A 57,671-nucleotide genomic window follows, 5' to 3' on the forward strand; every position below is an offset into this window, starting at 1 on the left:
CGATCGGCAGGGCTGGGCTCGGCCAGGTAGAAGCCCTCATGGGCATCGTCCCCGGCGGAGGCGCCACGCAGTACCTCACTGAGCGCGTCGGCCGCAACCGCGCCCTGGAACTCGTGCTCGGCGCCGACCTGCTCGACGCCGAGACCGCCGAGCGTTACGGCTGGGTCAACCGTGCTCTGCCCGCGCACGAGCTCGACGAGTTCGTCAACCGCCTCGCCCGCAACATTGCCGCGCTGCCGGACGGCGTCGTCGCGGCGGCCAAGCACGCCATCATCCCCAGCGATCATGCCGATGGCTTGGCACGGGAGAACGATGCCTGGGCCGGGCTCGTATTCAGCTCCGCCACGGCGCAGCTCATGGGCGCCGGGCTGGCCCGCGGCGCCCAGACCCGTGACGGCGAACAGGACTTCGAGGGCTTGTTGCGCGGCCTAGCCGGGTAGTCAGACCGCTCGGCTGCCGAGACAGTGGCGTTCGTGTCGGCCGCCTCTACCCTGGGCTCGCCGACCGTGACCGACGCGGGCGTCGTCGATGACGAGTAGCGCCTGTCCCTGGGCGTCGCGTCGGTCCGCCAGATGGGCGTAGGCGTCGACCAGGTCGCGGATCGCTAGCCGATCGGCGACCTAGTAGGTCATTGTCGCTCGGTGGCGTCGCGTTCGGGCTGGTCACGTTGCTCACTCCACTGCGCCAACGGCTGAAGGGCAGAGATCAGCGCTTCGGCGTCGGCCGTGAGGGCGTACATGATTTGGACAGGTGTGCTGGGAATGACAGTGCGTTCGATGAGCCCGCGGCCCTGTAGCTGCTTGAGCCGGAGTGTCAGCTGTGGATCCGAGATGCCCGGAACCAGAGCGCGGTACTCCTTGAACCGACGGGCGCCCCGAGCCCCGGCGAGCAGGATCGGCCCGATCCAGCGAACCCCGATGATGTCGATCGCACGCAGGATGCGGTGGCAGTTCTCCTCATCGACAGGAGCGCTGGGTGGGCTAGTCACTTCTCGATAGTAAGTAACTTTGGCCACCTTTGCCAATCGGCTCGGCAAGCGGGAGGCTTTTTCTGACCGACGAGGAGGGGGCATTATGACCGCGCAAACCGCGCTGGTGGCCCGGCGGGTGGATCGGGTTCTCGACACAGTGGATCTCGGCCCGACCGCCATGTCCGCTCGAAGCACGCTGATCATTGCACCCGGCAACAACTCTTGGACCGATCCGTTCCTGCTCATGGGAGAGGAACTGGTCAATCAGCCGGGGTTCGACTGGCACCCGCACCGCGGGATGGAGACCGTGACCCTCATCCTGGACGGGGCCCTGGAGCACGGCGACAGCATGGGGAACTCCGGAGTGCTCGGGCCAGGAGACGTGCAGTGGATGACCGCAGGGCAGGGTGTCATTCACCGCGAGGTCGCTGCACGCGCGGAACACGCGCATGTGATCCAGATGTGGCTCAACCTGCCGGCGCGCAAGAAGTTCGTACCCACCGGCTATCAGGACCTGCGGGCCGGCCAGCACGCCGTGCACACCGAGCCGGGCGTACTGGTTCAGGTGATCTCGGGCGAGACCGGGGCGGCGCGCGGGCCGGCAGTCAACCAATGGCCGATTCTGGGCATGGTGATCACGCTCGATCCGAGGACCGAATATCGGCAGGTGCTCGACGGGGGCGACCGCGCTTTCGCGTACGTGATGTCGGGTCGGCTGACGGTCGGCGGCCGGACCGCGCGAGCCGGGCAGACCGCCTGGTCCGATCCCGTGTCTCGGCCGGGCCAGCCGACCTCGCTGACCCTGGCCACTGCCGACGCTGACGAACAGACCAAGGTGCTGTTGTTCGCCGGCCGGCCTATCGGCGAGTCCGTTGTTGCCAGCGGCCCGTTCGTGATGAACACCCAGGCCGAGATCGCACAGGCGTACCGCGACTTCCACTCCGGCAAGTTCGGCAGTATCCCCCGGCACACGCGCTTGCCCGCCGGTACGTGATCGATAAACATGTCAGACAAGGAGCAACGGTAGTGACGACAGTTTTGGTGGCAGGCGCGACCGGGAGCCTCGGCAGCCTGATCGTGGAGAATCTGCTGGATCGAGGCGCCGATGTGCGCGCGTTGGTCCGGAAGTCTTCGGTGAACAAGGTGACGGCGCACCCGAACCTGACGCCGTGCATCGGCGACCTGACAGGCGGCGCGGACACGCTTCAGCAATACCTCGACGGCGTAGAGGTTGTGGTGTCCGCAGTCCAGGGCGGGCCAGAAGTGATCATCGACGGGCAACAGGAACTGCTGCGGGCCGCGGAGCGGGCCGGCGTGCACCGGATGATCCCGTCGGACTTCTCGACCAACCTCTACGGCTACAGCTACGGCGTCAACGTGTTGTCCGACCTGCGCCGCGTATTCGCGGACGCGTTCGCTACCTCGACTGTCGCACGCACATCGGTGGCGATCGGCGCGTTCCCGGAATACTTCCTCGGCCCGGTCCACGAGGTGCTCGACCCAGCGGCTGGCACGTTCTCGGTGTGGGGTGACGGTACGCGCCCGATCGACATCACCACAATCCCGGACACCGCCGCGTTCACGGCTGCGATCGCACTCGACCCGAAGACCGCGGGCCGCGACGTACACGTGGTCGGCCAGCAGTTGTCCATGCTGGAGCTGCGCAACGAAGTCGAGGCGGCTTCCGGGCGGCGATGGGAACTGGTGCGCAAGGGCACACTCCAGGACCTGCGTGCGGAAGTCGTGCGCCGACAATACACGGCGTCCAGCATCGTGGAGTATGTAGCCTTGCAGCATCAGGTGGCCATGTTCGACGGGACGGCCTCGCTGCGGGACATACGCAACGCGGATTATCCGGACGTGGCGCCGACCTCGGTGACGGCATACCTGGCGGGGTCGGGTGCGGCGCACTTCACGGTGCCCGAAATGACGCGGCACCGGGCCGAGTGGCCGACCCCAGTCTGAGCGGGCGTTCGACGTCGAATTACCATGAGTACTTTGGCCGGATCAAACGCCACACGATCCTAGGCGACCGGAGGGTGATGTGATGCAGTCGCCGGCCCTCGGCGTCTTCCTTGTAGACGGCCCGAGTCGCGAGCGTTCCCGGGCGAGTGCGTTCCCGTCGAACTCTCGCTGTGGCCGGCTTCCGTGGTGGCCCACTCCGGCGAGCGGCTGGTGGTCGAGATCGCGAGCCAACGCTCACCTTCGACCCGGTCAGTTCACCTAAGTTCCGCCTGGACATGACCAGCCCGGCTCCAGGCGGCCCGTGAGCCTCGCGCCCGAGGTCGGTGCGCTGCTCATCGGTCGAGGGAGGCGGGGTACGACTCGAGCTCGGCATCGGCCAGGTCTTCGAATTCGACGATCGCGTCGATCTCGGTTCCCATGGCGATATTCGTGACGCGCTCAAGGATGATCTCTACGATGACCGGGACGCGGAACTCCGCCATGAGTTTGACGGCCTCTTCGAACGCTTCCGGCAGTTGGCCCGCCGTACGCACGCGGATGGCCTTGCAGCCGAGCCCTTCGGCGACCTTGACGTGGTCGACACCGTATCCCTCGAGGTCGGGGGAGTTCACGTTGTCGAATGCCAGTTGCACGTGATAGTCCATGTCGAAGCCGCGCTGGGCTTGGCGGATGAGGCCGAGGTAGGAGTTGTTCACCAGCACCTGTATGTAGGGCAGGTTGAACTGGGCGCCGACCGCGAGTTCCTCGATCATGAACTGGAAGTCGTAGTCGCCGGACAGGGCGACGACGGTGGCGTCGGGCTCGGCCACGCGCACACCAAGTGCCGCCGGCACTGTCCAGCCGAGTGGACCGGCCTGGCCGCAGTTGATCCAGTGGCGTGGCGCGTACACGTGCAGGAACTGCCCGCCGGCGATCTGGGAGAGCCCGATCGCGGACACGTAGCGCACGTCCCTGCCGAATGCCCTGTTCATTTCCTGGTAGACCCGTTGGGGTTTCATCGGCACGTTGTCGAAGTCCGTGCGCCGGTGCATGGTGCGCTTGCGTTCGCGGCATTCGGCGACCCAGTCCGCGCGGTCCGGCAGCAGCCCCGCCTCACTCCGGTCGCGTGCGACCTCGACCAGCCGCTCCAGGGCCGCGGCGGCGTCGGAGACGATGCCGTAGTCGGGAGCGAAGACCCGGCCGATCTGGGTGGGCTCGATGTCGATGTGCACAAACGTGCGTCCGCGGGTGTAGGTATCCAGGCCACCAGTGTGGCGGTTGGCCCACCGGTTGCCGATGCCGAGCACGAAGTCCGATGCGAGCATCGTCGCGTTGCCATACCGGTGCGAGGTCTGCAGCCCGACCATGCCGGCCATCAGCCGGTGGTCGTCCGGGATCGCTCCCCAGCCCATCAGGGTCGGCACTACCGGCACGTCCAGCAGTTCGGCGAGCTCGACGAGCAGACCGGCGGCGTCGGCGTTGATGACGCCGCCACCGGCCACGATCAGCGGGTGCTCGGACGCGGTGAGCATGTCAAGGGCCTTCTCCGCCTGCGCGCGGGTCGCGGCCGGCCTGTAGACGGGCAGCGGCTCATAGGCGTCGATGTCGAACTCGATCTCGGCGAGCTGGACGTCGACCGGCAGGTCGATGAGGACCGGGCCGGGACGACCGGACCGCATCAGGTGAAAGGCCTGCTGGAAGGCGCCGGGCACTTGCCCGGGCTCCAGGACGGTCATGGCCATCTTGGTGACGGGCTTGGCGATGGAGGCGATGTCGACCGCCTGGAAATCCTCCTTGTGCAGGCGTGAGACCGGCGCCTGTCCGGTGATGCACAGAATAGGGATGGAGTCGGCCCACGCCGAGTACAGACCCGTGATCATGTCGGTGCCCGCCGGACCGGACGTGCCGACGCACACGCCGATGTTTCCGGCGCGGGCGCGGGTGTATCCCTCGGCCATGTGCGAAGCGCCCTCGACGTGACGTGCGAGGATGTGCTTGATGCCGCCGTGCGCCCGCATCGCGGAGTAGAAGGGGTTGATGGCCGCGCCCGGCAGCCCGAAGGTCTGCGTGGCGTTCTCGCGTTCCAGGATCTTCACCGCTGCGTCGACGGTTCGCATACGTGGCATGGCAGGTCTCCTAGCGGTTCGTACGGCCCGATAGTTGCTCGACGATCAGCAGCAGAGCGGAATGGTCGAGGTTCCCGTGTCCTTGCGCGCGTGCCGCGGCCATCAGCTGGGCGACGGCGGCACCGAGGGGGATCGCGACGCCCGCCTCCCGGGCGGCGGCGGTGACGATGCCCATGTCCTTGTGGTGCAGGTCGATCCGGAATCCGGGCTGGAAGGTACGGGCCCGCATCCCGGCGGCCTTGCGGTCGAGGATCCGGTTGCCCGCCAGGCCGCCCGCGAGAACCTTGACCGCGGCCTCGGTGTCCACACCATGGGCTTCGAGGAACACGATGGCCTCGGCGACGAGCTCGATGGTGCCCGCGACGATGAGCTGATTGGCGGCCTTGACGGTCTGCCCCGAACCGGTGGGTCCCACGTGCACGACGGTTGACCCGACGGCCTCGAGGACCGGGCGGGCGGCCTCGAACTCGGCGCCGCCGCCACCGACCATGATGGACAGGCTCGCCTCGATCGCTCCGCTCTCACCACCGGAGACCGGGGCGTCCACGGCGCGCAGACCTTGGGCGGCAGCGGCCTGGGCGAGCCGCACGCTGACGTCGGGGCGGATCGTGCTGGCATCGATCCAGAGGCTGCCGGTCGGCGCGTGTGCCAGGATCCCGTCTGCGCCGAGCACGACTTCCTCGACGTCGGGTGAGTCAGGCAGCATGGTGATGACAACATCCGCCTCCCGAACGGCCTCGGCGATGCCGGCGGCCCCGCGGCCGCCCTGCTCCACCAATTGGTCGACCTTGGCCTTGCTCCGGTTGAATCCGGTGACGTCGAAACCGGCCTTGACCAGGTTGGCGGCCATCGGGCCGCCCATGATGCCAAGCCCGATGACGGTGACGGCGGTCATACGAGTTCTCCTTCAGCGCGTGGCGGTTGTCACAGAGCGACGGTCGCGGGGCAGCCAGGCGAACGGATCCCCGCCGGTAGCGCGGTACTCGAGACCGGTCCAGCCGCGGTAACCGGTTCGCTCGAGGGCGGCCAGCCAACGGTCGAGCGGCAGGTCGCCGGTGCCCGGTTCACCGCGTCCGGGGGCGTCGGCGATCTGAACGTGACCGATACGGTCGGCGTACGCGCTGATCGCCGCGTCGACGTCGTCTCCGTTGACCGACAGGTGGTAGAGGTCCGCCAGCAGGCGAATGTTGGTGACGCCGCTGTCTCCGGCCACCCGCTCGATCACCGCGACGGCGTCGGCGGCCGTCTTGAGCGGGTAGGCGTCGGCGCCGCTGACCGGTTCGAGGAGGACAGTGCCTGTCACCGCCGAGGCGGCCAGCGCGAGGTGCTCGGCGGCGAGGTCGTCCTGTTGCCCGGCGGTGGCGCCCGCCACGCGGTTGCCGTACAGGGCGTTGAAGGACCGGCATCCGAGCCGCCGGCCGATGTCCGCGACCGCCGCGATGTTGTCCCGCAGCTCCGCGGCCCGTCCGGGCCACGACATCAGTCCGCGGTCGCCGGCGGGCATGTCTCCCGCGGCGAAGTTGAGCCCGACCAGTCGCACGCCCGCGTCGTCGATGGCTCGTACGAACGCGTCGGCCTCGCCGTCGGCGGGCACGGAGGTGCTGAACGGCCACCAGAACTCGACGGCGTCGAACCCGGCGGCCCGGGCCGCTGCCGGACGCTCCAGCAGCGGCAGGTCGGTCAGCAGGATCGAACAGTTCACCGCGTATCGCACGGCGACTCCTTTGTTGTCACACGATGGAATTCGTCAGGGTGCCGATGCCTTCGATGTCGACGTCCACCACGTCCCCGGGGGACAGCGGCCCGACACCGGCGGGGCTGCCGGTCAGCAGGACGTCGCCCGGCTGCAGGGTGATCCAGCGGGTCACGTAGGCCAGCAGCTCGCCGACCCCGAAGATCATGTCTTTGGTGGGGCTGTCCTGAACGAGCCGGCCGTTGACCGTCGTACGGATGTGCAGCGCGGCGGGATCGTCCACGTCGGTCTCGATCCAGGGCCCGAGCGGGCAGAAGGCGTCCGTGCTCTTGGCGCGTACCCACTGCCCGTCCGCTCGCCAGTCGTCGGCGGTGATGTCGTTGGCGCAGGTGTAGCCGAGGATGTAGTCGCGGTAGGACCGCTCGGGCACCTCGTGCGCCGTCCTGCCGATCACGACGGCCAGTTCGCCCTCGTACTCCAGGCGTCGCAGATCCGGCGGGAAGCGCACCGCGGATCCGGGTCCGGTGACGGCGTTGACCGCTTTGAGGAACAGCTTCGGCCGCCCGGTCCCGTCCGGCTCCCCATAGTTCTTCCCCGCGCAGACGACCACCCGGGGATCACACGGCGCGAGCAGCGTCACCTCCCGCAGCGCGGCCACGATCGGCCCCCCGCTCCGCTCGTGTACTGCGTCACCGATCAGGACCCCCGACCGGACGTGCCCGGCGTGGTCGTATCGCACGATTCTCATCGGCGCCTGCTTCCCTCTGCGCCGGCAAGAGCCTCACGCACCAGTTCGATCGGGTGCCACGCATCGCGTTGGGCACCGTGGAAGATCTGCTGACGGCAGGACACCCCGGTGGCCGCGACGACAGTGGTCTCGGGTTCGGCGGCGAGCGCCGGGAACAGGCGGTCCTCGCCGACGGTCATCGAGACGTCATAGTGCTCGGACTCGAAGCCGAAGGAACCGGCCATCCCGCAGCAACCGGCGTCCAGTTCGACGACCTCCACGCCGGGGATACGGCGCAGCAGAGCCATCGTCGCGGCCGTGCCGACCTCCGCCTTCTGGTGGCAGTGACCGTGGAAGAGGATCCGCCTGCCCGCCAGCCAGGAGTCCTCCCGCAAGCGCAGCCGGCCCGCGTCGACGGCCTCGGTCAGCAACTCCTCCACCTGCCGGACCCGGTCCGCGACCTGGCGTACCCGGGGGTCGTCCGGCATCATCGCGACGTGCTCGTCGCGCAACGTGTACAGGCACGATGGTTCGCAGCCCACGATGGGGGTGTCAGTCTCGGCGAGTGCGGCGATCAGCTTGCCCGCCTTCGCCTTGGCGTCGTCGACCAGCCCTTTGGACAGGCTCGACCTGCCACAGCAGCCCCCGCCGGCCAGAGTCACGCCCCACCCGGCCTGCTCGAGCAGTTCGATGGCGGCCCGGCCGATGTGGGGTTCGGTGTAGGTGGTGAAGGAGTCGGCCAGGAATGTCACAGTGCCCTGCGCGGCACGCGCCTGGGGATCGCGATGCTTGCGGAACCACCGCACGAGGTTGATGCGGTGGTAGACCGGGAGCGGGCGTGCCGAGGTGATGCCGATCGTGCGGTCCAGCAGCGAGCGCAGGACCCCGACTCGTGCGGGCAGGTTCGACAGTGGCGCGGTGGCCGAGCCGAGGCGGTTCAGGGCCCGGATCGACCCGAAGATCCGTGAACGGAGCGGCACTCCGTGGATGTCGTGGTGATGGGAGAGGGTTTCGGCCTTGAGCGTGGCCATGTCCACGCTCATCGGGCACTCGCTCTTACAGGCCTTGCACATCAGGCAGAGGTCGAGGATCTCGTGCAGCCGCTCGTCCCCGAGCGCCGCCCGGGGGTCCGGTTCGGACAGTGCCTTGACCAACGCGTTCGCCCGGCCGCGTGTGGAGTGCTCTTCCTGGCGCGTGGCGATGTAGGACGGGCACATCGCTCCCGTTGTGCTCTTGCGGCACAGCCCGATATTCATGCACCGGTCGGCCGCTCCCCGCATCCCGCCGACCACCTCGAACTGAAGCCGGGTGTCGAACGGTTTCGCGGGCGGCAACGCGGCATCCCTGAGGTGATCCGTCATCGGCGGAGCGTCGACGATTTTGCCGGGGTTCATCAGATTGGCCGGATCGAACACCCGCTTTACCGCGCGCATCGCCTCATACAGTTCGTCGCCGAAGATCTCCCGGTTGAACTCGCTGCGGGCCAGGCCGTCCCCGTGTTCGCTGGAGTTGACCCCCCCGTACTCGGCGACCAGGTTCTTGATCTCCTCAGCCACGGCGCGCATCTTGCGCACCTCATCCGGCTGCGCCAGATCGACGAACGGACGGATGTGCAGGCAGCCGACCGAGCAGTGACCGTAGAAGCCCGCCGTCAGCTCGTGCTTGTCGAGCACTTCCCGGAAGCGGCGGGTGTACGCCACGAGATGCACCGGGTCGACCGCCGTGTCCTCGATGAAGGCCAGCGGACGACGCGTGCCGACGCTCGCGGCCATGAGCAGTCCCAAACTGGACTTGCGCACCTTCAGCAAGGCGGTCTGCTGGGACGGGGTCACCGCCCGCAGCGTGTGATATCCGTGCGAATTGCGCTTCCACGTCTCGGTGACCTGGTCGAGCTTGGCGATCAGCTCGTCCTCGTCGTCGCCGCTGAACGACACGAATAGCAGCGCGTCCGGGTCGCCTTGCAGGATGCTGCCGAGCTCGGCGTACTCGATCTTCTGGCGAGACAGGTCCAGGATGGTGCGATCCATCAGTTCGACCTGCGCCGGGTCACAGGACAACGCGTCCTGGGTGGCGGCGATCGCCTCGGCGGTCGAGGTGAAGTGGCCGACCGCGTACACCGTCCGACGCGGCTTGGGCACCAGGTCCACCAGGGCCTGGGTCGCGACGACCAGAGTGCCTTCCGAACCGACGACGAACTTCGCCAGGTCGAATTCCGGGCCCGTGGCCAGCCGGTCGAGCCGGTATCCGCACGCCCGGCGCCAGAACGGCGGGAAGCCTGTCGCGATGGCTGAGGCGTTGGCCCGCACCAGCTCCGGCAACTCGCGATACAGGCGGCCTTCCAGCGTGGGCAGCTCGGCACGACGCGCGCGTTCGGCTTCGTCGACGGGGTCGAGCCGGGCGCGTGAGCCGTCGGCGAGTACAACGTCCAAGGCCCGGACGTGATCGATGGTCATCCCGTAAGTGAGCGAGCCACTGCCCGCGGAGTTGTTGCCGATCATTCCGCCGATGGTGGCGCGGTTGCTCGTCGAGGTGTCCGGTCCGAACATCAGCCCGTGCGCGGCCGCGGCCTGGTTGAGTTGATCCTGCACCACGCCCACCTCGACGAGCGCGGTGCGGGCCTCGGGGTCGAGGTCGAGGATGCGGTTCATGTGCCGGGAGAAGTCCAGGACCAAGCCGGGGCCGATCGTCTGACCCGCGAGGCTGGTGCCCGCCCCGCGCGGGACGACCGGAACTCCGGCCTCCCCCGCGGCCCGCACCGCCGCCGCCACGTCGTCGGCATGCCTGGGGAACACCACACCGACCGGCATGATCGAATACATGCTCGCGTCGCGGGAGAACAGGTGCCGTGTGTAGTCGTCGAACGCGACCTCGCCATCGAGGTCGCGGCTCAGCGCGTGCGCAAGCCCGACACCGTCGATTTGTGCTGTCATCGCCGAATCTTTCGGGCTCATCGTCGCGTCCTTCACAGCGACTGCAGGCGATCGAGCGCCGCGTTGAGGCCGGTGGGATCGATCCGCACTCCGGCGAGCGTCAGGCCCATCTGCACCCCGGCGAGCGTCCCGGCCAGCATCAGGTCGTTGAAGCTCCCCAGATGCCCGATGCGGAAGACGCGTCCGGAGAGCTTGCCGAGACCTGCCCCCAGAGACATGTCGAAACGGTCGAGGATGATCGCCCTGATCTTGTCGGCGTCATGCCCCTCCGGCACCATGATCGCGGTCAGGGAGCTCGAATACTCGCGTTCGTCAGCGCAGAGCACCTCCAGTCCCCAGCCGTTCACGGCGGCGCGCGTGGCTTCCGCATGCCGGATGTGGCGCGCGAACACGGCGTCGAGCCCTTCGGCGTTGAGCAGGCGCAGCGCCTCACGCAGGCCGTAGAGCAGGTTCGTGGCCGGGGTGTACGGGAAGAAGCCGCGTTGATTGGCCGCCAGGATGGGCTGCCAGTTCCAGAACGACTTGGGCAGCCGCGCGGAGCGTGATGCGTTCAACGCCTTCTCACTGATGGCGTTGAAGCTGAGCCCCGGCGGGAGCATCAGGCCCTTCTGCGAGCCCGCAACCGTCACATCGACACCCCACTCGTCATGCCGGTAGTCGATGGATCCCAGCGACGAGATGGTGTCGACCAGGAGTAGCGCGGGGTGAGCGGCCGCATCGATGGCGGCCCGTACCTCCGCGACGCGACTGGTGACGCCGGTCGATGTCTCGTTGTGCACAACGCACACGGCCTTGATGGTGTGCCCGGTGTCCTGCCCGAGCCGCTCGGCGACCACCTCGGGGCTCACGCCGTGGCGCCAGTCGCCGGGCACGAAGTCGACCTCGAGCCCGAGACTGGTGGCCATCTCCTGCCACAGGCTGGCGAAGTGACCCGTCTCGAAACACAACACCCGGTCCCCAGGACTCAAAGTGTTGACCAGCGCCGCCTCCCACGCTCCCGTGCCAGAAGCCGGGTAGATGACAACCGGCCCCTGAGTGCCGAACACGGGCTTGATCCCGTCCAGCACCGCACGGCCCAACTCGGCGAACTCCGGACCCCGATGATCGATGGTCTGTGCCGACATCGCCCGAAGAACGGAGTCGGGCACGTTCGTCGGGCCGGGAATCTGGAGGAAGTGACGGCCGCCGGCATAGCTCATGAGAGTCCCTTCGGTTCTCGGCCACACTTGGCCGACACCCAAATTTCCGCAATGCGGAAACTAAATACCGCTATACGAACCCTAACTGTCGATTGCCGCGAACGTCAACGGAAATGGTTTTCCATATCGTGGAAAATCCCTCTTGATTGCCGCAGCCCGCATACCCGGTTCAACGCCTCACGATCGTCGTGACCGACTCTCCGGAGTCGGCGAAACCATGTGTTCGCGCCGCTCACGCGCTGAGGCCTCACGGGGATGGTGATCGCATCCGGCGGCCTTCATCGCCAGGGCCGGCCGTCAGGTGCTCTCCGCATCCGGGACACCGCTGCCACCCGGCATAGGTTACGCTTCGGTGCAATATGAACAGCGGCGACCGGAGGACGCAGAGGCATGTCGCGTGATCCGGGTTCTCCCAACCGTGTGCAGGCGTTGCATCGCGCGTTCGCCCTTCTGGAGCTGATGGCCGACGGCGGTGGCGAGATGCCCCTGAGCCAGCTCTCCGCCCGCTCGGGCCTGCCCCTGCCCACCATTTACCGCATCATTCGAACGCTCGTCGACTCGGGTTACGTTCGCCAGTTGCCTTCCCGAAGCTACGCCCTGGGACCACGCCTGATCGGACTAGGGGAAAGCGCCTCACGCAAGCTGGGCACATGGGCCCGCCCAGTGCTGGCCGATCTCGTGGAGACCGTGGGCGAGACGGCCAACATGGCGATGCTCGACGGCGATATGGCCGTCTACGTCGCGCAGGTGCCTTCCCGGCACTCGATGCGCATGTTCACCGAAGTAGGACGCCGCGTCTTTCTGCACGACACCGGCGTCGGCAAAGCGCTGCTGGCGCAGCTCCCGCCCGAGACGGCACGCGAGATCGTGCTCCGCGCCGGAATGCCCGCCGCGACCACACGGTCCATCACCGACCCGGACGCCCTCGAGAAGGAACTCGACCGTACCCGGAACCGGGGTTATGCCATCGACGACGCCGAACAGGAGACCGGCGTCCGTTGCCTCGCCGTCCCGGTCATCGGCGCGCCGACACTGACCGCGATCTCCGTTTCGGGCCCGGAAGGCCGGATCACCTCCGCATCGATCCCCCGAGTCGTGACCCACCTCCAGGCGGCCGCAGCACGGCTGATCCAAGAATTCGCCTGAACGCGGTCCAGACAGAATCATCCGGCCACGCGCTGCCGGACGCCGGCACCCGACGCAGGGTGGATCACGACCGGACGAGTGGATCTCGCGTGATGGCCTGGCACATCAAATCCCCCGACTGTGCTCGGCGAAATGAACCACGGTGGTCGACGATCGGCGCCGCCATGAGCGCACAACACCCGCCGGAGCGGTTGGTCAGGCCAGTGACCTGCGGAAAGTGGCGACCGGCCGACGTCATCGCGAGCGTACCTCCCAACGTCGGCTGCTGGCGGGATGCGCGAAACGGATCTTGCACGAAGACTGCGGCAACAACGGTCGGGGCGACGTTCAAGATCACACGGTGGGCTTGACCGCTGGATGTGAGCTAGCACATACTCACCAAATCGGAATCCTGATTTCACATTCCGGAAACAACTCCCTGGCGCCGGGGACAGCGGGGCAGGCCCCGTACATCACGATCCACAGATCCTTCCCCCCGATCCGGGAGGCTTCCTTGTCCGTAGAAGTCATCTCAATCCTTGTCCTCGCCGGGATCTTCCTTCTGGCCACGTTGCGTCCCGTGAACCTGGGCGCCCTCGCCATCGTCGCCGCCTTCGTCCTGGGTGTCTCGGTGCTCCCGGGGGCGGACATCGGAGAGAAGACCGACGCGATCTTCGCCGGCTTTCCCGGCGACCTGTTCGTCGTCCTCGCCGGCGTCACATTCCTCTTCGCCATCGCCAAGAACAACGGAACCGTCGACTGGCTCGTCCATGCCGCCATCCGCGCGGTGGGCGGCCGCATCGGCCTGATCCCGTGGGTCATGTTCTTGGTCACGGCCTGCCTCACCGCGATCGGCGCCGTGGTGCCGGCGTCAGTGGCGATCATTTCCCCGATAGGGATGGGCTTCGCCACCCGCTACAAGATCAACCCGCTCATGATGGGCTTGATGATCATCAACGGGGCCAGCGCGGGCGGCTTCTCACCCATGAGCATCTTCGGCGGCATCACCAACGGCGTGGTCGCGAAGGCCGGGCTGCCCGGCAACCCGACGCTGCTGTTCTTGGCCTCGTTCCTGTTCAACCTCGCCATCAGCCTGGTGGTCTTCTTTCTCTGGGGCGGCCGTGAGCTGCTCGGCCGCCGCGTCGATGACACCGGTGGCGAGAGCGCAGAAAGTGGTAGGGGCACCGCCCGCCCAGGCGGCACGGCCCTCGCCGCCACCTCGGGCTCGGGATCGTCGAGCGGAGGAGCCGCGACTGCGACGATCGCGCCGAACGGCGCGGCAGGAAGGGCCATCGCCTTGGACCGTGACCGGATCCTGACGCTGCTCGGCCTGGTCGTCCTGGCCGTCGGTGCCCTGTTCTTCGACCTCAACGTCGGCCTGGTCGCCATCACCGTGGCCGCGATCCTGTCGCTCGTCTCACCGGCGTCCGCCAAGGACAGCGTCAACCAGATCGCCTGGCCCACAGTGCTGCTGGTGTGCGGCATCGTCACGTACGTCGGCGTCATGGAGAGCATCGGCACCATCGAATGGCTGGGCAACGAGGTCGCCACCATCGGCGCTCCATTGCTGGCCGCGTTCATTATCTGCTTGATCGGGGGCGCGGTGTCCGCCTTCGCCTCCACCACCGGCATCCTCGGGGCGCTCATCCCGCTCGCTGTGCCCTTCCTCACCGGTGGCAGTGCCGTCGGAGCGGTCGGTCTCATCGCCGCCCTGGCCATCTCCTCCTCGGTTGTCGACTCCAGCCCGTTCTCGACCAGCGGCGCGCTTGTCGTCGCGAATTCGCCGGAGGACAAGCGAGACGCCGTCTACAAGGGACTCATGCGGTGGGGCTTCAGCATGGTGCTCCTCGCTCCGCTCGCTACCTGGATCATCTTGGTGGTGCCCGGCTGGCTGTGAGCACAACGTGTGCCCGAGCTGAACGTGCCCTCCCGGGATTGCGCTGGCTTGACGGGCTGACGTTGTCCTGCACACCTTCGCCTGCGGCATCCGCCGTGACCAAGACGCCGTCACCAACGGGCTCACCCTGCCCCACAGCAGCGGTGCCGTTGAAGGTAACTTCTGCCGCATGTTCGGCCGTACCAACCTCGACCTGCTCCGCAAGCGGATTCTGCTGGCAATGGCACCCCTACGGCCGTTCTTCATGATCAGATCTTGGCGATCCAGATCGTGACAGAACGGCCGTTCTCACGCGCAACGCGTTACGCGATCGCTACCACTCTCCATGCGGCCCCGGCGGGCGGCCAGCAGCCCCGAACCGGTGGTCGGGACGGGGCGCGGATGCGCCTGTCAGGCGGTGCCGTAACCGGACAGGGCGGGCTCCAACAGGTCGAAGGCTTGGGTGGCTTCGGCGGCGATTGCGTGGGCGATCTGATCGTTGGGGTGTCCGGCGAGGGTGAAGGTTTGGATGCGCTGGAACAGCACACGGTGGACGGTGCTCAGCAGGCCGGCGGCGGTCTGGACGGTGATGTCGTCGGGCTGGGCGCCGGTGGCCTCGGCCAGGGCCCGGACCAGATGGTGTTCACGCTGGTCGTGCAGGCCACGCAGGCAGGCGCTCAGGGTCGGGCTGTTGGCGATCATGCGGGCGAATTGCTGGCCGGAGAACCCGGCGATGGGGTCCTGGGCGGCCACGGCGTCGACGAACGCGCGGCGCAGTGCGGCCAGTGCCGACTCTCCTGGGTGTCGGGCGGCGACGGCGCCGGCCAGGGAGGCGGCGAACTGCTCCTGGTGGTCCAGGGCCAGGTCTTCCTTGCGGGGGAAGTAGTTGGTGACGGTCTTCTTGGCCACGCGGGCGGCGGTGGCGATCTCGGCGATGGTCGTCTGCTCGAAGCCCCGGGCGATGAACAGCCGGGTCGCGTGGTCGGAGATCAGCTGCCGGGTCTCCTGCTTCTTGGTCTCGCGCAACCCGGTGGTCGCGGGGGGTGTCTGGATGCCCATGGTCGCAATCATACCCTCGTAGCATCTTTATGTTGACACTATCGAACATGTCAGGATAAATTTACGTCCATCGCAAACTTGCGATGGATAGAACGCTGAGTGCGAAAGGGACACCCATGCGCAAGCTCACTCACGACCTCGTCCCGCCCGAAGTCGAGTCCGTCCCTGTGCCCCAGCCGCAGCTGCCCCAGCGGTCCGCGCTGCGTGGCACCGAACTGCGTCGCCCGCCCGCCGCCCACAGCATTCGCGCGTCGCAGCAGACCCGGCACCTGCGCTCCCTGCCCCGCCGCCGCAGCTACTGACCCCGCTCAACCGCACCAAGGAGACTCGTGCAGTTCACCGCCTCCACCATTTCGCTGACCGTTGACGACGTCGCCTCCTCCCAGGAGTTCTTCACCGCCCACCTGGGCTACAGCCTCCAGCAGGCCGCCGACGGTTTTGCGTCCCTAACCCGCCCCGACGCGGTCGATGTCGTCCTGCTCGCCCGTGGCACCCCGGTGCTGCCGCCCGAGCAGCGCGAGCAGCGCGCCAGCGGCGTGATCCTGGCCTTCACCCTCACCGGCGGCCTGCAGGAACAGGAGACGCGACTGCGTGACGCCGGTGTGGAGATCACCATGCCGCTGCGTCAGGAGCCCTGGGGCGAGCGCCTGTTCCAGGTCACCGATCCCAACGGAGTGATCGTCCAGTTCGTCGAGTGGGCCGCCCCGGACACCGCCTGACACTCCCCCGCCATCGCCCAGGCCAGCCGCCCCGGCTACGAACATCACGAAAGAGAGCCTCCCGTTGCGCAAGCTGGTGTACTACATCGCCACCACCCTCGACGGTTTCATCGCCGGTCCGGACGGCGCCGACCCCACCGGTCCGGACGGCTTTTGGCCCCTGCCCGCCGACTACATCCAGCACATCGCGGCCCACTACCCCGAGACCCTGCCCGCCCCGGCCCGCACCGCCCTGTCGGTCACCGCCGAAGGCACCCACTTCGACACCGTCCTGGAAGGGCGCCGCAGCTACGAGATCGGGCTGAAGGCCGGGATCACCGACGCCTACCCTCACCTGCGCCACCTGGTCTTCTCCCGGACCCTCACCAAGAGTCCCGACCCCGCCGTCGAACTGATCGCCACCGATCCCGCCCAGGCGGTACGCGACCTCAAACGCCAGGACGGCAAGGACATCTGGCTGCTCGGCGGCGCCGAACTGGCCGGCGCGCTCTACCAGCAGATCGACCAGCTGATTCTCAAAGTGGGCGCACTGACCGTCGGCACTGGCATCCCGCTGTTCTCCCGCACTGCCACCTTCGACCCGCGCGCCTGGAAACTCACCGATCACACCGTGCTCGACAGCGGTGCCGCCTTCCTCACCTACAACCGCCCCGCCGAATCCGCCACCGTCGCATAGGACGTGGGCACGCGACCCTGCTCCGCCCCGGTCGGCCAACGACACACCGGCCTCAGGTGAGGTGCTGGAAGGCTGGCCGGGGCCCCTTCCACCGCGACGGCGCCGCCATCGTGGATGCGACACAGAACTCAAATTATCTGTCACACCGACTGCCATCCGATCGTGTCCGCCTCGGCGTTCGCCGCCGCGTGTCACATCGCCCCGGCAGGAGGTCGCCCGTGCCCGTCGTCGCTTTCCCGGCCGTCCCGAATCCGACAGCCGGCGCGACGACCGCGACGGAGATCGGGCCGGCGGTCGAGCGCTTCCTGGACTCCATCACCGCGGCCACCACCCGCGCCGGCTACGCCGTGACCCTCGCCCGGCTGACCACCGTGACCGGCCCGGCCCATCCCGTCGCCGCCCTGGCCCCCGAGCACTACGCCGCGGTGATGGACCGCTGGACGACCGCGGCCGCCGCCGCCTGGAACCGGCACCTGTCCGCCCTGCGCACCTTCACCATCTGGGCCCAGCGCCAGGAGCTGCTGGCCACCAACCGGCCCGGCGCCTGGAGCGCCGCAAGCCCGCCCGCCGCGGCGACCGCGCCATCCCGCGCGCCCGGCTGGAGACACTGTTCACCGACCCGCGCACACCTTGCGCGAACGACTGCTGTGGAAACTCCTCTACGACACGGCTGCCCGCGCCGAGGAGATCCTCACCCTCAACGTCGAGGACCTCGACCTGGAATTCCGCCGCGCCCGCGTCGTCTCCAAGGGCGGCGCCATCGAGTACGTGCACTGGGCCACCCCGACCGCCAGGCTGCTACCCCGCCTGCTGGCCGGCCGCACCACCGGACCGGTATTCCTGGCCGACCGGCGCGCCCCCACCTCCGGCCCGCGCACGCCCGCGGCCGCCGACATCGACTCGACCACCGGGCGCGGGCGGCTGTCCTACCCTCGCGCCGAATACCTGTTCAAGACCGCCTCCGCGTGGTGCACGCCGAGCCGGTCGGCCACCCGGGCGATCGCCCCGGCCTTGCCTCCGGCCTCCTCACGCAGGTCGAACACCATCTTGACGGCGCGGTCACGAAGCTCTTGGGGGCACTCGGCGCGGGCACGACTCCCAGCCTTTCCAGTCTTGGGAGCCTCCAACCAGCCCGGAGCGGCTCACCGTCTCCAGCACGGCCCAGCCTGGCAGATGATCACTTATCGCCACCACCGATTACGGGCCAGAGCCGAGGACCTACCCCTACAGTCCCTCGCGGGCGAATCATCGAGGAAGGCATGACTGGCAAAACATCACGAGTTCCACCAATTCGGATTCTTTGTCTCAAGTGCCCGGCTACGGTAAGCCCGTGGGCGAAGATCTTCAGCGGATCTCGGCGGGGCGGTATCGCGTTCTCGGCCTCCTCGGCAAGGGCGGCATGGGCGCGGTGTGGCGGGCGCTGGATGTGGAGCTGGGGCGTCCGGTCGCGGTCAAGGAGTTACGGCTTCCAGAGCACGTCTCCGAACAGGATCGGCGCAACCTGTATGCGCGGATGGAGCGCGAGGCCAAGGCGGCTGCCAGGTCGAAGCACCCAGGGATCGTGACGGTGTACAACCGTCTCGTGGGTGACGATGGGCGCCCATGGATCGTCATGGAGCTGATCCAGGGGGGCTCCCTCGAAGACCTGCTCCAGCGCGAAGGACGGCTCCCTGTCGCCCACGTCGCCGACATCGGCATGAAGATCCTGGACGCTTTGATCGCGGCGCATGCCGCAGGCGTCATACATCGTGATCTCAAGCCCGCCAATATCCTCCTCGAGGGCGACCGTGTCGTCGTCACCGATTTCGGCATTGCCGCACTCGAGGGCGACCCCGCGCTCACGATGTCTGGCGCCGTCCTCGGCACTCCGACCTTCATGTCGCCCGAGCAGGTGTGCGGACTTACCGCGACGGCCGCGTCCGACCTGTGGTCTCTTGGCGCCACCCTCTACACCGCCGTGGAGGGTCGTCCGCCATTCTCGGGCCGTACCCTCAGTTCCCTCTTCGTTGCCATCGCGACTCAGGATCCTGCTCCGCAACGGCACTCCGGGCGGCTCACTGCGGTCCTGGACGAGCTGCTGCGTAAGAACTCGGCCGAGCGCCTGACCGCCGAAGCCGCTCGTGAACGGCTCAGGCTGCTGGCCACCACGTCCGAACCGAACAGCTCAGCGCCCGTCTCGCCGGGGGCTGTTCTCGTCGGCTCCTCCGGCCCCGCGTCCTCCGGCATCGCGCCCGCAGCGGGTCCATCGACGAACGTCGCCCCACCCCCCACGCTCGTCGAAAAGCCGATCATGGATCGGCCACATCCTCCGCCGCGTCGCCTTGTTCGGTCCCGAAAAGTGATCATCCCGCTGACTGTGGTTCTCGCGCTCGCTACCAGCGCGGCGGTATGGCTGATGAGAGGCCCCAGCGAAACCGGGCCTCCCGCGACGCAGACCTGGTTTCCCCGGACAGTCAGGCTGCCGATCGAGAACTACGGTTACGGGTTGGCGCTCAGTCCGGACGGGAAGACCGTTGCCCTGGGAGGCGACGACGGCATCGACTTCTGGGATCTCGCTTCACGTCAAGGATCAGGGCCCCCCATCCAGCCCACCGGGGCGCTGAGAGCCGGCGGTACGATGGCCTTCAGCCCCGACGGGCGGCTCCTGGCCGCGACCGACGACGGACGTCAAGATGTAGACGTGCGCACCTTTGACCAGGTCAGGTTGTGGGACGTGCGGTCACACCAACAGATCGGCAAGACCTTCGGCCGGCCGCTCGACACCGTCGGCTCGCTGAGCTTCAGCCCGGACGGCCAGACGTTGGCGACCTCTCACCAAGATGAAACCCGGCTCTGGAATCTCACCACCCAGCGCCAGATAGGCGCCTCGTTCCCCAATAACGCCGCCGGCCCGGTCACCTTCCTCGACCAGACCGGAAAACTTCTCGCGACCGACCACGACCTGACTGTCTGGAACATCAAGACACGACGGAAGTCCGGCCGGCCGTTCATGCCCCTGTCGGTGAACCTGTGCGATCTGGTCGCGGTCAGCCCCAACGGCAAGGTCTTAGCCGCCGCCACGAATGATCACGAAATCAAGCTCTTCTCGGTCAACTCGCGGAAGAAGATCTCAAACCCCATCAAGATCACCGCTTCGCCCCCGTACGAGGACGTCATCGCGTCTCTCAGCTTCAGCCCGGACGGCAGGCTCCTGATCAGCGCAGGCTCTACCGTACGGATCTGGAATGTGAAAACGGGCCGGCAGGTCGGCCCAACTCTTACCGGGAAGCCGGTGATTGCGGGCTTCGGCCCCTGGAGAAGCGCCGTCGTGTCCCCGGACGGCAGGTCTCTCATTACCGTCGGCGACCATGCCCTTGAAGTCTGGGACATCCGCCGTGCTTATCAGTGAAAAGGAGTCTCGGTGAGCGTGGGGCCTGTGCACCTCCTGGCGGGCCGATATCAGATCCAAGGAGCACTCGGCCGGGGCGGCATGGGAACGGTCTGGCACGCATGGGATACCGAACTGGACCGGGCCGTCGCCATCAAGGAACTGCGGCTCTCCGACGACATCCCCGAAGAGGAACGCCGCAACTGGTACGCCCGGATGGAGCGCGAGGCCAGGGCCGCCGCCAGACTGAAGCACCCCGGGATCGTCACGATCTACGACCGCGTGGTCGAAGAGGACGGACGCCCATGGATCGTCATGGAGCTCATCCGCGGTTCTTCCCTCGACGATCTGCTCCGCCGGCACGGACGGCTGCCTGCCGAGAGGGTGGCCGCGATCGGCCTGCAGATGCTGGACGCGCTGATCGCCGCGCACGCCACAGGAATTGTGCATCGCGACGTCAAGCCGGCCAACGTTTTGTTGGAAGGTGATCGTGTCGTCCTCACCGACTTCGGGATCTCCACGCTGGAGGGCGACGCTCCTCTGACGAGGTCCGGCGCCCTCCTCGGAACCCCGTCCTTCATGTCCCCTGAGCAAGTGCACGGTGGTCCCGCCACAGCGCAGTCCGATCTGTGGTCTCTCGGCGCCACCCTCTACACCGCCGTGGAAGGCCATCCGCCCTTCTCCGGCGCAACACCCGGATCCGTCTTCGTCGCCATCGCCACCGAGCAACCGGACCCCACGCATCATGCCGGACCACTTGTTGCCGTCCTGGACGGCCTGCTGCGCAAAGATCCCACCATACGGCTGACCGCCCAGGCCACCCGCGACAAACTCACCCACCTCGCGGCCGCCCAAGGCACCAATCAACCCAGCATCGGCTGCTCCTCGGAAACCGATACAGGACCACCGCCCAGCGGCGTGCCCCTCCGACGCGGACCGCGGACCCTGAGAACGCTTCCCGCCGTGGGGCTCGTCGTGGCTCTCGCCGGCATCTCCGCTGCCCTGGCCATCTGGCTCCAGTCCCCACCCAGCCCAGTGCAGAACAGATTTCCCAGACTCGCCTGGCTGTCGGACTCGGAAGCGGGCTGGGGGTCTGGGCTGGCGCTCAGCCCAGACGGGACCACCCTGGCGGTGGGAACCAGGACCGGCGTCGAGTTCTGGGACGTCGCCACGCGCCGGAAACTGGGTGACACGGTAGAAATTTCCGGAGCGCACCGCGTGGACGAGCTCGTATACAGTCCCGACGGCAAGAAGCTGGCCGTGCTCAACTATGGCCTCGGCGGCCGGCAGCTCCATCTCTGGGACGCCGTCAGCCGCAAGCCAGATGGGCCGGCACTGATGAGCGGCGGCGAGATCCTGGGACTCGCCTTCAGCCCCGACAGCAGGGCGATCTCGGTCACCAACACGGAGAGATCGTGGACCGAGCTGTGGGCGGTCGCATCGCGGCGACCTGTGGGAATACCGGTCAAGACCGAGCCCCTGGCAGTCTCCGTCACATTTCTGGACCCTGGCGGCAAGCTCTTCGTCTCGGACGGCCCTGAGGTATGGGATACCACCACGGGCCGCAAGCACCGTCGCCAGCTCCCCATCACTCCCTGTTCGAGCGGCGGCTCCCCCGCAGCCCTCGCACCAGACGGTCAGACCGTGGTCATGACGAGCTTTCAAGAAAGGCGGCTCTGCTTCTACTCCACCAAGACCTACACGCAGATCGGCCTCACCCGAGAAGTACTCGAAGAAGCGAAAATGGGCCCGGTCGCCTTCAGCCGAGATGGCGCCATCCTGGCCAGTGGCGGTAAGACTGTCCGGCTCTGGAACACCCGTACCTTCGAGCAGATCGGGCCGGACCTGACCCCCGTCGAGACCGAGAGCGTGTCACGCGACGGCGACCGAGTCGCCATCACCCCTGACGGCAACGTCCTCATCAGCCTGACCAGTGCGGGCGTCGAGTTCTGGGACATCAGCTCCGCTGGTTGAGTGGCTCCCGGCATCACGCGCCGGGCCGGTCAGCGATCCCAGGACATCTGAACAGGTTCGTCAGGGACATCCTCGGCGAACAGACGTTCCAGCAGTGCGCCTGCCGATAATCACATCCGCCCAGGTCACGGTCAATGTGAGGGCTTCGCGCGGCGGCGCGAGCTCCAGCCACCAGGAAAGGCAAACGCGTGCGGCATGATGATCGGCCGTGCTCCTTCGCCTGGCCTACCTCACCGTCACGAACACGTTCGCCGCTCGCATCGACCCGGGCGTCCAGCAACGAGTCAGGAGCTTCGAGACTTGATCAGTCGCCTGGCGTCGGAGAATCCCACGTGGGGCCATCGACGGGTACACGGTGAAGTGGTGCGGCTCGGCATTCAGATCAGCGCGGCAACCGTGCGACGCATTCTGCGCTCCCGCCACTTCGCTCCGGCGTCCCGTCATCTCGACACCTCCTGGCGCACCTTTCTACGCTTGCAGGCTAAGAGGCTCCTGGCCTGCGACTTCTTCCACGCTGACACGATCTTCCTGAAGCGCCTGTACGTGTTGTTCATGATGGAGGTCGGCACGCGACGCGTGCACCTCATGGGCGTCACCTGCCACCCGACCGGCGCGTGGACCGCACAGCAGGCCCGTAATCTCCTGATCGACCTCGGCGAACAAGCAGCGTCGTTTCGATTCCTCATCCGCGATCGAGATGCCAAGTTCACCGCCATGTTCGATGAGCTCTTCGCCGCCGTAGGCGTCACGGTGCTGAAGACGCGCCACGAACGCCGAGGGCCAACTGCTATGCCGAGCGGTGGATCCGGACGGTGCGCGCCGAGGTCGCCGACCGCATGCTGATCTACGGGGAACGTCATCTGCGCCCGGTTCTGCACGAGTACATCGATCACTACAACGGCCACCGACCTCACCAGGCGCGCAGCCAACGAGCACCCGATCAAGACGAACAGGTAGTGGTGTCCATGCAAGGCCGGATCGAACGCCACAAGGTACTCGGAGGAGCGATCAACGAGTACCGCCGAGCCGCCTAACTCGATCAGCGAAACCCCAGATCAGACCCTACGCGCGAGTTTTGACGCGCTACAGGATGGCCATGATGGATCGGGGAGAAACCGCAACGGATTGAAGAGGCTGGACTACGTAGGCAGTAGGGTCATCGCCGCGGCGATGACCCTACTGCTTGTCGGCACGCCGCTGCGCACATCCGGCAACCTCGACATCGCCACCGTCTCGGCCGGGAACGCGCCCGAAACTTCTGGATCTCCTGACCCGAGAGTTTGGGACTCGAGGGCCTGTGGGTGCCGAATATTGTGTCGCCTCATGCGACCTGGGCGTACTCATGCAGGAGGCCGCCGAGCCGGTCTCGTCGGGTGGCCTTGATGCCGGCGTCGAGCGGCTCGGGTGGCGCCCGGAGCGGACTGTGCGCCTGGCCGAGTAGCGGGGGCATCGCAGCCCCCGGCTACTCGGCCAGGCGCACAGTGCGGACAGTACCGCTCGATCCGCCCATGACTGCCTTGGACGGCCAACCTGACGGCGCAGCACTGCGGCTTCGTGCCGAGTACAAGGATCTCCATGTTCCTGGTCGCGTCGCTACGAGCCAGTAACGTCAGCCACCCCACGATGCGGCAGAAGATCATATAGAAGAGACAGCGCCATGCGCATTGAGCACGCCCAACCCAGGCCACTGCCCGGACCAGGAAGCCAAAACAAACTCGCAGCTCACGACCGAGCACCTTCGATCAGTCCTGGACGAGTACACCGACCATTACAACAGGCATCGACCACACCAGTCCCGCCGGCAACGCCCACCTGATCACGACGAACGGATCGTCGTGCCGATGGAAGGTCGGATCAGGCGTCGAAGAGTGCTCGGCGGAGTGATCAACGAGTATCACAGAGCCGCCTGGCTGATCCAGAGAAACACCAGCTCAGACCATGTGTATAGGTTTTGAGGCGGTACACCCAAGATGGACGGCGCCCTGCGGGCGATGGACGCCCGGCTCGCCGACCTCCCGCACGCCCGCGCCGTGCTGGCCAGGGCCCGGGCGGTCCTGGGCGAGTCGGCGTCCGGCGGCTGAACGTCACCGCCGCCGGGCCAGGCGGGCTGTCATCGGCGCATCATGACCCAGTGCTGGTCACTGCCGGAATGGCCGCACGTCGCCGCCGAGATCTCCCACGGACGCCGCACATTGTGGTGCAGGCACAGGTTGCGCAGGTGCTTCCATCTGATCTGGATGACCGTGTCCCACACGCCCTCCTTGACCACGGGGAAGGTGAACTGCTGGCGCTTGTCGCCGCTACACCGCCCCACCTGCACCGCGGTGCCCTTGGGCGCGCCCAGGCAGTACGTGCGCCCGCGGTAGGTGATGGCGAGCTGGGAGCGGGCCGTGCGCTTCCACAGATAACCGTCGAACTTCGTGGACGGGCAGTAGTTCGCCTGGGCACGGAAGCCTAGCTTGGCCGGGGTGCGGTCCGCCGCGTAGGTCAGGCAGCGGTCATCGTTTCTGATCAGGTAGGTCTTCGGGGCCGCCAGGGCGGGGGAGGGGACGAGCGCGGCGGGGATGGCCAGGGCGAGGACGGCCGCGATCGTTAATCGTCTGCTCATGGCATGGCATGCTACGACGATCTTCCGGGCGCGAGGCGCCGCTCGCCCGCCGTCACGGCGCCGGGCGCCTTGAGCCGGTACGGCGGTGTCCTGCTGACCGCTACCATCGCCCCCCTGTCAGTTCCGGGCGGCGAGGCATGTGGCTCGGTACGGCACGTCGGGATGTACTGTTGCCATTCTCGCGCGGTGAACCCACGTTCCGCGATGATGCATACGGCGGCGAGACGATCGGCCGGAAGAGCTACCTCCCACTGCCGCACCGTGCCGTCCCAACCGCCGCCGGCCAGGCGGGCACCGTCCGGGGAGTACACCACCGAGAACACCTCGTCCTTGTGGCCGGTGAGGGATTGGCCAAGCTGGCGGCCGGTGCGTGCGTCGGTCCGGCTCGACAGGTAGTTCGTTCATGACCAGCGACTCCACAGTGGTCTCGGACATCAAGCGTCTCTGCCTTGATCATCAGAGCCACCATAGCTTCGCAGTCCCGCTTCTGAGCTTCCCCCGCAGTCCGGGTCACTTGACCGAAGGCCATCTCCCAATCGAGTGCGAGCCCTAGCCAGCGCGTCTGTCGTCGCACACCGTGGGGGCGGAGGTGGGGCAAAGGGCAAAGACTCGTGTGCAGGTCAGCAGGCGATGCGGCTGTGTGGATGCGGAAACGGGACGTCAGCGAGGTGTGACGTGTCCGCGTCTGCTGGCGGACGACGATCATGGAAGCTGGTATTTCGCTGTGCAGGTACGCGGCCTGGATGGGCAGCGGCAGCGCGTCCGCCAGGGCGGATACGCCGACCCGAGGAAGCGCAGACGGCAGGCCGCGCTCTGGCCGCTGCCGACCGCGACGGTACAGGAGCCGGATGCACCGTCGGTGAGTGGCTGGCACGCTGGCTGGCCCCCAAGGACACTCTGCGGCCGTCGACCCGGCAGGGCTACGCCACACACATCCGCCTCTACCTCATCCCGCAGTTGGGACGGATCCCCTGCGCCACCAGCTCACCTCGCGCGACGTCAACGGACTCCTCGCGGCCCTCGCGGCCCGTCCCTCGCCGACAGGCCGCCGGTTGTCGCCCGCGACCGTGGTGCGGATCCACGCCACCTTACGGACCGCGCTGAACGCCGCGGTCCGCGCCCGGCTGATCCCGGTCAATCCGGCCAACGGCGCCGAACTGCCCCATCCCCGGCGACCGCATCCGGTCGTCTGGACCGCCGGGCGGACGGCCCGCTGGCAACAAGCGGGAGAACGTCCAGCAGTGGCGGTCTGGACCGAACAACAGCTCGCGACCTTCCTGACCGGCCTCGCGCAGGACCGCCTGTACGCCGCATGGTGGCTGGCCGCGCTGCGCGGATTGCGCCGCGGTGAGCTGGCCGGGCTGCGCTGGACGGACGTCGACCTGCAGGCCGCGGAGCTGACGGTGGCGCAGCAGCGGGTGCACGCCGACGGCCGGGTCGTGGCCGGACCGCCGAAGAGCACCGCCAGTTGCCGGGTGATGGCCCTGGACGCCGAGACCATACGGGCGCTGATGCGGCACCGCGAGCGCCAAGAGGAGCTGAGCACGACGGCGGGCACCCGCAGGCAGCACTCGGGATACGTGTTCACCACCGCGACGGGTGCACCGCTGCGGCCGGACTACCTCACCGGCCGCTTCCGCCGGCTGGTGGCCGCCTCCGGACAGCCATCAATCCGGCTGTACGGCACGGCGCCGCCACCCTGGCGCTGGCCGCGCACACCGATCTGAAGGTGGTGCAGGCCATGCTCGGGCACGCCAGCATCGTGCTGACCGCCGACACCTACGTCTCGGTACTCCCCGAGGTCGCCCACCAAGCCGCCAGAGATACCGCCCGGCTGGTGCTGGAAGCCGCATCCGCGCTGGGGCGGCCGCGGCGGCTGACTCAGCTTTGCCTCACATCTGCCCCATGCCGCTGCCGACCGCGGACCCGGTTGGAGTTTCCGCTGGTGGAGTGGCGCGCCCTGCAGGATTCGAACCTGCGACCGTCGGATTAGAAGTGTGCTCCAACACCCCGACGCGCGGTGCGCATGCCCCCGCGGGCAGGGCCACAACCTCCCTGCCCGGAGGAGCGCTTCCCTCATTATCCCGCAGTGCCATCGTCGGTCACATGCCTTGGCACAGCGGGTTGGCAGAGTGCCACGAGTACTCCCATGCGGCTTGAACTGCATGGATGGAGTTTTCGGCGAGCGCAGGTCGGAAGCCGCGAACTCGGTAGGCGTGGTCAGAGCCTCCACGGCGATCCTTTCCGAGGAGGCTCTGACCACTGCTGGCGGATTGGTTGGCTATCTCATAGGCGCGGGTCCTGCTGGACCTTCAGGGCGTTGAGGATCGGGTCGCGCTCGCCGATCTCGCGGCGAAGCTCGACCTTCAGATCGCCACCGGCATGCTCGACGGTGACCGTGTTCACGTCCGCGGTCAGCGCACCCACCCTCGCCTGCACGTCGTGGTCGTGGAGCACGGCTTTGCCGTCGGCCAGGACATCGAAGGCACGCTTGCCGATCTTGACCTTCTCGATCTCCGCAAAGTCGAGGCCGATTCGGTACGTCCCGGCGGGCGCGTTCTTGAACACGTAGGCGAACGTCTCGCCGGTCCGCTGGGTGCGGAACAGGTCGTCGTCCTCCGTGCCGCCGATGTCGGCCTTGGTGGCACGCGCCCTGCCGCCGACGTAGCCCCACGGCCGCGAGCCGAGTTCCTGGTCGGGCGACCAGACGAAGCCGTCGGCACCGACGTGCCCGGCCCCGCCCGCGTCGACGCCCTTCCAGTAGGCCGAGGTCGCCAGGCGGACCGGCCTGAGCTGGGCTTCGCCCTTGCCGGCGTTCGACGCCACGAGCACGTCCCCGACGAGCACGCCGGGCACGACGGCGGCGTTGTCGGCCGTTGCCGTGACCGTGGTGGACTCGCCGACCGCGAGCTTGACCGTGCCGGCCGCGGCCGCGCCCGTGAGGGTCAGCCACGGAAGGTCGGCGGCCTCGTGCCCGCCCTCGCTGGTGCGTTTCTGCTCGCTGAGCCGCACCTCGAGCGGGGCGGAGCCGGTGTTGGTCACGATCACGTTGGCGGTCGCCTTCTGCTCCGGGCCGAGGAGCCAGTCGAGGTCACCTCCCGTGATGGTTGTGACGCCCGTGGTCAACGCCGCGTCAACCACCTCGGCCTGATCCTTCTTGGCGATGGTCACGGGGCGGCCGGCCATGACATAGTTCGGCGCCCAGACCTGCACGGTGTTCTCGCCGACCAGTGCCTGGGCCTTCCACCGGCCCTTCACGTCGGCGGTGATGACCCGGTCACCGCTCGGCCCCCTGAGCGTGACGATCGCGCCCGCGATCGGCTTGCCGTCGTTCGCGTCGGTGACCGTGCCCTCGATCGTGCCCGCAGCCGGGAGGGTGTACTCCAGCCCCAGACCGGCCGTCAGGATGGGCTGGTTGAAGGAGTACTGGCTCGCGGGGTTGCGCTTCAGGCTCTCCAGGCCGACCGTCGCCGACGACCCGCGGGTGACGGGGTTGTCGCCGCCGATGCCGTCGCCGTACCCGATCTGGATGCGGCCGTCCGCGATCAGGGTGACCGAAAAGCTCACCCGGGCCGCCCTGTCGCTGTCGAAGGCGGCGTTGCGCCACTCGATGACCTCAGCGGCCAGGCCGTCCACCTCGGTGGTGCCGAAGTAGATGCCCGCCTGGTCGTCGACGACAAGGTCGTCCCAGAGCGGAAAGATCGCGTCGAACGCGTACGGCGACGGCAGCGCCGTGTTGTTCCCCAAGGTGCTGGCCCGGTCGAAGATCAGCGCGCCGTTCGTCGTCACACACACGCCGTCCCAGGCCGTGTCGTAGAACGGGAACAGGAAGCTGGAGTCGAACCACAGCACGCCGCAGACGTCATCTCCGTGCCACCCGGACTCCTCCGTACCCTGGCGGTAGAGCCCGTCGGTCGCCTTCATCGAGTACGAGCGACCGGCGGGGGCCACCGGCACGGGGCCCGGCTCCGGCTCCTCGGGCTGGGGCTCCGGCTCCGCCTTGTCTCCGCGCGGATCGAGCGTCACGCGCAGCGCCGCGATGCTCGGAGCCCGCAGGCCCTTCGAGCCCCGCAGCTCCACGGTCAGCGGACCGCCGTCGTGCTGCACGACGGCGGTGTGCCAGTCGGCGGCGTTCGGGCCGACGGCTTTCGCGGGGTCGTAGGCGTACTGCGTCAGCTCGTCGTCGACGAGGACGTCGAACACCCGCTTGCCCTGCTTCATCTGCTCGATCTCGGCGAACCCGAGGTCGACGGCGTAGGTGCCCTTCGGCGCGTCGGGGAAGGTGTAGACCAGGTCCTTGCCCGGCGTGGTGCGCTGGGACTGGAACAGGGCGTCGTCCTCGGTGCCCTTGATCGCGGCCCTCGCGGAGATCGTCCTGTCCTTCCCGGTGTAGCCCCACGCCCCCTTACGGGCCGCCTGGTCGCCGGACCAGGTGTAGCCGGAGGCGTCGGTGAACGAGGGGCCGCCGGCGTTGACGCCGACCTGGTACTTCGTGGTCGTGAGCGTCACTGGGACGTAGGTCTTGGGCTGCCGTCCGGAGTCGGACCGCACGACGATGTTCGCGCCGAGAGTGCCCGGGTCGGTGTCCTTCGAGGAGATCGAGACCTTGACCGTCGTCGACTGGCCCGGGGCGAGGGTGCCGCCGGTCGAGGAGAGCGACAGCCAGGGCAGGTCGGTGAGCAGGTCGTCCTCGACGTCGACCAGCACGACGTCATCGGCCATCTGGTCCGCCGCCCACAGCGCCCCGGTCGAGTCGGTCTCGAGGCCGCCGCCCTGGCCCACCTTCTGGCCAGGGAACCACCACGCGTTGACGAGCGAGCAGTCGTCGGGGTCGACCTGCAGCAGGCGGGTGGGCCTGTTCGAGGTGAGGTCGGTGTACCAGATGGTGTCGGAGGCCTGGTTGTAGGCCAGGCCCATCACCTCGGGCAGCGGCGGGGCGCAGAAGGACAGCAGCGCACCCGCGTTGTCGTGCGACGTCCCGGCGACGGTTCCGATCAGGCCGTTCTTCCGGCCGCCGATGTAGAACACGTCCTCGGCAGGGTTGTAGGCGAGTCCGGTCAGCTGCAGCGTGGACCAGTCACCCTTGATCTGCCGGGTTTCCTTTCCTGTCTCCCGGTCGAAGCAGTGGATGTAGCTGGCCGGGCTGTCCTCCATCTGGCACATGTCACCGGTCTTGGTGTCGAGCGCCATGTCGAACGCCCGGTACTTGGGGTTCCACGAGGCGTCGAAGACCTTGCCGGTCGGCTTGCCCGTCACGGTGTAGGCGGTGTTGGTCCGCGCGGTGTAGTCGTGGACCCAGACGTCGCCGTCGTACCCGATGCCGGAGGGCTCCTTCTCCGCGATCGTGCCCGGGATCTCGATGCGGGTGATGACGTCGCCGCCGGAGGTCGTGCCGACCTTGCCGGCCGCCTGTGCTTCCGCGGCGCTCGCCGTCGCAGCCTTGCCGTCGACGTTCGACGGCTTCATGCCGCTCGCACCGGCCTTCCACGCGGTGAGGTCGATCGTGCTGTCCGCACCCTTCCCGGTGCGCGTGGTGGCGCCGGCAGCGTCGAACTCGTGGTGGCGCGCGGCCTCGCCCAGGTCGTACGTGAGCGGGGCGGAACCGTTGTTGGTCAGCGTCAGCGAGCCCACACCATTCTGGTCGGTTCCCATCACGGCGTCGAGGCCGCTCGCCTTCAGGCCGGCGACGCCCGTGGTGAGGCGCGCGTCGATCGTCGCCTTCGCGTAGAGCTTGTCGAGGGTGAAGTCGTACGACCCCGTCACGTAGTTCGGCGCCTCGACGGTCATCGTGTAGCCGGCGACCGGCAGCTGGCGATGCACGACCCCCGTCCCGTTGGTCGTGACGCTCTCGACGAGGCCGTTCTTGTCGGTGAGCGAGACCTTGGCCCCGGACACCGGCAGCCCGTCGTTCTTGTCGACGACGGTCGCGTCGAGGTAGCCCCAGTCCGGAAGGTCGTAGGTGACGATCATCCCGTCGTGGAGCACCGGGACGTTTTCGGAGAACCGGATGCCGTCCACACCGGCCCAGCCCTGGATGCCGGTGATGGTGCGGGCGCCGCCGGTCACCGGGTCGTCGGTGCCGATGCCGTCGCCGTACCCGAAGATCACCTTGCCCGAGCGGGTGAGCGTGGCCGAGAAGCTGACCGGCTCCGTGTACTCAGACCGGATCGGGTAGGCCCAGATCTTGGCGTCGCGGAACTCGATGACGAACGCGTCCTCGCCGTCGACCTTGGTGGCCGTCGTGAAGACTCCCCCGCCGGGGGCGAACTGGACGGGGGACGGGACGTAGAACGGGAAGATGCCCGCACCGCCGGTGCCGGGTCCGGTGGAGGTGTTCGGGGAGATCACGCCGCGCAGGCTGATTCCGAGGGTGTCGTGGCTGCCGTTGTAGAGCGCGATCGGGAACGGCAGGTTCACCGTCGCCCACACGCCGCTCTTGAACGCGACCGGGTCGGTGCCGCGCAGGTACTCCCCCTCAGAGAGGGAGCAGCTGTAGCCGCCCTTGTCGACGACGAGCCCGATCGGGATCTCCAGCGACTTGTTCTCGGCACCGACGGTCAGCGGGACGAGCGTCGGCGAGAAGCAGGCGTTGGGCGTGACGGCGAGCCCGTACTGGCCCTCCGGCACACCGGCGATCGTGAACGCGCCGTTGGCGTCCGTGCGTACGGCGTCCAGCGGCGTGTCCTTGACGGAGACGTCGGCGTTCGGGACGGGCTGCTTCTTGTCGTCGATGACCCTGCCGCTGATGTCGTGGCGCGCGGCGGCGGTGAGGGGAACCTCAACCGAGGTGTTCTGGCCGAGGGTGACCGTGGCGCTCGCGGTCGCGGTCAGGTACCCGAAGATCTTGGTGCTGATCTGGTAGTCGCCGACCGGGAGATTTATCGTGAACCGGCCGTCCTTGTCGGTCCCGACGGACCGGCTGAACGGTCCGCTGATCGTCACGTCGACGGCGGGTACCGGGGCGCCGTCGGCGGTCACGACACCGGTGAGGGTACCGCCCTGCCGGGGTGCGAGCTCGAGCAGGCGGACGAGGTCGAGCCGGCCTTCGCCGTACTTGTTGTTGAAGTCGGCGGTGCCGCCGCACTCGGTGTCGTCGACGTCGACGGCCGACTCGGCCAGCAGGCGGCGGGTCTCCTCGACCTGCCCGATGAGGGTCGGGTCGTAGCTCCACAGGCCGGCGACGGCGCCGGCGACGTGGGGAGCCGCCATCGATGTGCCGGACATCTCGGTGTAACTGCCGTTCGGGTAAGACGAACGGACGGCGACGCCCGGAGCGGAGATCTCGGGCTTGATCCCGCCATCTTCACCCTCGCCCTTGCGGGAGAATGACGCGAGCGTGCCGTCCGACGCGTAGGCGCCGACCGAGTAGGCACTCTTGGCGGAGCCGGGCGAGGAGACGGTGTCGCAGCCCGCGTACGGCGTGGTGTTGCCCGATGACCAGACGCTGAAAATGCCCGCGGCGCTCCATGCCTCGTCGATGGCCTGGAAGAAGTCGTCGAAGTTGTGCTCGGCGTTCTGGCCCCACGAGTTGTTGATGACGTGGGGGCGCTTGGACGGGTCGGGGTTGTTCCCGTGGACGTCGGTCGGGGCGAGCAACCACCAGCCGGACTGGAGCAACGACTCGACGCCGGTGCTGTCGCAGCAGCCGTTTGTCGCGATCCACTGCGCGTCCGGGGCGACGCCGACGTGGTTGGTGCCGTCGTCGCCGACCATGGTGCCCATGGTGTGCGTGCCGTGTCCGTTGTCGTCGCACGGTGCGCCGGTGCACGTACCCCGGGTGGCCATCCAGTTGTAGTTGTGGTCGACGGTGCCGTCGGGCTTCCTGCCGCGGTACTGCTGCATCAGGGCGGGGTGGTCGAATTGAACGCCCGAGTCGAGGTTGGACACGGTGATGCCCGCACCGGTGGCCCCCATGGCCCAGGCCTTGGGGGCGTGAATGGCGTCCAGACCCCACGAGACGGTGCCATCCTCGGCGGTGGCCTCGGGGGCGGCGGGGCGGACGGCCTGGTCGGCCGGCGTCTTCTCGTCCACGGGCTCGACCAGCGCGACCTGTGGCGACGCATGGATCTCGGCGACCTGCCCGACCGAGGCGACGTCGAGCGCGAGCTTCTGCGTGCCGCCCTTGACGAGCACGGCGTTGACGAGCGGGTAGGACGTGTACTTCACGCCCGCCGCGTCGAGTTCGGCGGAGACGGACGCTGCGGAGGCCTTGGCCGAGGCCTTCAGTGCGTCGTAGACGAACTGACCGCGAGTGGTCCAGTCGGCGATCTTCTTCGCCGGCGCGAGGTCGGCCTTGGTGCCGAACGTGATCCAGAAGTCGGCGACCGGCTCCGTGCGGAAGCGGCCCTTCAGGTCCGACGCGATCTTGTTGGCGGCCGCACCGGGATCCGGCTCAGCGGCCGACGCCGGTGGTGGCGGGATCATGCTCAGGCTGACCGCTACGGTCAGCGAAGCGACGAGGGCTTTCAGTCTCACGTGGGGGGTCCTCCGGCCTACAGGGGTTGGTAGGGGTCGTGGCTCTCGTCATCGCCGTCATCGCCGTCATCCCGGGCGTCAGGGGCGTCGGGGACGTCAGGGGCGTCAGGGGCGTCAGGGGTACTGACGCGCGGCTCGCGCAACAGCTCAGGTGGTTGCTGGTGCTCGATGAGGGAGTCGTCACGCGCGATAGGTCGCTCAGGCATGCACTGCCCTAGGGCCATGGATCATGGAGTCATGCTCGGCGTGACGAGCGACCTTCGCTATCCGGCAGATACGTCAATTTTCACGACGGGTCGCCGAGAGAACCCTCTTCTGCGAACACTCCGGCCTCTACTGCCTTGACCGCGAGCGCGGTTCGGGAACTCACCTTCAACTTGCGCATCGCCGCACGCAGCTGTTGATCCACCGTGGCCGGTGACTTGGCCAGAATCCGGCTGATCTCCCGGTTCGTCTTGCCGGCGACGACCAGTCGGACCACGTCGAGCTCACGAGGTGAGAGCCGGTCGCCGTACCCCCGTCGACCGCCGCGCCACAATCGCGGAACCTCGGCGCCGTGTTCGCGAAGCCGCTGTGCGACACGGTCCGCATCGCCGCGGGCTCCGAGCCTGAACAGTTGCTCGTACTGTGCGGCCAGCAGCTCTCGGCCCTGTTCGATCTGGCCTTGCGCCATGAGCGCCTCGGCTTGACGCTCGCGGGCCAGCATGGCGTCGTAGGGGCGCGGCAACGCGTTCCAGGCGCGCGCCGCCCGGTCGTACGCCCTCGCCGCGCGGGCGTGGTCTCCGGCTGCGGCGGCCAGCAGAGCACGGCATACGGTGAGGGCGGCGCGAGGCGCAGGCGCCGTACGGCCACGCAGTCCTCTGGCGAACTGGTCGCCCAGGCGTGTCGCGGCCTTCAGGTCGCCCGCGACGAGGTGTGCCTCGATCCGGGCGGGGACGAGGTCCGTCGCCCAGACCCAGATGCCTTTTCTCTGGACTGTGTCCATCGGCTCGTTCGTGATCTGCAGCGCCCGCCCGCTGTTTCCGTCCGTCAGCCATAGTCTGGCCAGCGCAGCGGCGGCTTCCATCGTGTCGTCGGCTGCGCCGAGACGGGCAGACTCCTCAAGGACCAGCCGGAACTGCTCCCCCGCGGCGCGCCGCCGTCCGGCCGCGGCCGCCAGCCGGGCCGCGAGGCGAATGCTGCCGAGGTAGTGCGCCGGCCGGTCTCGGTCAGCATCGGCGAGCGCCGCGCTTCTCTCCGCGAGACCCTCCCACCGGCCGGTGAACCACGCCAGGTTGGTCTGTTCGAGTCGGACGTTGTGTTGCAGCCGGGACGCCTGCTCGGCCTCGGCAAGGCGCATGGCCACGGCGAGGTGTTTTTCCGCGTCGGCGTACCGACCCCAGATCAGTGCGCCGGTCCCGACATTTGTGTGGATGCGGGCCACGTCGAGACGCTCCGCCGAGGCCGCGCCGTCGATGGGCAGGTCAGCGACGACGTCCCAGGCCTCCTCTTCGCCGAGCATGAGCAACGCAGCGGCTCGGTTGCCGGCCAGGTTCAGCCGCTCTGCGGGAGAATCGACTTCGGCGGTGAGCTCAGCGGCGCGATCCAGCCAACGCCGATGGGTCGACGCCGGCCACGGTCCCGCGTAGGCCCATCCTAAATAGGTCATTGTCCGGGCTGCCTCGACCGGGTCATGGTCGAGGTTGGTCACCGCTTGCTCGAGCTCGCTGAGTGCGGCCTGCGCCTCACCTCCGATGATCAGGAGCCGACCTAAGGGGTTACGGATCTCGGCCTGCTGGCGGGCGGAGAGACCGGGGGTCTCCAGCACCGAGCGCAAGGTACGGATCACGCGGTGGTAGACCTCGTCGACCGGTTCACGACGGCCCAGTGCGGCTACTCCGGCGATGCGCGCGACTCGTGCCCGATCCGCCGGCGGCAGCTCGGACCACGAAACCAGATCGACCAGCAAGTCGACCGCCTTGGTGTGGTCACCCGAGGCCATGGCCAGCTCAGCACCCTGCTCGGCGTACCGCGCCCAGGACCGTGTCTCGCCCGCCTCACGGAAGTGGTGGGCAAGGCGTGCGACAGGCGGCGGATGGATGTCCTCCAAGGCCCGGCCGGCCAGCAGGTGGAAGTGTCTGCGGTCGGTCAACGGGATCGCTTCGTAGACAGCCGTGGCGGCCAGCACATGCCGGAATCGCCACTGGTCGCGGTCGTCTCCGTCCAGGACGCCGACGTCGGCCGCCTCCGCGATGGCGCCTCGGCACGCAGCTGGTGACAGACCGGCGGTCATCGCGATCGTGGCCACCGATGACCGCTCAGCCAACGTGGCCGCGGCTCGCAACACCTGCTGCGCCGTCGGCGACAGACGGCCCACCCGCTCCCGGGTGGAGTCGCGCACCGTTGGCGGCACCTGTAGCTTGCGCAGCTTCAGCCGGACCCACTGTCCGTCGCGGAAGACGAGGTCGGCACGGTCGCACATGAGGCGAACCGACTCCTCCAGCACCAGAGGAACCCCACCGGTCCGCTCGTGCATGAACGTCGTGAACTCCTGCGATATCGGGTTGCCGTCCAGCATCGAGGACACCAGCGCTGCCGTGTCGTTGAGTCGCATCGGCGCCAGCGCGATCCTCAGCTGGGTCACGCCGGCAAGCAACCGGGACGTCAGCCGCAGCAACAGCGATCCGGCGTCCACCTCCTCCGGCCGATAGGAGATCACGAGGCTTGGCCCGTCCGATTGCTGTCGGGAGGCGACGAACAGCAGGAACTCCAAGGTCACCTCGTCGGCCCAGTGAGCGTCCTCGAGCACGAGAACGTCGACACGCAGAGCCCGCAGCAGCTCGTCCAGGGCGCGGAACAGGCGATGCCGTGCCGCCTTCGCATCGTTCAAAGGCTGCAATGCGGGCGGCAGGTCCGAGGACCATTCAGGGAACAGGGGCCGTAACGCACCCGCAAGCTCGGTGAGCCGCAATCGCGACACCGGGCGGTCGATCCCACGGAACGCGTCGACGATCGGCCCCAACGTCAGCGACTCGCGAAGCGGTGGGCACACCGAGACCAAGGCAGTGCGCTGGTCCGGCGCGGCCAACCACTCTCGCAATAGCCGGCTCTTCCCGATCCCCGCCTCGCCCTCTACCAGGACGATCGCCGGTGGCCGGGCCAAGGCGACCCGAAGCGCCGCCATCTCCCGATCACGACCCACGAAATGGGGCGTAGAAACCGTCGGTGAAGTCCCATCGTCCTCGGGCAAGGGGTCGAGCATGCGTGATGATCTCGCTTTTCGATGCTCGGGCGCAACTACCCGCCCGCCCGGGATCCTGTGAGTGCCAAGAACTCGGCCTGAGGGGTGTCAATACTCCGTTCACGGTCGTGAGCTGCGGGTTCGTCTCGGCTTCCTGGCCTAAGCAGTGGCCCGGGTCGGGCATGCTCGAGGCTCGTGACGCTCCGTCTCTTCTACATGTTCTTCTGCCGCATCGTGGGCTGGCTGACGCTGCTGGCTCGTAGCGAAGCCTCCAGGAACATGGAGATCCTCGTACTGCGGCACGAGGTCGCGGTGCTGCGCCGTCAGGTGTCCCGTCCGAGGCTGTCATGGGTGGATCGAGCGGTGCTGTCCGCGCTGACCAGGGGACTGCCGGCGGTGCCGCGTGCTCACCGACTGGTGACACCGGGGACGCTGCTGCGCTGGCACCGGCGTCTGGTCGCGCGTCACTGGACCTACCCGCACCGGAGGATGGGACGGCCTGCGACCGATTCGGCGGTCGTGGCGTTGATCCAGAGGCTGTGACGCGATGAGAACCATGGCAGATACGGGATGACTGGGCGTCGATGCGGCCCCTCGAAGCGCCGGTACGGCGCGTGAAACAAATTCCAACGCTAGCGGAGCGACACTGCGCAGTCTCCCCGCACGGGGCAAAGCCTTCCCAAGCTCTCCGGCGCTGGAGACAGAGGACCCGGGCCCACCGACGTGCCGGCGGTACGACCTTCCCTCGCATCCAACGGGCCGGCACATCAGGCGAGACCAGGCCGCCATCCAGCGCAGCGAATCCGAGCTCTCCGAACTCGGCCGGCTCTGGTAGCCGGCCCGCGCTTGTTCACGGGCCGTCCCTCGTCACGGTAGGTGCATGGGGACGCGCGCCACGATGACATCCGGGCGGCCCCGTAGCTCCTCGGCGAGGACGAGGTCCAGGTGGTTGTGCAGGAGGCTGTATCGCAGACGGTCAGGCAGCACTATGGGGATCAGGACGACGAGCTGCTCGTCGTGGCGCCGCGCGAATTCGTCGATATAGGTCACTACGGGGCGCGCCACCGAGGCGTAGTCGGTCTCCAGCACGTGCAGCGGCACACCGGGGTCCCATCGGGCCCACTGCTCCCGTAGCTCCTCAGCACGCCCGGGGCTGGTTTCGGCGCCACTTGTCACCACGGTGACGGCCACGACTCGGTCGCTGATCGATAGCGCCATCCCGATGGCGTGCTGAGTCAACCGGGAGACATCGGTCACCGGCACCACCACCAGGGTGTCTCTGCGGCAAGGCCGGCCGGGCGGCATGTCCAGACCGAGCGCGTGTGCAGTCCGCTGGTAATAGGAGTGGATTCGGGCGAACAGGACAATCAACAGCGGGATGGCCAGAGTCACAACCCACGCCCCCTCAGTGAACTTCGAAACGAGGAATATCCCGCTGGCGGTCGCCGTCACACACGCACCGATGCCGTTGATGACAGCCCGATGCCGCCAATGCCGTGGCCGGATCCGTCTCCAGTGCCGGACGAGCCCCGTCTGCGCCAGCGTGAAGCTGGTGAACACCCCTATGGCGTACAACGGGATCAGCGCCAGGGTCTGCCCGTTCACCGCGACGAGCAGTACTCCTGATAGGACGGTCAGCGTGCAGACGCCGTAGGCGAACACCTGCCGGTCGTCACGCAGAGCAAACAGGTGCGGCAGGTAGTTGTCCTTGGCGAGGAGACCGGCCAGCACCGGCAGCCCGCCGAACGCCGTATTCGCGGCCAGGGCGAGCACCAGCGTGATGGTCAGCGAGAGCAGGTAGTAGGCCCAGTTCCTGCCGACGGCAGCGGCCATGACCTGGCTGAGTACGGTCTCCTCGGATTGCGGGCCGATCCGCCAACGGTCCGCCAGCACGGCCAGTCCCAGCAGCATCACCGCAAGGATGTTGCCGAGCAGCAACTCGGTACGCTTGGCGCGGAGGGCCCGCGGCGGCCGGAACAGCGGCACACCATTGGCGATCGCCTCTACTCCGGTCAGCGCACTACATCCGGCCGAGAACGCCTTCAAGAGCAGGAGCAGGCCCACCGTCTCCAGCCCGGGCAGGGCCGGACGGTAGGGGCGGACAGAACCCGCCGCAAGGGGATGTAGCAGCCCGACGGCTATGACCGCCAGCAACCCACCGATGAACACCACCGTGGGCAGCAGGAACGCTCTGGCCGTGTCACCCAGGCCGCGCAGGTTGAGAACGGTGATGACGGCCAGGATGCACAGGCAGATCGGCACGGTAAGAGCGATCAGGCCGGGAAAGGCCGAGGCCAGCATGCCCACCCCGGCGGCGATGGAGACGGCAACGGTCAAGGTGTAGTCGACGATCAGGGCCGCTGCGGCGAGCAGCTTGACGCGTCCGCGGAAGTTGGCCCGGCAGACCGCATACGAGCCCCCGCCTCCCGGATAGGCGTCGATGACCTGCCGATAAGAGAACACCAAGGTGGCCAGCAGGAGCACGATCACGACGGTGATCGGCAGCACAAGACTCAGCGCACCGGCCCCGGCCACGGCCAGCACCGCCAGGATCGCCTCCGGCCCGTACGCCACCGATGTCAGAGCGTCCAGCGACAACGCGGACAGCCCCTCCACGGGCGTGATCTGCTCTTTGGAGACCTCCTGTGCGCGCAGCGGCGGCCCTATCAAGGACCGCCAGACCGACCTCATTGCTCCCGCCAGCTCAACCCCCCGCGCAGTCCCGTCCAGAATGCCGACTTCACCCTCGCCTGCGGGCGACGGTGAAGTGATGAGTCACCGATGATCGGATAAAGACCCGGGTCCTCGCTCACTCGTCTCATGTCGCTGTTTCATGAGCCAGACAGGCCAGGTCGTCGCGGCGAGCGCTTTCACACCCGCAGGATGCCGACCTGCAGGCTCCGGCTGTCGCAGAGCCGAAAGCGGAGCCCGCGCCGTCTATCCCACGCCGCCGGACCAACACTGGAAAGCTGATCGCCTCGTGGATGTCCACCACGGACCACAAAGTGATCGGTAAGCTCTACCTCGGCACCAGTTTTCTCTTCTTCCTGCTGGCCGGGATCATGGCGATGGTGATCAGGGCCGAACTGCTCTCGCCCGGGACGCAAATCGTCTCGCTGGACACCTACTGGTTGTTCCTGTTCGGCGGGCTCATCGTGGTGAGCGGCTTCTTTCGCCGCGTACGGCGCCGCGCTCTTCGGCTGGTTCGCCTACAGCCCGCTGTCCGACCGGACTTACAGCCCCAACATCGGCAGCGACCTGTGGATCATGGCCTGTCACTCATCGGCCTGGGCGCCATTTTGGCCTCGGTCAACTTCATCACCACCATCATCTGCATGCGCGCGTCCGGCATGACGATGTCCCGGCTGTCGATCTTCGTCTGGAACGTGCTACTGACCAGCCTGCTCGTTCTGATGGCCTTTCCCCGTGCTGGCCGCGGCGCTGCTGGTGCTGGAGGCCGACCGCACGCTGGGCACCCAGGTCTTCGGTGCTCGCGGCTGGGGGCGGGACCTGCTGGGGCGCGGATGGATCCATATTGCGGAAATGACGATAAAGGCGGATTTGTTCGGGAATGGACCGCATTTGTGATTCGTCGATTTGACATATTGCCGTACAGGAATTGACAACTTATTGTATTGATCGTGGCGGATATCTCACGACGTCTGGCGATCGCCGCGCTGGCTCCCATGGCCGGCACCGTAGTCGCCGCACATCTGGCCGGAAAATCAGCGGCCCAGGCGGCCGGCCCGGATCATTATCATCACGGGCCGGCACACACGGCAGGATCGGCGCACGCCGGTTTCCGATCCGGGACGAACGTCGACAACGCGGCGAACGGTTTCCACCCGACCACCCTGCTGCGGGATTTCGACCGTGGAAAGACCTCGCGTCTGCCCGGCGGGCGGACCCTACGGGAATGGACCCTGGCGGCCGGAGAGAAGAACATCGAGGTGGCGCCGGGGGTGACGTTCCCGGCCTGGACCTACAACGGCAGAGTGCCCGGCCCGACATTGCGCGCCACCGAGGGCGACCGCTTACGGATCACCCTGGTCAATGACTCCTCTCACCCGCACACCATCCATTTCCACGGAGTGCACGCCCCGGAGGTCGACGGCGTCCCGGGACTGGGCCCGGGACTGATCCAGCCGGGCGGGCGAACGGTTTACGAGTTCGACGCCCTTCCTTTTGGCCTCCACCCGTACCATTGCCACGTCTCGCCGCTGGCCGCGCACATAGCCAAAGGGCTGTACGGCGCCCTGCTCATCGATCCGAAGGCCGGCCGCCCCGCAGCGGACGAACTCGTGATGGTCATGAACGGATTCGACACCAATTTCGACCGCGCCAACGAGCTTTACGCCGTCAACAGCATTCCGTTCGCCTATATGGCGGAGCCGGTGCGGGTAAAACTGGGTGAGCTGATCAGAGTCTATCTCGTCAACATCCTCGAATACGATCTGATCAACTCATTCCACGTACATGGCAATTTCTTCGACTGGTATCCCACCGGCACGTCGTTGCGGCCTTCCGAGCACACCGACACGGTGATGCTCTGCCAGGGCCAGCGTGGCATTCTCGAACTCCGGTTCGGCAGCCGTGGCCGCTACATGTTCCACGCCCATCAGTCGGAGTTCGCCGAGCTCGGCTGGATGGGGTTCTTCGACGTCGGCTCCGGGGCCGCTACTCAGGGCGGCTCGTACGAAGGAGGGCTCTGAGATGGCGCGCGGAGACTCTGCTCCCGGCCAGGCTCGCGGCCGGGCGGGCGGACGGCTCGGCACCTGGGTGTTCGGCCTGCTCCCGCTGTGCGTCGTCGCGCTCGCCGTGGCCACCTTCTCCGTCCTCGACGTGCCCGGTCTCACTGGGCGGGCCGGTCCTCCCGCCGAGGAGTTGGCCGTGGAACGCACGGTGCTCGGTCCGGGATCGATCGAGCTGATCATCCGCAACCTAGGTCCCGACCCGGTCGCCATTGCCCAGGTCGTGGTCAACGACGCCTTCTCCGACTTCCGCGCGGAGGAGACGGAGATCGGTCGCCTGCGCGCCACCACCGTGAGGGTCACCTACCCCTGGGTCGAGGGAGAGGCCTACGAGATCGGCCTGCTCACCTCCAGCGGTGGCCTGATCAGCCACGAGATCCCCGTCGCCGTCACGACGCCGGACCCGGCCGGGTTCCTGGGGCTGATGGCGCTGCTCGGCATGTACGTCGGCATCATCCCCATCGCCATCGGAATGCTCTGGCTGCCGTGGCTGCGCAGAATCCCGCCGCGCTGGATCCAGTTGCTGATGGCGCTGACCATCGGCCTGCTGACCTGGCTGGCGATTGACGCGGGCGTCGAGGGTCTGGAGATCGCGAACGAGGCCGCGGGGGCGCTCGGCGGCGCCGGGCTGGTGTTGTTCGGGGCCGTCGCGGCGTACCTGCTGCTGGCCGGTGTGGGCACCTGGCTGGCCGCCCGGCCCGGCGGCCACCGCCTGGCGCTGCTCGTCGCGGTCGGCATCGGCCTGCACAACCTCGGCGAGGGGCTGGCCATCGGCTCGGCTTACGCGGTGGGCGCGCTGGCCCTCGGCGCCACCCTCGTCATCGGCTTCGCCGTGCACAACACCACCGAGGGCCTAGCGATCGTGGCCCCAGCCGCCGACCATCGCGTCGCGCCCGGCACACTCCTCGTCCTCGGCCTGGTGGCGGGCGCACCTGCGATCCTGGGCGCCTGGCTCGGCGCCGCCGCGGTCCAGCCCGCGATCGGAGCGCTGCTGCTCGGGTTCGGCGTCGGGGCGATAGCGCAGGTGATCCTGCAGCTCGTTCCGGCGATACGCGACCAGGTCGGCCGGGCGCTGCACCCGCTGAGCATCTGCGGCGTGCTGGCCGGGATGGCCCTGATGTGGGCCACGGGACTGCTGTCCTGACGCCTGACGGCCGGGCGCACCGGCCGTCAGGCGCCTCGATCCTCGCTGCCCTGCGCGCGCTAGTCCCACCAGCCACAATGTAGTCAACGAGCCGTCACACCGCCGCCTGGACACTGCTTTGCCCAAAGGGAAAGGTTCAGGCCGACGCCTGAGGCTGAATCGTGCCCTGGTGCTTGCCCTCGACTGCCCGGCGCGAGGAGGTCGCGTGTCTAGCCTGGCGATGACGGGAGGCGGCGATGAAGGTGTGGCGCAATTGGTCCATCCGGACCCGGCTGACAGTGTTGTCGGCGGCGGTCATGGCGCTGTTGTGCGCGGGACTGGCGGTGTTCAGCCTGAGTCACCTTCGCCACCAGGAGATCAAGCAACGTGACGACCGCGTCTACGACGGCATCATGCGCACGCTGTTCCGCTACTCGCACCGGCTGGTGCCCGCCGTGATCGAGGACGAAGGGCTGGCGGCCCTGCAAGTGATCCGTTCGACGGGAGAGGTGGTAGCGGCGAGCCGGCAGGTGCAGGGGCGAGCGCGGCTGGCCTCCTTCACCCCGGCGCCTCGCGCCGGCGGCGTCGATCGGGTGCGGTGCGACGTACCGGGTTTCGCGGGTTCGTGCATGATCGTCTCCGCGGTGTGGATGCCCGCCGCTGTCGGCGGCGATCTGCTGGTCTATGGCGCGTCCCCCGTGCCTGCTTGGTATGTGAGCCCTTCGACCCTGCTGCTGGTTTCAGCCACGGCAGGCTTGATCGTCGCGGTCGTGGGGTTCGGCACGTTCCGGGTGGTCGGCCGTGCCCTGCGGCCGGTCGAGGTCATCCGTTCCACCCTGGCCGAGATCACTGCGACCGATCCCGGACGACGCGTGGCGTTGCCCCCGGCCCATGACGAGATCCAACGGCTGACCGTGACGGTGAACGAGACCCTCGAGCGCCTGCAGGTGGCCCTGGAGCGCGAGCGGCAGTTCACCTCCGACGCCTCCCACGATCTGCGGCATCCCATTGCCGCGATGCGCCTGCAGATGGAGGAGGCGAAGATGCATGCCGAGGCCGACTGGTCCCACACGTGTGACGCCGTCCTGGCCGGCCTGGATCGGCTGGAGGCACTCGTCACCGATTTGCTGACCCTCAGCCGGCTCGACGCACGCTGCCCCACGCCCTCCGCCCTGGTGGATCTGAGTGACGTGGTGAGCACGGAGGTGGCTCGCCGGACCTCCTGCCCGCCGATCATTTCGGAGATCGAGCCCGGCATCGTGATCGTCGGTGAGGGCCTGGCATGCGCGCGCCTGCTCGCCAACCTGCTCGACAACGCCGAACGGCACGCCACCTCGTTGGTGACGGTCCGGCTCGCCCGTCGGCAGCAGCAGGCCGTGCTGGAGGTCTGCGACGACGGCCCCGGCGTGCCCGTGGCCAAGCGAGAGGAGATCTTCCAGCGGTTCACACGACTGGCCGACGCCCGCGCCAAAGACGCCGGCGGCACCGGCCTCGGCCTGGCCATCGCCCGCCAGATCGCCGAACGTCACCAGGGCAGCCTGATCATCACCGACTCCGACCAGGGGGCCCGCTTCGTCGCCGCTTTTCCTCTGGCCTGAGTCTCCCAGGACCCACGCGCCACCCCCCACTACGACTGGAGCTCGGGTGAGGGACCGGGTGGCCGGCGCCTATCGATGCTGTGCAGAGTGGTCCCAACCATTGCCAGCAGAGCATCAAGCAAGTACGGCGGTCTGAAATGTCCCGATGAGCACGGAGAACAGCCCGACGCCGCCAGCTCCCCGCCTCGCCCACATCCGGTCCCGCTGCCTCAGCGCTGCGACCGCCGGTCTCCACGCCGACTCTCAAGTGGCTGGCGCCGCGTGAAGCGGCGGCAACTCATTAAGGTCGTCAAGTGGTCAATAAGCCGCAGGCAAAGACCCCGCCGGACGTGCCGGGCGGAGCCTTGGTGTGCAGTGACGCCCTCAGGTCAGGAGATCCAAAGTTTCGGTCGCTTCCCAGGCGGTCAGATGCCGGTCAGGGTCGGTTTCCTCCTGCGCGAACTCGTTGATCAGGTCGGCGAGGGCTTGCCGGTCCTGCTCGGGGAGGTCCCGCAGGAGGGTAACCACAGGCTCCAGCACCTTGATCGTCGCCTCGGGCGTGATGTCGTCGCTGAGGTCAAGCCAGATGACGATCTCGGTGAGCGCTTGGGCGAGACCCAGAGAGTGACTCCGTATGGCGCTGAATTTCGTATCACTTGCTGCCGGAACGCACGTCGCGCGGGTTGTCACGAATCCCCGGTCTGGTTGATTCAGGGCGCTGAAGAATATCTGCGCTACACCGCCCAGCGCCGGGGTGAGGATCGGGCCGTGGCGGAGAAGCTGCGGCCGTCCCTGATGAGTGGGACGCTGCCACGCAACGGGGTTTGATCGGCCTGCGTCCTGCGGATGCGCTGAGCCGCAGCTACACCACCCAGGAGATTATTCCGGGGCGGTGTACTCGATCGCCGCATGCTCGATATAGGCGTCGAGCTCCGGGAGGTTGACCACCACCGGGTCCACGCCGGAGCGCACTACAGCCCAGACTGTCTCGAACTCGGCGGAGGCGTTGATCTCCTGGTGAACGAGGTGGGAGGGGACGAACACGAAATCTCCTGGGCCGGCTTCGGCTACATGCTCCAGCCGGTCTCCCCACCGGAACCGGGACGTACCGCTGATGATGTAGAGGACGGTCTCCTGGTCCCCGTGATGGTGCGCACTGGTAGCCGCGCCAGGCTTGACGGTGCTCCGGAATGCCGACAGATGGGCCGCGTCCGGATTGCGGGAGTCGAAGGCAACCTCGCGGATGAGCCCGGGCGTCTGTGGCGTATCGCCGTCGAGAGCGTCGCGGCGTGCGATCCTGACCTGCTTGTTGGCGGAGAGGTCACTCATAATTGCGGTTCTCCAGTGGCAAGGCGTCGACTTCTCGAGACGTGTCAAGGATGTAACATCTGGTTGAGTCGCTGGTAGGAGTACTCGCGTGCGTCCGCGGATGTGCGTCTCCTCGGACGAGCCAACACCAACGGTCATCCCGAAGCCTGCCCTCCGCGATGCCAACAACCACCACGGAAGTCCACAAAAGGGAGTCAACCAACCCCGGTACACGCCTGATGGAGATGGCCGATATGAGCTCGCGGGCCTGTACCTGTTTCGCAGGATGCCCACTCCGGTCCGCCCCGCCCCGGACCACGTATGCCGGAACTGTTATCGACACGGATCCCCACAGATTCACGACGCAGTGGTCGGGCAAGGAGGGGAGTCCTGTGGGCGAACTCGGGCGAGAGCGGTCGGTAGCGGACGAGGTGCTGCTGGGCGGCATCTTTGCGGTCGCGCGTGGCCGAACCGCACCGAGATCCCCGGTGGGCGCGGGCCACTTGATGCCAACCAGCCGGTCGAGTGACCAGGCGCCCGGCCCGGTCAGCCCGATGACGGCGGCGGAAAGGATCATGACGAGCGGGTATTCGTATCCGTCCTCCTGGATCCACAGCCCGTGCGGAAGCTTCACCGTGGCCGCCACAGTCATGGCGCCGGCGACGTCCGCCACCGCGAGCGGTGTCATGAGTCCGGCCGCGAGCAGCAAGCCCCCACCTGTCTGACTGCACCCGGCCGCTACTGCGGTGAGCCGGCCGCCGCGGAAGCCGTCGCGCCCGAGTTCCTTAGCCCCGCCGCCAAGACCGACTCCACCTAGCCAGCGGGTCATCTTCTGCAGGCCGTGGGCGGCGATCAGCCCTCCGACGACGATGCGGAGGATGAGCAGCCCGGCGCTGGTATATGTCGCGCCCGGACCGGAAGTGCCCAGCCGGGCCGGCACCAGAGTCATCCTTGTGGATCGTCACGGTTCGGAGGGCGGCGTGGCGAGAGGAGGAACAGGGCCCGGGCCGCGTCCGTGCCGTCCTGCACGGCGACGGCGGCGGGGATCGCGAGGCAGGTCATGATGATGGTCAAGGTGATCCATGCAGCGGCGTCCGACAATACGCTGAGAACGGCCAGCACGATGAGGATGCCGAGATTGATCCGCGTTCTGGTCAACGAGGTAGGGGGACCAGCGCCGCGTCCGGCGTCGTTGGTGACCATGAAACTCCTGTGTCGCTTGATATCAGAGCAGAAGCGTGAGAGCGAGGGCGCAACCGAGCAGGGCCACGATCGCAAACACCCACGTCACCGTCACCCTGGCGGTCGTGGGCCGCCGGATCGGCCACACGGTCGCTGCATCGAGCAGGGCCCAGCGTCCGAATCACAGGTTGCTTCACAGCCGGGACAGGTCGCGAGCACATCGGACACGAGTACCTGCGGCAACGCTGTGGCCGCGAGTGCTCCCTGCTGCCGGAGACCTCTCCGTCTATCGATCAAGCCCACATCCGCCGGGACGGGATCAGCCCGGAGGCCGAAGGGCCTCGGCCCGGCCCAGGGCACGAATGCCGGCTGGGCCGGGCGCGACGTCGCCTCCTTCGGGCATTGGCTCAGGCGACGACAGGGCGCTTGTCCTTCGGCAGTGCCTCGATCATGGAGCGAGGCATGTTGATGGTGTCCGCGCTGACCTGGGGTGGCAGGTTGGCCATCCACTGGGTGGCCGAGATGTCCTCAAATCGAGGATTGCGGAACATCTCCAGGAAGATCAGTGGCTCCTTGCCCAGGTTCTCGACGTAGTGTCCGTAGGCGAATGGCACATAGCCGACGTCGCCAGCCCGGAAGTCGAATGTGCGGGCCAGCTCCGAGCTGGCGAATACCCCCATCCGGCCGGAACCGGAGATGTAGTACTGCCACTCGTCGTCGGTCGGGTGCCAGTGCAGCTCGCGCAGGCCACCGGGCTCGACCTCCACGAGCGCGGCGGAGATGGTGGTGGCCGCCTTGAAAGTCGTGGAGTCGACGATGCGGACGCTACCGCCGGAGAACCGCTCCGCCGGTTGGGCAAGCATCCGGTGTTTGAAGGTGCTGGGTACGTCTCCGGTGGGGCTGACGATCCGGTCGGCGTCCAGGCGAGGCGGCACCTGGCCCTGGAAGATGTACTTGTCCTTCTCGGGCATGCTGGCCATCTGCTGCGGCGTCCAGCCGAAGTTCTTGGCAAGGACGCTCTTGGGCGTGTGCGCGAACCAGTCGCTGATCATGAAGGTGGAGTTCTCGGAGAACGCGCCGTTGTCGAAGACGAGCAGGAACTCCACGCCCTCCTCCAGCGCCTGGATGTAGTGCGGCACCCCCTTGGGGAAGAACCACAGGTCGCCCTTCTTCACGTCGTCGAGGAAGTTGCAGCCTTCCTGGTCGACGGCGCCGATGCGGCAACTTCCCTCCAGGACATAGGCCCATTCGGCCTCCTGGTGCCAGTGCAGCTCGCGGTAGGCGCCGGGATTGAGCTTCATGTCCACACCGGCCAGCGTGGTGGCGATCGGCAGCTCCCGCTGGGTGACCTCGCGCGTCCATCCGCCCTCCTCGATGCGGGTGTGCGCCATGGAGAAGGAGAACTTCATGTTGGGAACGGTGCCGCGGTCGGTCTCCGGCGGCGTGAGCATGTCGGGGTTCTGCAGGTCCAGCTCGACATTGCGGGGCCCGGTATCCAGGCCGCCTTGCCCGTCACGCTGCGGATGCGGAATGCGTTGCTCCATGGGCTTGGTCATATGTGATCATCCTTTTGGATCGTTGCGGGTGAGATCGGTCGTGGCGGCAGCAGGAACAGTTCGCGGACGAAGCCCGCGCCGCCCAGTGTCGCCACGGCCAGCGGTATGGCCAGGCACACAAGCGTCAGCGCCAGCGTGAGCCACACCGGGGTATCGAAGACGGGTGCCGCCGCAGCCAGCAGGACAAAGGCGACCAGCTTGATCCGGGTCCGCGACAGCGAGACCGGTATGCTCGCCGCTATCGCAGGGCCGTACTCCGGCTCACAGCCAGGGGCTGAACGGGTGAGGTCGGTCGGGTCGTGGTCGCTCGGCGCTGGCATTGGTCACCTCGGTGGCAGGATCGGATTGCAACGGTCAACAGCTCAAACAGCCTCACAACAGCAGGGTGAGGGGCAGGGAGCAGGCCAGCAGAGCGATCACCGCGGCGGCGGTGGCTGCGATCGCAGTGGTGAGCGGGGCGTTGGTCAGCGGGCCCATGAGTGTGCGGTCCCGGCAGAAGGAGACCAGCAGGAAGAGTGCGACGGGCACGCCGAGGGAGATGACCACCTGACTAAGGATCAGCAAGTCGGTCAAGGGTGCGCCGGCCAGCAGGGCCAGCACGGCCGGCGCCATGGTGATCATCCGTCGCACGTGCACGGGCACCCGCCGGCCCAGAAAACCCAGCATCACGATGTCGCCGGCCAGAGTGCCGATCCCGGCGGAAGACACGCCCGACGACAACAGCGCGATGGCGAACGCCAGGGCGGCGGCCCCGCCGATCCGGGCGGCCAGTTCGCCGTGCGCGGCCACAAGGTCGCCGGCCCACGCGCCGTTGGTCGCCGCGCCGAGCCCGGCGCCCAGGGCAATCATCGAGACGTTGATCATCGTGGCCAGGCCCAGCGCGAGCGAGCAGTCCAGCCGCAGGATCCGGCGGACCAGAGCCGGTTGGCGCCCAGCGGCCTGGGCGGAGATGCCGCGCCCCTGCACGAGCGCCGAGTGCAGATAGACGGCGTGCGGCATGACCGTGGCGCCGACGATGCCCATAGCCAAGAGCAACGCCCCGTCGCCGCCCAGGTTTGGGATCAATCCGGCGGCCAGGCCGCCAGCGTCCTGGTGGCCCACAAAGATGACGTCGTAGCCGACTCCGGCGCCGACCAGCAGCAGGGCTGCCGCGCTCGCCAACTCGAAGGGGCGGGTCCGTCCATGACGCCGCAATTCGAGTAGCAACAGGGATATCACGGCGGTTACCCCCGCCGACACCGCGACCGGCATTCCGAACAGCAGTTGCAGACCGATCGCGGCTCCCACGAACTCGGCCAGGTCGGTGGCCAGCACGACGACCTCGGCCTGCAGCCACAGCATGCGGTTGCCCCACTTGCTGAACCTTTGGCGGCACAACTCCGACAGGCTCCGGCCGGTTGCCATGCCGAGCTTGGCTGCCTGGAATTGCACCAGGATGGCCACCAGGCTAGCTACCACGACTACCCACACCAGTGTGTAGCCGAGGGTCGCGCCCGCGGTCAGGTTGGTGGCGACGTTGCCGGGATCCACGTACGCGATCGCCGCGACGAAGGCTGGCCCGAGCATGGGCACGATCCGGAGGCCCTCGCGGGCGGATGTATGCCTGCCTGTCGGCCTGACCGAAACCGCAGTACGAACGATCACCAAAACTCCAAAACGCCTGGAATGCGACTGATGGCGGCATCTATGACGTGATTTCGCCGAAGTGGCGACACTGGCGAGAAATACCCCTACGCGAAGATGTGCGAAACTAAGATCGCTCTAAAACTGAGCAACCAGGGGGTGGGATGGCTGTCTATAGATTCTAATGAGATGCTTTTGGCCGATAATTTCGCACAAAATCCCTACATATCCTCTAGTTGGCAAACAGGGCAAACTCTGACAAATCCCGTTACCGGGGGCGCCCGGTGGGTGGTGGCAGATCGCCCAAATGGTCCTAGAAGCCACATTTTGTGGCTGCGGCTGAAGCGCGAATGGTCGGGAAGCGAAGGTGGGCAATCCACCAGCCATGTGGCCGCCATCAAGGCCGGCCTCATCCGCCTATGGTCAGGCCCTCGTCACTTCACCTGGCGGTCGCCACTCGGCCACGTGCCGATGATCACGGCGGCCAGGCAGGCGGCGGCGCCGAGGGCTAGCGCGTATCGCGGACTGGCCACGTCGGAAAGGGCACCGATGATCGGGGATCCGATTGGCGTACTACCGACGAGCGCCATAGACCACAGTGCGGTGATCCGGCCGCGAAAGGCGGGATCGGATTCGAGCTGGACAGTAGAGTTGCCAGTGGTGAGGAAGGTGATGCTGGCTGCGCCGGCTAGGAGGCAAGCCGCCACCGCGGTCGGCAGGGTGGGAGCCGCGGCTACGAGGCCGACAGCGATCGCGTAGTAGAAGGCGGCCTTGGTAAGCCGCCGTACGCCTGTGCGGGATGACCAGGCAGCGGCCAGGCCCCCTGCAACTGCTCCGGCGCCCAGGGCGCCGATCAGCCAACTGTAGGCCGTCTCGGTGCCATGAAACGTAGTGCGGGCCAAGAGCGGCAGGCTTACCTCGAACTCAAAGGTGAAGGTGCCGACAAGCGCCATCATCAACAGCGGGCGGCTGATCGCAGGAACGCTGGCGGCATAGCGCAGGCCCGCTCGCAGTTGGCCGCGGGCGCGCGACACCGTCGGGACAGGATGCAGGCTGCTAGCGTCAAGGCCGAGCAGCGAGGCGATGACGCAGCCGAAACTCGCCGCGTTCACCACGAAGCACCAGCCGATGCCGACAGTGCTGACCAAGACCGCCGCAATCGTAGGTCCGATGACCCGAGCGACGTTCATCGAGATGCTGTTCAGCGTCACCGCGTTACGGATCAGAGGGCGGTCGACCACTTCATGGACGAATGCCAGCCGTGCCGGGTTGTCGACTGCGCTCAGGATGCCGAACACCGCTGCGAGGACCACCAACTGCCATAGGCGGATTTCCCCGGTCAGAACGCTCACACCAAGGACGGCAGAAACCAGGGCGAGATCCGCCTGGGTGGCGAGTAGCAGGTGCCGTTTACTGCAGCGGTCGATTAGTAGCCCCGCGTACGGCGACAACAGCAGGATCGGCGCATACCTGACGGAGGTGATCAGTCCAAGGATGGTGCCGGAGTGCGTCAGACGCAGTACGAGCAGCGCTTGGGCAACCGTCTCCACCCAGGTGCCGATGAGGCTGAGCGACTGCCCGGACACGTAGCGGCGTCGCTTTCCAAAACCTTCCCGGCTAGCTCATCAGTACGCCGGTCGCGCATACGTGGCCTGCTCGCAGAGCTTTCTGAAGAAGCTCGAAACCTACATATTCTTCTGCCATCTTATCGGAGCGCCGAGAACGAGCGCCTCAACCACGCCGCCCACCCGGACGCCGCCCTACTCGCGTTGCCGTGCGGTCGGCCAGTGGGTCGGCGGGCGGCTCCGCTGACAATTAACAGCCCCCATGTGACAAACGCCCTATTAGGGCTCTAGAAAACGCCGTGTGAGTCCGTGAATTGTGATGGCCGGTCGTTCATCGCCCCGGAGACGATCAGTCCTGCAGCACGCAAGCGCTGTTCGCTCAACTTCCCAGCCTGGGCCGAGGACGACAAGCGCCGGCACCTGCAGCCGGCCAAGCGCGGCGAAGCGCCGGCCACCGCTGAACGGGTGCCTAGCCAGGCATCCGCGGCCGGTTCCGTCGGCCATCAACGGATCTGGACCGCATGTCGTGCGGCACCGTGAGTGTGGAAGGACGGTCTTCAGCCACCAGGACCGCCGAGAAAGAGAGGGGCCGAGATTTGAGTGACCACGTTGCCAGCCCGGTGGCCGAGGCGTTCGTCGCCTACCGCAGCCTGCACTTCACTGTCGCCTACGAGATGCTCGGATCGGCGGCCGACGCCGAAGACGTCCTGCAAGAAGCCTGGCTGCGGTGGGTCAGGGTCGACAGGCCAGGGCTTCTGGAGGAAGATCGCTGAGGGGCTGACCAGCGAGGATGCCGCTCTGGCTTGCGGCGTGTCGGGGCCGGTCGGGTCTCGGTCGTTCGGCGAGGGTGGCGGCATGCCGTTGATCGAGCTCAGTCCGCCATCTGGCAGGTATCTGTCGTTCACCAAGCGGGAGGAGATCGCCCTGCTCAAGGCTCAGGACAAGGGGGTTCGCGAGATCGCGCGCCGCCTGGGCCGGTCGCCGCCGAAACTGGTGGCCAATGATCAGCTGCGGGAGTACGTGCAGGCCCGGCTGGCCGGTCGGCTGCAGGGGCCGGACGGAAAACCGGTAGCCGGTCCGCGGCCCTCAGCCTGGAAGGGCCGTAACAAGCCCCGGCGTCAGGACCGCCGGTGGGCGCTGTCGTGGAGTCCTGAGCAGATCTCCAACCGGCTCAAGGTGCACTTCCCCGATGATGGGTCCATGCGCTTCTCGCACGAGGCGATCTACCAGGCCCTGTTCATCCAAGGCCGCGGAGCGCTCAATCGTGAGCCGGTCGCCTGCCTGCGCACCGGTCGTGCGCTGCGTGTCCCACACGCCCGCAGCCGGCTGCCCTCGTCGATCTGTGCCTGGCGGACCCAGGTGCGCAATGTCTCGGCGGTGCCGATGCCGAGCTTGGTCGCGACCGCGTTGATCGTGGCCCACTCGGTCGGATAATCCGGCCGCACCTCGGCGACCATCCGCACCGCTCGGCGGCGCAGCTCGGCGGGATAGGGGACTTACCTGGCATGGACTCGATCCTCTCAAGAGATCAAGTCTCCACCGAACCCGGGGCGATACAGTCTTATCGTCCAATCAACCGCTCTCCAAGACGCCTCCAACTCGGGTTCAACAGTCCCAACAGGGCGGTACAACGCGCGACATGATAGGAAACGACGGAAGCGACCCGCCCGAGGCGCGGACTTCTGGAATGCCGAGCAGGCGGTACCTGCTCGCCGGGGCGACGCTCGCCACGGCCCTGGCTTCGGCGGGCATCTACGAGCTCGTCGACACGCTAATGGGAGCGCCCGAGCGGCCGACCCCGCCGACCCCGCCGGCGTTGCCGCCTGAGCAGTACGTCTTCCCGCGCCCGCGCGTCATCATGGACGACGGCTCCGGCGTCGCCAGCAGCAAGGGCACGATGGCCGTCGCGATCCCGCCGTTCCACGCTCATGTCATCACGGCGAAGCTGAAGGCGCCGGCACGGGCGAAGGCATTGCAGGAGGCGCAGCGGCACCTGGAGGAGGTGCTGAAGCGCCTGGAGCAGCAGTACATGCCCGCCCCGAGCGGGGTGACCATCACAATCGCCTGGGCGCTCCCCTATTTCGAGCATTACATCCCCAGACTCGGGAAGAGTTCGAGCTATTTCGACGCTGGCACGCCGTACCCGATGTATTTGCCGGTGGATGTGACCACCTCGAAGGAGCTCGGCCGGACCGTCTACGCGCTGCAGCGGTCCAGGACGTTCCCAAGCGATGAGCCGCCCCCCGGCTTCGGGCCGGTCCGCCTGGAGGACAACGACGTCGCGGTGCTGCTGCGCGGCGACTCGATCACCAAGATTCTTGACGTCACGAACACTCTGTTCGGTACGGGAGACGGTCAGGCGGGTGACCTGTTCAAGGTGACCAGCATCCGGCGGGGCTTCACGGGTGGAGGGCACACCGGACGGCAGGGGCTGGCGAGCAAGCTGGCGACGCAGGCAGGCGTTCCCGGCGCGAAATTCATCCCCCGGCTGTCGCCGATCTTCCTCGGCTTCACCACCACGCTCAGGGACGCGGAGAGCTCCACCCCGGTTTCCAACTTCGAGACGTTTCCCGGCTGGACCGACCAGTGGCCCAACGGTTACTTCAAACAGGGGACCATCATGCCCCTGTCGCATCTGTTCGAAGACCTCGTCGCGTGGTACTCCAAGGATTTTCCGACGTTCGAGGAACGGATCCATGCCATGTTCCGCCCGGGAATCTCCTTCCCGCCGAACACGATCACGGCCGATCCGCCCGAGCAGAATGAGGCCGACGTCCTTTCCGACGTCAAGAAATTCCACGCCTACGGGCACAACGGAAGCATGCAGCCGGTGAATCGCCTGCAACAGGAGTTGACCAGCAACTACGGTCACGTCTATCCCGTGAACACGGCCATCACGAATCGCGGGGACTTCGCCACGCTGGACAATCCGTTCCACTACACCTCGGACCCCGTGGGAAACCACTACAGCAAGCAACCGGCCCCCGGGCTGCACTTCCTGCTGTTCACCCCGACCACCGAGATCTTCAATCGCGTGCGCCTCGCCATGGACGGCGTGCTCCCTGGCGGCAGGAGTGCCCCGTTCTCGCCGCGCTCGTCCGGAGCGGGCCTGAACTCTGTCATGCACACGACGCACCGGCAGAACTTCCTGATCCCGCCGCGTTCCCGCCGATCCTTTCCACTCGCCGAGTTCCTGACCTGACCATCCTGCCCACGCCTGAGCGCGATGCCTGGCGCAGGCAAGAGGGGAGCGTGGGCTGGTCGCCGACCCATGTGAGTGCTCCGCCCAGTGCGTACAGGTCGGTGGCGTCGATGCCGGTCCGTGACGGCGGCCGGTTTCCTCGCTCGCTCAGGCGCGGTGGCGCACTGTTCCAAGTCTTCCCAGGGTCGTGATTGCCGCAGGCGGGCTGGGCGCACGGGTCCACCCGTAGGCCCACTACCTGCCCAAGGAGTTCCTCGCTGCTGGCCATCGAGGCCTGAGCGGCGGGGCGTCGCGGAAGTCGCGGAAGATGACGCCCCGTCCCGTGCAAAGGCAGCAAACGCCCGGCGATGGCCTACGCTGTCGCCCACGGCGCCACGGCACGTGGCTGCTGAACCGGATCGACGCCCGCGAGAAAGCCCTGACCAGCCAGATCGAACAGACACGAGACCAGATCGAGGAGTTGACCGCCCGCCTACGGGAACTCGACCAGGACCTCGATCACCTCCGGATCACCCGCAAGACCCTGCTCGTCCTGGCCGCCGAGCCCGATCCGGCACCCCCGCCGCCACCGGCTCCCGTGGTCCCGATCACCCCGCCTACCAGCAGATTCTCACCCACATAACCGCTAGCCGGCCGGCCTGCTCGCCCCACACCTCCATGCCCCGGATGCTCAGCGCGAGCGGCTTCGCGGAGGTCACCCGCTCGCCCTCGGACTTCAGGCACTCGGCGAACGGCGCCGCCAGCCCCAGTAGCTTGGGATCGCCGTCGAGCAGCTTGTCGATGTTCTCGATCTCGGTGCTCATCTGGTCCTGATAGTCGGCGACCGAGGTGACCTTCAGTCCGTCCACCTGCCGCAGGGCGGGCATCGTGCTGTCCGCGCGGCGCGCCTGGTGGAGCCCCTGCGCGCCGCCGCGGCCGGCATCGCCGGGGCCTACGAGAGGTAGGCCTCGGCTCCCTGGGACGCTATCCCGCCGGATCGACGACGGTGACCACGTGATTGGTGCTCGTTCCCTTGACGGTCGAGCTCCCGACCAGCGTGACGGTGTAGGTGTGCTTCCCGGCCGTGGCCGGCGTGTCGGTGAAGGCGAACGTCCCGTCGGTGGCGGCGGCCAGTTTCTGACCCTTGGTGGTGACGGTGCCGTCCGGCGCGACGGCCCTGCGGCTGACGGTGACCGTCGTGCGCGGGTAGACGACGCCCTCGGCGGCAAAGGTGCCGCTGAACTCCAGCAGCTCGCCGACGGCGCCCGTCGCGGGCCCGGTCACGGTGAGCGCCGGTTCGTACCTGGCCACCATGACGTTCGCCGTCGCGTAGGCCCCGTAGTACCAGGAATTGCCCGGCCAGGACAGGCGATACCTGAACGTCCCGAGGCCCGGTGGGGTGTCGGTGAACTCGTAGGTCCCGTCCGCCGCTGTGGTGACCTCCCGGAAGGGCCGGTCGGTACCGTCGGGGAGCCAGCTGTACAGTTCCAGCGTCTGCACGCCGGGGGTTGCCCCAGTGCTGAGCGTGACCCGTCCGCTGATGGTCAGCGGCTTGAGCGCGTTCGCCTCGGCGGGCGCCGTCAGGGTCAGGGCCGAGGAGTGGTAGGGCGCGGACGGCAGCCGCCAGAGGTGCATGCGCCCGGTGCCGGGCTCCTTCAGCACCGCGAAGGTGTAGATGCCGTAGAAGCCGATGCTGCCTGGCACCAGCGCCTTTCCCTGGTGGCCGGCCGTGTAGATCACCTCTCTCGTGGTCGCGTCGTAGACCACGAGCTCCGCCGCGTCACCCGCGGCGGAGTTCCAGCCGCCCACGACGTAGTAGCCGTTCTCGCTGGCCGCGACGGTGGCGGCCAGTTCGTGCCCGGCCGGCCCCTTCTCGTCGTAGGCGTGGGCCCGGTCGAAGGTCGTGGTGTCCCAGGCGTCGAAGCGGTGGGCGCCGGACGGCACCGGCAGCACCGCCGACCCTTGGTAGGCGAGGGCCAGGTCCTCCAGGGGCGGCAGCCCGTCCGCGTCGCCGAGGATCTCGCCGAGCGGGTTGCCCGGGTCGCGGTTGACGTCGTACAGCCTGACGGTGGCGGGGCTGACTCCCGGCTCCGACACGGCGAGGAAGGCGCCGGCGACCGCGACCAGCGGAGGCTGGGTCGTGGCCGGCCCGACCTTGACGAGGATGGGGGTGGCTCGCACCTCGAGCGCGACGACCCCTCCCTCACCCGCCCCGCCGCAGCCGTATCCGATCCACAACCGGTTGTGGGCCTGCGCCAGCGTGGACGGGCACGGATACGCGGACAGATCGATGCGCCGGGTGACGGCGACCGTGGCGGTGTCGATCTCGATCACCTCATGCGTGCCGCTCAGCGTCGCGTACACCTTCCTGGCGCCGTCCGGCGCGGACAGGGCGGTGACTCCGGACAGGCCGCCGATCGTGGTGACGGCCTCGCCGTCGAGGTGCGTGACCACGATCCGGTCGTCGGCGGCGACGAAGACCTTGCCGTGGCCGGCCACCAGGTCCCCGCCCTTGCCCGCGACCCCGAGGTCGGCGACGAGATCGGCGGCCGCGGCGGCGGGGGCTGGGGCGGCGAGCACGCTCGCCGCCAGGAGCAAGGACCCGGCCGAGGCGACTAATCGGCCGATGCGTTCAGAGGCTGATGGACGCACATGCACTCCGTTCCGAAAGACGATCTTCTTTCTTCGAACGTATATTCGCATGTTGCGGCATCGCCGTGAAGGGCTAGTCGCCGAGTTTCTGGATGCGGTCCTTGAACAGGGTGGTGGCGATGGCCGCCTTGTGCGGCTGGCCCTTGAGGAAAGCCTGCGCGAAGCTCTTGGCCTGGTCGTAGGAGACCTTGCCGGGGAATGGGCGGCTCGTTCGGGTTGACGTCCACGTCCACCAGCGCCGGGCCTTGATCGTTCCGGGTTTGGTGTCATTTCCTTGAAGGTGAGCGGTTCTTCAGAGCGGCCGGCTTCCTTTCGAACTCCGTGAGCGCCTCTCGCAACCGATCACGCTCAGCCTCGACTGCCCGTAGCTGGGCCATGCCGGCCTTGAGCCGGTCGCGCTCCGCGCGCAAGGTCCTGAGCTCGGCTTTGGCCGGCTCCAGGTCGACCGCCAGCGATTCGGCCGAG

General features: G+C 67.6%; 48 protein-coding genes and 4 pseudogenes (1 of these 52 cut by a window edge). 25 read left to right on the top strand and 27 right to left on the bottom strand.

Going from position 1 to position 57,671, the window contains the following annotated elements:
• A protein-coding gene (locus ACFPZ3_RS20125) for an enoyl-CoA hydratase/isomerase family protein (RefSeq protein ID WP_379515685.1) crosses the window boundary here: on the top strand, window positions 1-440 show its 3' portion. 388 nt of this gene lie to the left of the window's left edge; the window shows 440 of its 828 coding nt (coding positions 389-828); the start codon falls outside the window, past its left edge; the stop codon is at window positions 438-440.
• On the opposite strand, the pseudogene ACFPZ3_RS20130 reads toward ACFPZ3_RS20125, so the two are convergent.
• Together ACFPZ3_RS20130 and ACFPZ3_RS20135 are read right to left on the bottom strand one after the other, a co-directional pair.
• Window positions 441-605: pseudogene (locus tag ACFPZ3_RS20130) on the bottom strand (hypothetical protein); the annotation flags it as partial.
• 23 nt (window positions 606-628) lie between these two features.
• On the bottom strand, window positions 629-988 hold the full coding sequence (locus ACFPZ3_RS20135; RefSeq protein ID WP_379515686.1) for a winged helix-turn-helix transcriptional regulator: 360 nt from the start codon (window positions 986-988) through the stop codon (window positions 629-631).
• 85 nt (window positions 989-1,073) lie between these two features.
• Here ACFPZ3_RS20135 and ACFPZ3_RS20140 point away from each other — a divergent pair, with 85 nt between their 5' ends.
• From ACFPZ3_RS20140 to ACFPZ3_RS20150, 3 genes and pseudogenes are all read left to right on the top strand, one after another.
• On the top strand, window positions 1,074-1,964 hold the full coding sequence (locus ACFPZ3_RS20140; RefSeq protein ID WP_379515687.1) for a pirin family protein: 891 nt from the start codon (window positions 1,074-1,076) through the stop codon (window positions 1,962-1,964).
• A gap of 32 nt (window positions 1,965-1,996) precedes the next feature.
• Entirely contained in the window at window positions 1,997-2,935 is a 939-nt protein-coding gene (locus ACFPZ3_RS20145) for an NmrA family NAD(P)-binding protein (protein WP_379515688.1), read from the top strand.
• 150 nt (window positions 2,936-3,085) lie between these two features.
• A pseudogene (locus ACFPZ3_RS20150) lies at window positions 3,086-3,214 on the top strand (hypothetical protein); the annotation flags it as partial.
• A 53-nt stretch (window positions 3,215-3,267) separates the two neighbouring features.
• On the opposite strand, the gene gcl reads toward ACFPZ3_RS20150, so the two are convergent.
• The 6 genes from gcl to ACFPZ3_RS20180 are packed head-to-tail and all read right to left on the bottom strand — an operon-like array spanning window position 3,268 to window position 11,589.
• Complete coding sequence (gcl, locus tag ACFPZ3_RS20155) at window positions 3,268-5,040, bottom strand: glyoxylate carboligase (RefSeq protein WP_379515689.1); 1,773 nt, start codon at window positions 5,038-5,040, stop codon at window positions 3,268-3,270.
• Between the two features lie 10 nt (window positions 5,041-5,050).
• Window positions 5,051-5,935, bottom strand: a complete 885-nt coding sequence (locus ACFPZ3_RS20160) for a 2-hydroxy-3-oxopropionate reductase (protein WP_379515690.1) — start codon at window positions 5,933-5,935, stop codon at window positions 5,051-5,053.
• 12 nt (window positions 5,936-5,947) lie between these two features.
• Window positions 5,948-6,754, bottom strand: a complete 807-nt coding sequence (locus ACFPZ3_RS20165; protein ID WP_379515691.1) for a hydroxypyruvate isomerase family protein — start codon at window positions 6,752-6,754, stop codon at window positions 5,948-5,950.
• Between the two features lie 16 nt (window positions 6,755-6,770).
• Window positions 6,771-7,481 carry a fumarylacetoacetate hydrolase family protein gene (locus ACFPZ3_RS20170; protein ID WP_379515692.1) on the bottom strand — a complete coding sequence of 237 codons (711 nt, stop codon included), beginning with the start codon at window positions 7,479-7,481 and terminating at the stop codon, window positions 6,771-6,773.
• Window positions 7,478-10,390, bottom strand: a complete 2,913-nt coding sequence (locus ACFPZ3_RS20175; protein ID WP_379515693.1) for an FAD-binding and (Fe-S)-binding domain-containing protein — start codon at window positions 10,388-10,390, stop codon at window positions 7,478-7,480. Before ACFPZ3_RS20175 ends, ACFPZ3_RS20170 begins: the two co-directional genes overlap by 4 nt.
• 32 nt (window positions 10,391-10,422) lie before the next feature.
• Complete coding sequence (locus tag ACFPZ3_RS20180) at window positions 10,423-11,589, bottom strand: pyridoxal-phosphate-dependent aminotransferase family protein (protein WP_379515694.1); 1,167 nt, start codon at window positions 11,587-11,589, stop codon at window positions 10,423-10,425.
• A 390-nt stretch (window positions 11,590-11,979) separates the two neighbouring features.
• Between ACFPZ3_RS20180 and ACFPZ3_RS20185 the strand changes: the two genes are divergently transcribed.
• Both ACFPZ3_RS20185 and ACFPZ3_RS20190 read left to right on the top strand, forming a co-directional pair.
• Window positions 11,980-12,735, top strand: a complete 756-nt coding sequence (locus tag ACFPZ3_RS20185; protein ID WP_379515695.1) for an IclR family transcriptional regulator — start codon at window positions 11,980-11,982, stop codon at window positions 12,733-12,735.
• A 142-nt stretch (window positions 12,736-12,877) separates the two neighbouring features.
• A complete protein-coding gene (locus tag ACFPZ3_RS20190; protein ID WP_379515696.1) occupies window positions 12,878-14,611 on the top strand; it encodes an SLC13 family permease in 1,734 nt (577 codons plus the stop codon).
• Between the two features lie 390 nt (window positions 14,612-15,001).
• Here the strand turns inward: ACFPZ3_RS20190 and ACFPZ3_RS20195 are convergent, their stop codons facing one another.
• Window positions 15,002-15,649: a TetR/AcrR family transcriptional regulator gene (locus tag ACFPZ3_RS20195; RefSeq protein ID WP_379515697.1), complete on the bottom strand. Its 648-nt coding sequence runs from the start codon at window positions 15,647-15,649 to the stop codon at window positions 15,002-15,004.
• A 116-nt stretch (window positions 15,650-15,765) separates the two neighbouring features.
• Here ACFPZ3_RS20195 and ACFPZ3_RS20200 point away from each other — a divergent pair, with 116 nt between their 5' ends.
• The 8 genes from ACFPZ3_RS20200 (at window position 15,766) to ACFPZ3_RS20235 (ending at window position 23,419) form a co-directional block, all read left to right on the top strand.
• Window positions 15,766-15,951: a hypothetical protein gene (locus ACFPZ3_RS20200; RefSeq protein WP_379515698.1), complete on the top strand. Its 186-nt coding sequence runs from the start codon at window positions 15,766-15,768 to the stop codon at window positions 15,949-15,951.
• A 27-nt stretch (window positions 15,952-15,978) separates the two neighbouring features.
• Window positions 15,979-16,368: a VOC family protein gene (locus ACFPZ3_RS20205; protein ID WP_379515699.1), complete on the top strand. Its 390-nt coding sequence runs from the start codon at window positions 15,979-15,981 to the stop codon at window positions 16,366-16,368.
• A gap of 64 nt (window positions 16,369-16,432) precedes the next feature.
• A complete protein-coding gene (locus tag ACFPZ3_RS20210) occupies window positions 16,433-17,044 on the top strand; it encodes a dihydrofolate reductase family protein (RefSeq protein WP_379515700.1) in 612 nt (203 codons plus the stop codon).
• A 630-nt stretch (window positions 17,045-17,674) separates the two neighbouring features.
• Window positions 17,675-18,307 carry a tyrosine-type recombinase/integrase gene (locus ACFPZ3_RS20215; RefSeq protein WP_379515701.1) on the top strand — a complete coding sequence of 211 codons (633 nt, stop codon included), beginning with the start codon at window positions 17,675-17,677 and terminating at the stop codon, window positions 18,305-18,307.
• A 67-nt stretch (window positions 18,308-18,374) separates the two neighbouring features.
• Complete coding sequence (locus ACFPZ3_RS20220; RefSeq protein ID WP_379515702.1) at window positions 18,375-20,432, top strand: WD40 repeat domain-containing serine/threonine protein kinase; 2,058 nt, start codon at window positions 18,375-18,377, stop codon at window positions 20,430-20,432.
• A gap of 12 nt (window positions 20,433-20,444) precedes the next feature.
• Window positions 20,445-22,385, top strand: coding sequence for a WD40 repeat domain-containing serine/threonine protein kinase (locus tag ACFPZ3_RS20225; RefSeq protein ID WP_379515703.1), 1,941 nt, complete (start codon window positions 20,445-20,447; stop codon window positions 22,383-22,385).
• A gap of 363 nt (window positions 22,386-22,748) precedes the next feature.
• Window positions 22,749-23,228, top strand: coding sequence for a hypothetical protein (locus ACFPZ3_RS20230; RefSeq protein ID WP_379515704.1), 480 nt, complete (start codon window positions 22,749-22,751; stop codon window positions 23,226-23,228).
• Entirely contained in the window at window positions 23,198-23,419 is a 222-nt protein-coding gene (locus ACFPZ3_RS20235) for an integrase core domain-containing protein (RefSeq protein WP_379515705.1), read from the top strand. Before ACFPZ3_RS20230 ends, ACFPZ3_RS20235 begins: the two co-directional genes overlap by 31 nt.
• A 287-nt stretch (window positions 23,420-23,706) precedes the next feature.
• Here the strand turns inward: ACFPZ3_RS20235 and ACFPZ3_RS20240 are convergent, their stop codons facing one another.
• Window positions 23,707-23,835, bottom strand: coding sequence for a hypothetical protein (locus ACFPZ3_RS20240; protein WP_379515706.1), 129 nt, complete (start codon window positions 23,833-23,835; stop codon window positions 23,707-23,709).
• Between the two features lie 214 nt (window positions 23,836-24,049).
• Here ACFPZ3_RS20240 and ACFPZ3_RS20245 point away from each other — a divergent pair, with 214 nt between their 5' ends.
• The gene (locus ACFPZ3_RS20245; RefSeq protein ID WP_379515707.1) at window positions 24,050-24,340 is read left to right on the top strand and encodes an integrase core domain-containing protein; all 291 of its coding nucleotides are present in this window, start codon (window positions 24,050-24,052) and stop codon (window positions 24,338-24,340) included.
• 155 nt (window positions 24,341-24,495) lie between these two features.
• Here the strand turns inward: ACFPZ3_RS20245 and ACFPZ3_RS20250 are convergent, their stop codons facing one another.
• Together ACFPZ3_RS20250 and ACFPZ3_RS20255 are read right to left on the bottom strand one after the other, a co-directional pair.
• A complete protein-coding gene (locus ACFPZ3_RS20250; RefSeq protein WP_379515708.1) occupies window positions 24,496-24,993 on the bottom strand; it encodes a hypothetical protein in 498 nt (165 codons plus the stop codon).
• An 11-nt stretch (window positions 24,994-25,004) separates the two neighbouring features.
• The gene (locus ACFPZ3_RS20255; RefSeq protein ID WP_379515749.1) at window positions 25,005-25,385 is read right to left on the bottom strand and encodes a WD40 repeat domain-containing protein; all 381 of its coding nucleotides are present in this window, start codon (window positions 25,383-25,385) and stop codon (window positions 25,005-25,007) included.
• Between the two features lie 660 nt (window positions 25,386-26,045).
• Between ACFPZ3_RS20255 and ACFPZ3_RS20260 the strand changes: the two genes are divergently transcribed.
• Entirely contained in the window at window positions 26,046-26,720 is a 675-nt protein-coding gene (locus ACFPZ3_RS20260; protein ID WP_379515709.1) for a tyrosine-type recombinase/integrase, read from the top strand.
• Window positions 26,721-27,279: 559 nt separating this feature from the next.
• Here ACFPZ3_RS20260 and ACFPZ3_RS20265 read toward each other — a convergent pair.
• The 3 genes from ACFPZ3_RS20265 to ACFPZ3_RS20275 form a co-directional block, all read right to left on the bottom strand.
• Window positions 27,280-33,468, bottom strand: coding sequence for a S8 family serine peptidase (locus ACFPZ3_RS20265; RefSeq protein WP_379515710.1), 6,189 nt, complete (start codon window positions 33,466-33,468; stop codon window positions 27,280-27,282).
• A 17-nt stretch (window positions 33,469-33,485) separates the two neighbouring features.
• Window positions 33,486-33,674 (bottom strand): hypothetical protein, encoded by a 189-nt coding sequence (locus ACFPZ3_RS20270; protein WP_379515711.1) that lies wholly within the window; start codon window positions 33,672-33,674, stop codon window positions 33,486-33,488.
• 80 nt (window positions 33,675-33,754) lie between these two features.
• Complete coding sequence (locus ACFPZ3_RS20275) at window positions 33,755-36,709, bottom strand: ATP-binding protein (RefSeq protein ID WP_379515712.1); 2,955 nt, start codon at window positions 36,707-36,709, stop codon at window positions 33,755-33,757.
• A gap of 174 nt (window positions 36,710-36,883) precedes the next feature.
• Between ACFPZ3_RS20275 and ACFPZ3_RS20280 the strand changes: the two genes are divergently transcribed.
• Complete coding sequence (locus ACFPZ3_RS20280; RefSeq protein WP_379515713.1) at window positions 36,884-37,231, top strand: hypothetical protein; 348 nt, start codon at window positions 36,884-36,886, stop codon at window positions 37,229-37,231.
• Window positions 37,232-37,555: 324 nt separating this feature from the next.
• Here the strand turns inward: ACFPZ3_RS20280 and ACFPZ3_RS20285 are convergent, their stop codons facing one another.
• Complete coding sequence (locus ACFPZ3_RS20285; protein WP_379515714.1) at window positions 37,556-39,379, bottom strand: APC family permease; 1,824 nt, start codon at window positions 39,377-39,379, stop codon at window positions 37,556-37,558.
• 293 nt (window positions 39,380-39,672) lie between these two features.
• Here ACFPZ3_RS20285 and ACFPZ3_RS20290 point away from each other — a divergent pair, with 293 nt between their 5' ends.
• From ACFPZ3_RS20290 to ACFPZ3_RS20305, 4 genes are all read left to right on the top strand, one after another.
• On the top strand, window positions 39,673-40,311 hold the full coding sequence (locus ACFPZ3_RS20290; RefSeq protein WP_379515715.1) for a cbb3-type cytochrome c oxidase subunit I: 639 nt from the start codon (window positions 39,673-39,675) through the stop codon (window positions 40,309-40,311).
• Between the two features lie 18 nt (window positions 40,312-40,329).
• Window positions 40,330-41,400 (top strand): multicopper oxidase domain-containing protein, encoded by a 1,071-nt coding sequence (locus ACFPZ3_RS20295; RefSeq protein ID WP_379515716.1) that lies wholly within the window; start codon window positions 40,330-40,332, stop codon window positions 41,398-41,400.
• A 1-nt stretch (window position 41,401) separates the two neighbouring features.
• On the top strand, window positions 41,402-42,583 hold the full coding sequence (locus ACFPZ3_RS20300) for a ZIP family metal transporter (protein ID WP_379515717.1): 1,182 nt from the start codon (window positions 41,402-41,404) through the stop codon (window positions 42,581-42,583).
• Between the two features lie 236 nt (window positions 42,584-42,819).
• On the top strand, window positions 42,820-44,160 hold the full coding sequence (locus tag ACFPZ3_RS20305) for a sensor histidine kinase (protein ID WP_379515718.1): 1,341 nt from the start codon (window positions 42,820-42,822) through the stop codon (window positions 44,158-44,160).
• A 363-nt stretch (window positions 44,161-44,523) separates the two neighbouring features.
• Here the strand turns inward: ACFPZ3_RS20305 and ACFPZ3_RS20310 are convergent, their stop codons facing one another.
• The 8 genes from ACFPZ3_RS20310 to ACFPZ3_RS20345 all read right to left on the bottom strand — a co-directional run bounded on the left by ACFPZ3_RS20310 (window position 44,524) and on the right by ACFPZ3_RS20345 (window position 51,394).
• Window positions 44,524-44,829, bottom strand: coding sequence for a hypothetical protein (locus ACFPZ3_RS20310; RefSeq protein ID WP_379515719.1), 306 nt, complete (start codon window positions 44,827-44,829; stop codon window positions 44,524-44,526).
• 189 nt (window positions 44,830-45,018) lie between these two features.
• Window positions 45,019-45,468 (bottom strand): cupin domain-containing protein, encoded by a 450-nt coding sequence (locus ACFPZ3_RS20315; RefSeq protein ID WP_379515720.1) that lies wholly within the window; start codon window positions 45,466-45,468, stop codon window positions 45,019-45,021.
• A complete protein-coding gene (locus ACFPZ3_RS20320) occupies window positions 45,461-46,396 on the bottom strand; it encodes a DoxX family protein (RefSeq protein ID WP_379515721.1) in 936 nt (311 codons plus the stop codon). The genes ACFPZ3_RS20315 and ACFPZ3_RS20320 overlap by 8 nt, the downstream gene beginning before the upstream one ends.
• Window positions 46,393-46,650 (bottom strand): hypothetical protein, encoded by a 258-nt coding sequence (locus ACFPZ3_RS20325; RefSeq protein WP_379515722.1) that lies wholly within the window; start codon window positions 46,648-46,650, stop codon window positions 46,393-46,395. Before ACFPZ3_RS20325 ends, ACFPZ3_RS20320 begins: the two co-directional genes overlap by 4 nt.
• A 386-nt stretch (window positions 46,651-47,036) precedes the next feature.
• The gene (locus ACFPZ3_RS20330; protein WP_379515723.1) at window positions 47,037-48,185 is read right to left on the bottom strand and encodes an oxalate decarboxylase family bicupin; all 1,149 of its coding nucleotides are present in this window, start codon (window positions 48,183-48,185) and stop codon (window positions 47,037-47,039) included.
• Entirely contained in the window at window positions 48,182-48,505 is a 324-nt protein-coding gene (locus ACFPZ3_RS20335) for a hypothetical protein (protein WP_379515724.1), read from the bottom strand. Before ACFPZ3_RS20335 ends, ACFPZ3_RS20330 begins: the two co-directional genes overlap by 4 nt.
• Window positions 48,506-48,557: 52 nt before the next feature.
• Entirely contained in the window at window positions 48,558-49,829 is a 1,272-nt protein-coding gene (locus ACFPZ3_RS20340) for an Nramp family divalent metal transporter (RefSeq protein ID WP_379515725.1), read from the bottom strand.
• A gap of 413 nt (window positions 49,830-50,242) precedes the next feature.
• Window positions 50,243-51,394: an MFS transporter gene (locus tag ACFPZ3_RS20345; protein WP_379515726.1), complete on the bottom strand. Its 1,152-nt coding sequence runs from the start codon at window positions 51,392-51,394 to the stop codon at window positions 50,243-50,245.
• A gap of 575 nt (window positions 51,395-51,969) precedes the next feature.
• On the opposite strand from ACFPZ3_RS20345, the gene ACFPZ3_RS20350 reads away from it, so the two are divergent.
• Both ACFPZ3_RS20350 and ACFPZ3_RS20355 read left to right on the top strand, forming a co-directional pair.
• Complete coding sequence (locus ACFPZ3_RS20350) at window positions 51,970-52,146, top strand: sigma factor (RefSeq protein ID WP_379515727.1); 177 nt, start codon at window positions 51,970-51,972, stop codon at window positions 52,144-52,146.
• A gap of 7 nt (window positions 52,147-52,153) precedes the next feature.
• Window positions 52,154-52,699, top strand: a pseudogene (locus tag ACFPZ3_RS20355) (transposase); the annotation flags it as partial.
• On the opposite strand, the pseudogene ACFPZ3_RS20360 reads toward ACFPZ3_RS20355, so the two are convergent.
• Window positions 52,696-52,830, bottom strand: a pseudogene (locus ACFPZ3_RS20360) (IS3-like element ISMyma3 family transposase); the annotation flags it as partial. The pseudogenes ACFPZ3_RS20355 and ACFPZ3_RS20360 sit on opposite strands and share 4 nt — an antisense overlap.
• A 401-nt stretch (window positions 52,831-53,231) precedes the next feature.
• On the opposite strand from ACFPZ3_RS20360, the gene ACFPZ3_RS20365 reads away from it, so the two are divergent.
• Both ACFPZ3_RS20365 and ACFPZ3_RS20370 read left to right on the top strand, forming a co-directional pair.
• The gene (locus tag ACFPZ3_RS20365) at window positions 53,232-54,575 is read left to right on the top strand and encodes a DUF7405 family protein (RefSeq protein ID WP_379515728.1); all 1,344 of its coding nucleotides are present in this window, start codon (window positions 53,232-53,234) and stop codon (window positions 54,573-54,575) included.
• Window positions 54,576-54,897: 322 nt separating this feature from the next.
• A complete protein-coding gene (locus ACFPZ3_RS20370; protein WP_379515729.1) occupies window positions 54,898-55,197 on the top strand; it encodes a hypothetical protein in 300 nt (99 codons plus the stop codon).
• Here ACFPZ3_RS20370 and ACFPZ3_RS20375 read toward each other — a convergent pair.
• Window positions 55,172-55,441, bottom strand: coding sequence for a hypothetical protein (locus tag ACFPZ3_RS20375; RefSeq protein WP_379515730.1), 270 nt, complete (start codon window positions 55,439-55,441; stop codon window positions 55,172-55,174). The two genes, ACFPZ3_RS20370 and ACFPZ3_RS20375, sit on opposite strands and share 26 nt — an antisense overlap.
• Before the next feature lie 97 nt (window positions 55,442-55,538).
• Window positions 55,539-57,206 (bottom strand): hypothetical protein, encoded by a 1,668-nt coding sequence (locus tag ACFPZ3_RS20380; protein WP_379515731.1) that lies wholly within the window; start codon window positions 57,204-57,206, stop codon window positions 55,539-55,541.
• Window positions 57,207-57,671: the final 465 nt, after the last annotated feature.

This window comes from Nonomuraea insulae, assembly GCF_042656245.1.

Coding starts and splice junctions, on each gene's coding strand:
- ACFPZ3_RS20195 (WP_379515697.1), bottom strand. CDS start 15,649: ATGGGCATCCAGACACCCCCCGCGACCACCGGGTTGCGCGAGACCAAG.
- ACFPZ3_RS20325 (WP_379515722.1), bottom strand. CDS start 46,650: ATGGTCACCAACGACGCCGGACGCGGCGCTGGTCCCCCTACCTCGTTG.
- ACFPZ3_RS20315 (WP_379515720.1), bottom strand. CDS start 45,468: ATGAGTGACCTCTCCGCCAACAAGCAGGTCAGGATCGCACGCCGCGAC.
- ACFPZ3_RS20375 (WP_379515730.1), bottom strand. CDS start 55,441: ATGCCCGCCCTGCGGCAGGTGGACGGACTGAAGGTCACCTCGGTCGCC.
- ACFPZ3_RS20290 (WP_379515715.1), top strand. CDS start 39,673: ATGTCCACCACGGACCACAAAGTGATCGGTAAGCTCTACCTCGGCACC.
- ACFPZ3_RS20180 (WP_379515694.1), bottom strand. CDS start 11,589: ATGAGCTATGCCGGCGGCCGTCACTTCCTCCAGATTCCCGGCCCGACG.
- ACFPZ3_RS20170 (WP_379515692.1), bottom strand. CDS start 7,481: ATGAGAATCGTGCGATACGACCACGCCGGGCACGTCCGGTCGGGGGTC.
- ACFPZ3_RS20305 (WP_379515718.1), top strand. CDS start 42,820: ATGAAGGTGTGGCGCAATTGGTCCATCCGGACCCGGCTGACAGTGTTG.
- ACFPZ3_RS20275 (WP_379515712.1), bottom strand. CDS start 36,709: ATGCTCGACCCCTTGCCCGAGGACGATGGGACTTCACCGACGGTTTCT.
- ACFPZ3_RS20160 (WP_379515690.1), bottom strand. CDS start 5,935: ATGACCGCCGTCACCGTCATCGGGCTTGGCATCATGGGCGGCCCGATG.
- ACFPZ3_RS20270 (WP_379515711.1), bottom strand. CDS start 33,674: ATGCCTGAGCGACCTATCGCGCGTGACGACTCCCTCATCGAGCACCAG.
- ACFPZ3_RS20200 (WP_379515698.1), top strand. CDS start 15,766: ATGCGCAAGCTCACTCACGACCTCGTCCCGCCCGAAGTCGAGTCCGTC.
- ACFPZ3_RS20175 (WP_379515693.1), bottom strand. CDS start 10,390: ATGACAGCACAAATCGACGGTGTCGGGCTTGCGCACGCGCTGAGCCGC.
- ACFPZ3_RS20330 (WP_379515723.1), bottom strand. CDS start 48,185: ATGACCAAGCCCATGGAGCAACGCATTCCGCATCCGCAGCGTGACGGG.
- ACFPZ3_RS20320 (WP_379515721.1), bottom strand. CDS start 46,396: ATGACTCTGGTGCCGGCCCGGCTGGGCACTTCCGGTCCGGGCGCGACA.
- ACFPZ3_RS20335 (WP_379515724.1), bottom strand. CDS start 48,505: ATGCCAGCGCCGAGCGACCACGACCCGACCGACCTCACCCGTTCAGCC.
- ACFPZ3_RS20185 (WP_379515695.1), top strand. CDS start 11,980: ATGTCGCGTGATCCGGGTTCTCCCAACCGTGTGCAGGCGTTGCATCGC.
- ACFPZ3_RS20240 (WP_379515706.1), bottom strand. CDS start 23,835: ATGCCCCCGCTACTCGGCCAGGCGCACAGTCCGCTCCGGGCGCCACCC.
- ACFPZ3_RS20300 (WP_379515717.1), top strand. CDS start 41,402: ATGGCGCGCGGAGACTCTGCTCCCGGCCAGGCTCGCGGCCGGGCGGGC.
- gcl (WP_379515689.1), bottom strand. CDS start 5,040: ATGCCACGTATGCGAACCGTCGACGCAGCGGTGAAGATCCTGGAACGC.
- ACFPZ3_RS20140 (WP_379515687.1), top strand. CDS start 1,074: ATGACCGCGCAAACCGCGCTGGTGGCCCGGCGGGTGGATCGGGTTCTC.
- ACFPZ3_RS20285 (WP_379515714.1), bottom strand. CDS start 39,379: ATGAGGTCGGTCTGGCGGTCCTTGATAGGGCCGCCGCTGCGCGCACAG.
- ACFPZ3_RS20365 (WP_379515728.1), top strand. CDS start 53,232: ATGGACGACGGCTCCGGCGTCGCCAGCAGCAAGGGCACGATGGCCGTC.
- ACFPZ3_RS20250 (WP_379515708.1), bottom strand. CDS start 24,993: ATGAGCAGACGATTAACGATCGCGGCCGTCCTCGCCCTGGCCATCCCC.